General features: G+C 35.0%; 56 protein-coding genes (1 of these 56 only partly in view). 4 read left to right on the forward strand and 52 right to left on the reverse strand.

The genetic code is table 11. The annotated features are described in order from the left end of the window. Together topA and dprA are read right to left on the reverse strand one after the other, a co-directional pair. On the reverse strand, positions 1 to 947 hold the beginning of the coding sequence (gene topA, locus ACESM9_RS00325) for a type I DNA topoisomerase (RefSeq protein ID WP_372994110.1). Its footprint begins 1141 nt before the window's first position; the window shows 947 of its 2088 coding nt (coding positions 1-947); it begins with the start codon at positions 945 to 947; the stop codon falls past the left edge of the window. A gap of 76 nt (positions 948 to 1023) precedes the next feature. After that, positions 1024 to 2103, reverse strand: a complete 1080-nt coding sequence (dprA, locus tag ACESM9_RS00330; protein ID WP_372994112.1) for a DNA-processing protein DprA — start codon at positions 2101 to 2103, stop codon at positions 1024 to 1026. 182 nt (positions 2104 to 2285) lie between these two features. Between dprA and ACESM9_RS00335 the strand changes: the two genes are divergently transcribed. After that, positions 2286 to 3815 carry a YifB family Mg chelatase-like AAA ATPase gene (locus ACESM9_RS00335; RefSeq protein ID WP_372994114.1) on the forward strand — a complete coding sequence of 510 codons (1530 nt, stop codon included), beginning with the start codon at positions 2286 to 2288 and terminating at the stop codon, positions 3813 to 3815. 7 nt (positions 3816 to 3822) lie between these two features. Here ACESM9_RS00335 and ACESM9_RS00340 read toward each other — a convergent pair whose 3' ends face one another. The 29 genes from ACESM9_RS00340 to ACESM9_RS00480 all read right to left on the reverse strand — a co-directional run bounded on the left by ACESM9_RS00340 (position 3823) and on the right by ACESM9_RS00480 (position 28253). Further along, positions 3823 to 4386, reverse strand: coding sequence for a tRNA (mnm(5)s(2)U34)-methyltransferase (locus ACESM9_RS00340; protein WP_372994116.1), 564 nt, complete (start codon positions 4384 to 4386; stop codon positions 3823 to 3825). 25 nt (positions 4387 to 4411) lie between these two features. Further along, positions 4412 to 4789 carry a YraN family protein gene (locus ACESM9_RS00345; protein ID WP_372994118.1) on the reverse strand — a complete coding sequence of 126 codons (378 nt, stop codon included), beginning with the start codon at positions 4787 to 4789 and terminating at the stop codon, positions 4412 to 4414. Further along, positions 4782 to 5066 (reverse strand): EscU/YscU/HrcU family type III secretion system export apparatus switch protein, encoded by a 285-nt coding sequence (locus ACESM9_RS00350; protein ID WP_372994120.1) that lies wholly within the window; start codon positions 5064 to 5066, stop codon positions 4782 to 4784. Before ACESM9_RS00350 ends, ACESM9_RS00345 begins: the two co-directional genes overlap by 8 nt. A 1-nt stretch (position 5067) precedes the next feature. Beyond that, entirely contained in the window at positions 5068 to 6540 is a 1473-nt protein-coding gene (locus tag ACESM9_RS00355; protein WP_372994122.1) for a hypothetical protein, read from the reverse strand. 11 nt (positions 6541 to 6551) lie between these two features. Continuing rightward, positions 6552 to 7190, reverse strand: a complete 639-nt coding sequence (locus ACESM9_RS00360) for a ribonuclease HII (protein WP_372994124.1) — start codon at positions 7188 to 7190, stop codon at positions 6552 to 6554. Positions 7191 to 7197: 7 nt separating this feature from the next. After that, positions 7198 to 8055: a ribosome biogenesis GTPase YlqF gene (ylqF, locus tag ACESM9_RS00365; RefSeq protein WP_372994126.1), complete on the reverse strand. Its 858-nt coding sequence runs from the start codon at positions 8053 to 8055 to the stop codon at positions 7198 to 7200. A 119-nt stretch (positions 8056 to 8174) separates the two neighbouring features. Continuing rightward, positions 8175 to 8516, reverse strand: a complete 342-nt coding sequence (rplS, locus tag ACESM9_RS00370; RefSeq protein ID WP_372994128.1) for a 50S ribosomal protein L19 — start codon at positions 8514 to 8516, stop codon at positions 8175 to 8177. Positions 8517 to 8630: 114 nt separating this feature from the next. Continuing rightward, entirely contained in the window at positions 8631 to 9362 is a 732-nt protein-coding gene (gene trmD / locus ACESM9_RS00375) for a tRNA (guanosine(37)-N1)-methyltransferase TrmD (protein ID WP_372994130.1), read from the reverse strand. Then, on the reverse strand, positions 9363 to 9866 hold the full coding sequence (gene rimM, locus ACESM9_RS00380) for a ribosome maturation factor RimM (protein WP_372994132.1): 504 nt from the start codon (positions 9864 to 9866) through the stop codon (positions 9363 to 9365). It lies immediately after the preceding gene. 51 nt (positions 9867 to 9917) lie between these two features. Further along, positions 9918 to 10145: a KH domain-containing protein gene (locus ACESM9_RS00385; RefSeq protein WP_372994134.1), complete on the reverse strand. Its 228-nt coding sequence runs from the start codon at positions 10143 to 10145 to the stop codon at positions 9918 to 9920. Between the two features lie 21 nt (positions 10146 to 10166). Then, the gene (rpsP, locus tag ACESM9_RS00390; protein ID WP_372994136.1) at positions 10167 to 10412 is read right to left on the reverse strand and encodes a 30S ribosomal protein S16; all 246 of its coding nucleotides are present in this window, start codon (positions 10410 to 10412) and stop codon (positions 10167 to 10169) included. Between the two features lie 36 nt (positions 10413 to 10448). Further along, positions 10449 to 11789 carry a signal recognition particle protein gene (gene ffh / locus ACESM9_RS00395; protein ID WP_372994138.1) on the reverse strand — a complete coding sequence of 447 codons (1341 nt, stop codon included), beginning with the start codon at positions 11787 to 11789 and terminating at the stop codon, positions 10449 to 10451. Positions 11790 to 11808: 19 nt separating this feature from the next. Beyond that, on the reverse strand, positions 11809 to 12165 hold the full coding sequence (gene ylxM, locus ACESM9_RS00400) for a YlxM family DNA-binding protein (RefSeq protein ID WP_372994140.1): 357 nt from the start codon (positions 12163 to 12165) through the stop codon (positions 11809 to 11811). A gap of 83 nt (positions 12166 to 12248) precedes the next feature. Next, complete coding sequence (gene ftsY / locus ACESM9_RS00405) at positions 12249 to 13394, reverse strand: signal recognition particle-docking protein FtsY (protein ID WP_372994142.1); 1146 nt, start codon at positions 13392 to 13394, stop codon at positions 12249 to 12251. 20 nt (positions 13395 to 13414) lie between these two features. Further along, positions 13415 to 16978, reverse strand: coding sequence for a chromosome segregation protein SMC (gene smc / locus ACESM9_RS00410; protein WP_372994144.1), 3564 nt, complete (start codon positions 16976 to 16978; stop codon positions 13415 to 13417). A 123-nt stretch (positions 16979 to 17101) separates the two neighbouring features. Continuing rightward, complete coding sequence (locus ACESM9_RS00415; protein ID WP_372994146.1) at positions 17102 to 17362, reverse strand: stage V sporulation protein S; 261 nt, start codon at positions 17360 to 17362, stop codon at positions 17102 to 17104. Positions 17363 to 17435: 73 nt separating this feature from the next. Further along, positions 17436 to 18512 (reverse strand): elongator complex protein 3, encoded by a 1077-nt coding sequence (locus ACESM9_RS00420; RefSeq protein ID WP_372994148.1) that lies wholly within the window; start codon positions 18510 to 18512, stop codon positions 17436 to 17438. Next, positions 18505 to 19215 (reverse strand): ribonuclease III, encoded by a 711-nt coding sequence (rnc, locus tag ACESM9_RS00425; RefSeq protein ID WP_372994150.1) that lies wholly within the window; start codon positions 19213 to 19215, stop codon positions 18505 to 18507. The genes ACESM9_RS00420 and rnc overlap by 8 nt, the downstream gene beginning before the upstream one ends. A gap of 56 nt (positions 19216 to 19271) precedes the next feature. Beyond that, entirely contained in the window at positions 19272 to 20513 is a 1242-nt protein-coding gene (gene fabF, locus ACESM9_RS00430) for a beta-ketoacyl-ACP synthase II (RefSeq protein ID WP_372994152.1), read from the reverse strand. Positions 20514 to 20603: 90 nt separating this feature from the next. Continuing rightward, a complete protein-coding gene (acpP, locus tag ACESM9_RS00435) occupies positions 20604 to 20831 on the reverse strand; it encodes an acyl carrier protein (protein WP_323430279.1) in 228 nt (75 codons plus the stop codon). A 38-nt stretch (positions 20832 to 20869) separates the two neighbouring features. After that, positions 20870 to 21613: a 3-oxoacyl-[acyl-carrier-protein] reductase gene (gene fabG, locus ACESM9_RS00440; protein ID WP_372994154.1), complete on the reverse strand. Its 744-nt coding sequence runs from the start codon at positions 21611 to 21613 to the stop codon at positions 20870 to 20872. Continuing rightward, positions 21604 to 22554 carry an ACP S-malonyltransferase gene (gene fabD / locus ACESM9_RS00445; RefSeq protein ID WP_372994156.1) on the reverse strand — a complete coding sequence of 317 codons (951 nt, stop codon included), beginning with the start codon at positions 22552 to 22554 and terminating at the stop codon, positions 21604 to 21606. Before fabD ends, fabG begins: the two co-directional genes overlap by 10 nt. Further along, a complete protein-coding gene (gene fabK / locus ACESM9_RS00450; RefSeq protein ID WP_372994158.1) occupies positions 22547 to 23506 on the reverse strand; it encodes an enoyl-[acyl-carrier-protein] reductase FabK in 960 nt (319 codons plus the stop codon). Before fabK ends, fabD begins: the two co-directional genes overlap by 8 nt. A gap of 16 nt (positions 23507 to 23522) precedes the next feature. Next, the gene (locus ACESM9_RS00455; RefSeq protein WP_372994160.1) at positions 23523 to 24524 is read right to left on the reverse strand and encodes a beta-ketoacyl-ACP synthase III; all 1002 of its coding nucleotides are present in this window, start codon (positions 24522 to 24524) and stop codon (positions 23523 to 23525) included. Further along, positions 24511 to 25518, reverse strand: coding sequence for a phosphate acyltransferase PlsX (gene plsX, locus ACESM9_RS00460; RefSeq protein WP_372994162.1), 1008 nt, complete (start codon positions 25516 to 25518; stop codon positions 24511 to 24513). Before plsX ends, ACESM9_RS00455 begins: the two co-directional genes overlap by 14 nt. Before the next feature lie 3 nt (positions 25519 to 25521). Further along, positions 25522 to 26091: a transcription factor FapR gene (gene fapR, locus ACESM9_RS00465; protein WP_372994164.1), complete on the reverse strand. Its 570-nt coding sequence runs from the start codon at positions 26089 to 26091 to the stop codon at positions 25522 to 25524. Positions 26092 to 26221: 130 nt separating this feature from the next. After that, positions 26222 to 26401 (reverse strand): 50S ribosomal protein L32, encoded by a 180-nt coding sequence (rpmF, locus tag ACESM9_RS00470; protein ID WP_372994166.1) that lies wholly within the window; start codon positions 26399 to 26401, stop codon positions 26222 to 26224. Between the two features lie 13 nt (positions 26402 to 26414). Beyond that, positions 26415 to 26921, reverse strand: coding sequence for a YceD family protein (locus ACESM9_RS00475; protein WP_372994168.1), 507 nt, complete (start codon positions 26919 to 26921; stop codon positions 26415 to 26417). A 135-nt stretch (positions 26922 to 27056) separates the two neighbouring features. Continuing rightward, positions 27057 to 28253 carry an acetate/propionate family kinase gene (locus ACESM9_RS00480; protein ID WP_372994170.1) on the reverse strand — a complete coding sequence of 399 codons (1197 nt, stop codon included), beginning with the start codon at positions 28251 to 28253 and terminating at the stop codon, positions 27057 to 27059. 244 nt (positions 28254 to 28497) lie between these two features. Between ACESM9_RS00480 and ACESM9_RS00485 the strand changes: the two genes are divergently transcribed. Further along, complete coding sequence (locus ACESM9_RS00485) at positions 28498 to 29724, forward strand: nucleotidyltransferase (protein ID WP_372994172.1); 1227 nt, start codon at positions 28498 to 28500, stop codon at positions 29722 to 29724. On the opposite strand, the gene ACESM9_RS00490 is transcribed toward ACESM9_RS00485, so the two are convergent. Beyond that, complete coding sequence (locus ACESM9_RS00490) at positions 29706 to 30497, reverse strand: patatin-like phospholipase family protein (RefSeq protein ID WP_372994174.1); 792 nt, start codon at positions 30495 to 30497, stop codon at positions 29706 to 29708. The genes ACESM9_RS00485 and ACESM9_RS00490 overlap by 19 nt on opposite strands. 100 nt (positions 30498 to 30597) lie before the next feature. On the opposite strand from ACESM9_RS00490, the gene ylbJ reads away from it, so the two are divergent. Next, entirely contained in the window at positions 30598 to 31785 is a 1188-nt protein-coding gene (gene ylbJ, locus ACESM9_RS00495; RefSeq protein ID WP_372994176.1) for a sporulation integral membrane protein YlbJ, read from the forward strand. A gap of 21 nt (positions 31786 to 31806) precedes the next feature. Here the strand turns inward: ylbJ and ACESM9_RS00500 are convergent, their stop codons facing one another. The 6 genes from ACESM9_RS00500 to ACESM9_RS00525 form a co-directional block, all read right to left on the reverse strand. Continuing rightward, positions 31807 to 32343, reverse strand: coding sequence for an ATPase (locus ACESM9_RS00500; protein ID WP_372994178.1), 537 nt, complete (start codon positions 32341 to 32343; stop codon positions 31807 to 31809). A gap of 15 nt (positions 32344 to 32358) precedes the next feature. Next, entirely contained in the window at positions 32359 to 32832 is a 474-nt protein-coding gene (coaD, locus tag ACESM9_RS00505; protein WP_372994180.1) for a pantetheine-phosphate adenylyltransferase, read from the reverse strand. Positions 32833 to 32850: 18 nt separating this feature from the next. Next, positions 32851 to 33405, reverse strand: a complete 555-nt coding sequence (gene rsmD / locus ACESM9_RS00510) for a 16S rRNA (guanine(966)-N(2))-methyltransferase RsmD (protein WP_372994182.1) — start codon at positions 33403 to 33405, stop codon at positions 32851 to 32853. Between the two features lie 199 nt (positions 33406 to 33604). Next, entirely contained in the window at positions 33605 to 35671 is a 2067-nt protein-coding gene (gene recG, locus ACESM9_RS00515) for an ATP-dependent DNA helicase RecG (RefSeq protein WP_372994184.1), read from the reverse strand. Positions 35672 to 35748: 77 nt separating this feature from the next. Further along, positions 35749 to 37332 (reverse strand): DAK2 domain-containing protein, encoded by a 1584-nt coding sequence (locus ACESM9_RS00520; protein ID WP_372994226.1) that lies wholly within the window; start codon positions 37330 to 37332, stop codon positions 35749 to 35751. A gap of 70 nt (positions 37333 to 37402) precedes the next feature. Beyond that, complete coding sequence (locus ACESM9_RS00525; protein ID WP_372994186.1) at positions 37403 to 37753, reverse strand: Asp23/Gls24 family envelope stress response protein; 351 nt, start codon at positions 37751 to 37753, stop codon at positions 37403 to 37405. A gap of 315 nt (positions 37754 to 38068) precedes the next feature. On the opposite strand from ACESM9_RS00525, the gene rpmB reads away from it, so the two are divergent. Continuing rightward, entirely contained in the window at positions 38069 to 38260 is a 192-nt protein-coding gene (gene rpmB / locus ACESM9_RS00530) for a 50S ribosomal protein L28 (RefSeq protein WP_372994188.1), read from the forward strand. Positions 38261 to 38380: 120 nt separating this feature from the next. Here the strand turns inward: rpmB and ACESM9_RS00535 are convergent, their stop codons facing one another. From ACESM9_RS00535 to ACESM9_RS00600, 14 genes are all read right to left on the reverse strand, one after another. Beyond that, entirely contained in the window at positions 38381 to 38530 is a 150-nt protein-coding gene (locus ACESM9_RS00535) for a hypothetical protein (RefSeq protein ID WP_372994190.1), read from the reverse strand. A 15-nt stretch (positions 38531 to 38545) separates the two neighbouring features. After that, positions 38546 to 38701, reverse strand: coding sequence for a hypothetical protein (locus tag ACESM9_RS00540; protein ID WP_372994192.1), 156 nt, complete (start codon positions 38699 to 38701; stop codon positions 38546 to 38548). A 74-nt stretch (positions 38702 to 38775) separates the two neighbouring features. Continuing rightward, on the reverse strand, positions 38776 to 39408 hold the full coding sequence (locus tag ACESM9_RS00545; RefSeq protein ID WP_372994194.1) for a thiamine diphosphokinase: 633 nt from the start codon (positions 39406 to 39408) through the stop codon (positions 38776 to 38778). After that, positions 39408 to 40064, reverse strand: coding sequence for a ribulose-phosphate 3-epimerase (rpe, locus tag ACESM9_RS00550; protein WP_372994196.1), 657 nt, complete (start codon positions 40062 to 40064; stop codon positions 39408 to 39410). The genes ACESM9_RS00545 and rpe overlap by 1 nt, the downstream gene beginning before the upstream one ends. Before the next feature lies 1 nt (position 40065). Further along, a complete protein-coding gene (gene rsgA, locus ACESM9_RS00555) occupies positions 40066 to 40938 on the reverse strand; it encodes a ribosome small subunit-dependent GTPase A (protein WP_372994198.1) in 873 nt (290 codons plus the stop codon). 13 nt (positions 40939 to 40951) lie between these two features. After that, complete coding sequence (pknB, locus tag ACESM9_RS00560) at positions 40952 to 42844, reverse strand: Stk1 family PASTA domain-containing Ser/Thr kinase (RefSeq protein ID WP_372994200.1); 1893 nt, start codon at positions 42842 to 42844, stop codon at positions 40952 to 40954. Beyond that, positions 42834 to 43604 (reverse strand): Stp1/IreP family PP2C-type Ser/Thr phosphatase, encoded by a 771-nt coding sequence (locus ACESM9_RS00565; protein WP_372994202.1) that lies wholly within the window; start codon positions 43602 to 43604, stop codon positions 42834 to 42836. The genes pknB and ACESM9_RS00565 overlap by 11 nt, the downstream gene beginning before the upstream one ends. A 108-nt stretch (positions 43605 to 43712) precedes the next feature. Next, positions 43713 to 44756: a 23S rRNA (adenine(2503)-C(2))-methyltransferase RlmN gene (gene rlmN, locus ACESM9_RS00570; RefSeq protein ID WP_372994204.1), complete on the reverse strand. Its 1044-nt coding sequence runs from the start codon at positions 44754 to 44756 to the stop codon at positions 43713 to 43715. A gap of 13 nt (positions 44757 to 44769) precedes the next feature. Further along, positions 44770 to 46116, reverse strand: coding sequence for a 16S rRNA (cytosine(967)-C(5))-methyltransferase RsmB (gene rsmB, locus ACESM9_RS00575; RefSeq protein ID WP_372994206.1), 1347 nt, complete (start codon positions 46114 to 46116; stop codon positions 44770 to 44772). 39 nt (positions 46117 to 46155) lie between these two features. Further along, positions 46156 to 46845 (reverse strand): zinc metallopeptidase, encoded by a 690-nt coding sequence (locus ACESM9_RS00580; protein WP_372994208.1) that lies wholly within the window; start codon positions 46843 to 46845, stop codon positions 46156 to 46158. Positions 46846 to 46857: 12 nt separating this feature from the next. Then, a complete protein-coding gene (gene fmt, locus ACESM9_RS00585) occupies positions 46858 to 47790 on the reverse strand; it encodes a methionyl-tRNA formyltransferase (protein ID WP_372994210.1) in 933 nt (310 codons plus the stop codon). Position 47791: 1 nt separating this feature from the next. Further along, positions 47792 to 48253 carry a peptide deformylase gene (gene def, locus ACESM9_RS00590; RefSeq protein WP_372994212.1) on the reverse strand — a complete coding sequence of 154 codons (462 nt, stop codon included), beginning with the start codon at positions 48251 to 48253 and terminating at the stop codon, positions 47792 to 47794. Positions 48254 to 48284: 31 nt separating this feature from the next. Next, positions 48285 to 50726: a primosomal protein N' gene (priA, locus tag ACESM9_RS00595; RefSeq protein ID WP_372994214.1), complete on the reverse strand. Its 2442-nt coding sequence runs from the start codon at positions 50724 to 50726 to the stop codon at positions 48285 to 48287. A gap of 65 nt (positions 50727 to 50791) precedes the next feature. Beyond that, positions 50792 to 51368 (reverse strand): phosphopantothenoylcysteine decarboxylase (locus ACESM9_RS00600; protein WP_372994216.1); only part of this gene is annotated, 577 nt, incomplete at its 5' end.

Raw genomic sequence — 51368 nt, forward strand, 5'->3', positions numbered from 1 at the left:
GCATCTGCTCTTGCTTCTTCAGATAACCTTGTGGAATCTGTTCTGATGTAGCTCACCAAACCAACTGTACCTTCGCCTTTTATATCTATACCTTCATATAGTCGTTGGGCTATCATCATTGTTTTTTTAGTAGAGAAACCTAATTTTCTATAAGCCTCCTGCTGCAAACTGCTGGTAGTAAAGGGTAAAGGAGCGTTTCTTTTCTTTTCGCCTTTTTTTATTTTAGCAACCTTGTACTCTTGTCCTTCTAAACTCTTCAGCAATGCATCCATTTCTTCTTGTGTATTTATTTCTATCTTATTCTCTTTATTCCCATAGAATTTTGCCTCTATAGTCTTTTTTGATTTGTTATCAAGAAGTTTTGCATTCAAATCCCAGTATTCTTTCGGTACAAAGGCTCTTATTTCTTCTTCTCTATCATAAACAAGCTTTACCGCAACAGATTGAACCCTACCTGCGCTTAGACCCTTTTTTACCTTTTTCCAAAGCAATGGACTTATCTTATACCCTACAAGCCTATCCAAAACCCTTCTTGCCTGCTGAGCATCTACCAAGTCCATGTTAATACTTCTTGGCTTCTTTATAGCATTTTTAACTGCAGTTTTTGTGATTTCATTAAATTCGATTCTGCAATCATCCATCGGATCTATGCCTAAAACCTTTGACAGATGCCATGAAATGGCTTCACCTTCTCTATCAGGGTCTGTTGCTAATAAAATTTTGTCGCAACTCTTTGCTTCTTTCCTTAACTTTTCTAAAGTTTTTCCTTTGCCTCTAATAGTAATATATTTAGGTTCAAAATTATTATCTACATCTATACCAAGCTGACTTTTAGGTAAATCCCTAATATGTCCCATGGTTGCCTCAACCTTATAACTAGAACTCAAAAACTTTTTTATAGTCTTTACTTTTGCTGGTGACTCAACTATAACTAATGTTGTTTTCAATATTTTTCACTCCAATTAAAAAATCAATTTAGATTATAACAGAACTAAATAATATAATCAAAGATTTCACAATTATTTAATATTTCCTATAATAAGTATTACTTATTTCTTTAATCATACCCTTAATTTCTAATTGAACAACCTTTGATATTATCATAGCAGTATCCATATCCATATCTTCAATAATCTGATCTATGGTTTTACCTGAAGATTCCAGGCATTTCAATATTGATTTATCTATATCATCCAGTTCTTCAATCTGATTAGTATGCTTGATATCTCTTACTTCTATTCCATACTCTTCTAATATATCATTTACACATGTAACCAATTTAGCACCATCCTTTATAAGTGCGTTGGTACCCATGCTATTAGGCATACCTATATTACCAGGCACTGCAAATACATCTCTTCCTTGCTCTAGGGCAAAATTAGCCGTAATTAATGAGCCACTTTTTTCATTTGCTTCGACTATTACTATACCTTTTGAGACTCCACTGATTATTCTATTTCTAGCAGGGAAGTTCTGAGGAACAGCTTCTATGCCAAGGGGATATTCAGAAATTATAGCTCCATTTTTTATTATTTCCTTCGCTAAGTTATAACCGCTTCTGGGATATACAAAGTTTAGTCCGCATGCAAATACCGCTATAGTCCTTCCCCCAGCTTTTAAAGCACCTCTATGAGCTGCTGAATCAATCCCTAAAGCCATACCGCTTACCACCGTTATACCTGCTTCAGCCAATTCCATCCCCAATTTTTCAGCTGTCTTCAGGCCATAATCTGAGGCCTTTCTCGAGCCAACCACAGCTATAGAATTAACATCTGATGCTTGGAGATTGCCTTTAACATATAATACAGGAGGTGGATCATATATATTTTTCAAGTTCTCAGGATATTCCTCTTCGTCTATAGTATAGACTTTTATATCATTTTCTTTCAGTTTTTTCAGATATCTGTGGATTTTATCAATATCTCTTTTAGTGACTATTATATCAACAATTTTTTCATTTAATATACCTGATTTTAATAATTCATTTCTATCACTTTCAAAAACTCTTTTAGCACTACCAAAATATTTTATTAAAGAAACATATTTTCTAGAACCTATATGCGGCAAACCAGACAACCATATACAATATTTCTTGTCCTCCATTTTGACCTCCATATAATAATTTATTTACAAGAAAATTATACCTCATAATGTATTTTTATCAATTATATAATAACTTGACTTCCATATTTGTGCAAACTTGTAACATGAATAAATTTTATAGAAGGTAAATTGTTTTATTTATGGAATATAATATTAGACTAATGATAAATTGGGGGTATTTGATGATTTACAAAGTTAATTCCTGCTCAATTTATGGAATAAATGGCTATATTGTAAAGGTTGAAGTGGATTTATCAAATGGCCTTCCAGGCTTTGATATTGTTGGTTTACCAGATACTACGGTAAAAGAATCCAAAGAAAGGGTAAAAGCAGCAATAAAAAACTCGGAGCTTCAGTTTCCTCATAAAAGAATAACCATAAATCTCGCTCCTGCAGATATTAAAAAAGAAGGTTCCGTATTTGATCTTGCAATAGCAGCTGGTTTGCTTGTGTCATCAATGTATTTTCCTGAAGAAGCAGTAGAGAATACAATATTTCTGGGAGAACTTTCACTTGATGGTACAATAAAGGGAATTAAGGGTATTTTGCCTATGTGCATGGAAGCAAAAAAGCAAGGATTTTCAAGGGTAATCACTTCAAATGAAAATGCTCAAGAGGCTGCATTGGTAAAGGGACTAGAAATCATAGGCATTAATGATTTGAAAGAAATGGTGGAATATTTGAATGGCTCTCTAAATATAGAACCAACAGTTTTTTCCACAAAAAATCTACTAATCAATGACATAGATGATTGGGACTTCAAAGATGTTAAGGGGCAGCATATGGTTAAAAGAGCTTTGGAAATAGCTGCTGCAGGCTCTCACAACGTCCTCATGGTTGGTCCTCCAGGCTCTGGGAAAACAATGCTTGCAAGACGGCTTCCATCAATTCTTCCTGATATGACTTTTGAAGAAAGCCTTGAAGTTACAAAGATATATAGTGTTGCTGGATTGTTGAAAGAAGGAGAGAATCTAATTCTTAAGAGACCTTTTAGATCTCCTCATCATACAATATCCGCTGCATCCTTAACAGGAGGAGGAAGAATTCCCAAGCCCGGCGAAGTATCCTTGGCTCATTTTGGTGTCCTATTTCTTGATGAAATGCCAGAATTCCCGAAGCATGTTCTCGAGGTATTGAGACAACCTTTGGAGGATGAATGTGTAACAATATCCAGGGTAAACGGAACTATAACATATCCCTCCAAGTTCATGCTGATAGCATCAATAAACCCATGTCCATGCGGTTACTTCGGTGATGACAGCAATCGTTGTAGTTGCAGTGCCACTCAAATAAAGAATTATATAGGAAAGATTTCCGGTCCCTTGATGGATCGTATTGATCTTCACATTGAAGTTAAGCCTGTGAAATTCAATGATTTAAGCAATGACAGCAAAAGCGAAAGCTCTTCATCAATCAAAGAGAGGATCAATAAAGCCAGGGAAATACAATTAAAGAGATATGCTAAAGATGGGATATATTTTAATTCTCAATTAAAACCCAAGCATATGAATAAGTATTGTAAAATTGGCCAAAAAGAAAAAACACTGCTGAAAAACGCCTTTGAAAAGTATAACATGAGCGCTAGAGCTTTTAACAGGATATTGAAAGTTGCAAGAACCATAGCCGATCTGGATTATTCGGAGAATATCAATATGAATCATATAGCAGAAGCTATACAGCATAGAACCCTGGATAAAAAATATATGCTTTAATCTATTATCAACTAATTTTTTCTATGCATATGGCTATAGGGGGACAGTTGATTTGATTAACAAACTCGTGGACTAATACTACAGCTTTTTTATAATCTATAGACTTTACATACTCCATTATGGCTTCTTTCTCTTCGAACCCACTGTCTCCCCCATAGTAAACAGCCATCATGATTATCCCGCCAGGCTTAAGAAGTTCCAGCGATTTTTCTATTGCCATAATTGTGCTGGAGGGTTTTGTACCTATTGAATGGTCTCCTCCCGGCAGATACCCTAGATTGAACATGACCGCTTTTATACCATTGGGTACATACTTATCCATATTCTCATGACCATCTTTAATAAGTACAACTCTTTTCTCAACATTATTATATATAAGCCTTTTTTTAGTATTTTCAATAGCCTTATCCTGTATATCAAAAGCAAATACTTTTCCCTCATCTCCAACAAGCTTCGCAAGAAAGACTGTATCATTACCATTTCCAGCTGTAGCATCAACAACCACATCGCCTTGTGAAACTATTTTTTCTACAATCCTATGAGATATATCAAGCGCATTTTTTAAAAACATAACATTACTCCTCTAAACATTTTTCTCAATAGCCGTATTTGCCGGTATACTGAAATGCATCCCTAATCAAATTAATATCTATGATCCTATCATTATCTGTTATTACTTCAACCACATCAAAGCGGCTCATCCAATTAAAAAGCTTCTTATTACTTATATATGACAATGCAATACGAACAATTTTTTTCTGTTTATGATAGTTCACTGCTTCTCCTGGTTGACCAAAGGTATTTGAACTCCTGGTTTTTACTTCAACAAACACAACGGTATCCTTGTCAGCTGCTATTATATCTATTTCACCAAGCTTACACTTGTAGTTTCTCTCTATAATACGGTATCCTTGACTCTCCAGATACTCTGCTGCTGCTTTTTCCCCTATTCCTCCCAAAAACTTATTATTCATTTCTATCTCCCTTTACCTTGTCAATATATGATATAAATGCCAATACTTCAGCCACTACAACATACAATTCAGGCGGTATCTCGCTTCCCAACTCAAGTTTTAGCAAGCTTTCCACCAGAGCATTATTTTGAAAAACAGGAACTTTGTTTTTCTCTGCTGCTTTTATTATATTTTCTGCTATCAACCCTTTTCCTGAAGCCACTATTCTAGGAGCTGCATCTTTTTCTCCATAGGACAGGGCTGCTGCTTTTTTAACTTCGTTTTTATTCCTGCTCATATCATATCCTCATATCAATACTATTAAGGTCATAAATGGTCTTAGGGTTCATTAAATCATCAATAGATTGTAGATCAAAGGATTTATCCTTCTTCTCAACTGATTTTATACTTATGTTATATCCTTTGAAACTTAATGAATCTACTAGATTTATACTGTAACTTCTAATCATGTCTGCTGTTGTTTTATCTGGTGATTTAAAGCTTATGTTTACATTTTTGCCCCTTATCTCAATAATACTTTCAATATATCCCAAGCTTGGCATATTAACGCATATGACTATGGTTGCATTTGATATGTCTACTTTTTTATTTTTATTGCCTCTTTCAAATACAAAAATCTCGACATCAGTCTTTTTTTCATTTATTATTATGGGAATGTATAGATAATTAACATGATTATTTATTGATTTTATAAAACTTATCATATCTCTAATATTCATCATACTTTGTTTTAATTCATAGCTCATATTCTTATTCTCTTCTATAATAGTTTCAAGTTGAGCCAATGTTCTTAAAAGTTCATTGCTTTTATCAATATTTTCAGCTATAGTCAACTCCTCGGGTTTGAGATAAAGCTCATTTAGGCGTAAAATAATGGATTGAATCCTTGGGTCGGAAATATTTTTCATACCTTCTATTATTTTATCAACATATTGGGTAAAAATAGGACTCTTATTGCTTATTTGCCTATATATAAATAGATTTTTTGGTGTCACTTCTATTTTTTTGGATAACAGAAATAAAAGTTTTTCTAAGTCAGCTTCTTTTATGGCATTAGCAGCTTCCAGCGATTCATGGACAAGCAGCTTAAGTTGGATAGCTAAACCTCCATCAAGCTTATAGTCATCTATTATTTTTCCAATAATATTATTTAAAGTATTGCTGTCATTATTACTACTGATATTTTCTTCTTTCCCAATATTTACAATTATATTTTCCATTTCTGGAGAAGAGGTCAACCTGGGCAAATTGTGCAAAGGTGTATTAATAATATCATCTTCGGATAATGCTAAAGCCAGGATTTCTTCTATGTTTTTATTTCTGAATGAGTCGCATGTTTTAATCAGGTAATTTATGTAATCCATAATATCTTTACTGATAGGTTGATTATACTTTATTAATGCCTTCAGGATTTCTACATTTTGTTCTGTTATGCTTAATCCAAGGCTTTGAAGTCCATTCGCAATGTTTTCATTTGATAGTTGTTTATTCTCCGTTGGCTTTAATATTTTTGCAAAGATAGTATCAGCCTTCATATCAGTTACCACTAATTGAATGATTGAACCCTTTTCAACAGCTATTTTTGGGTCTATTGCAGCATCAATATTCTGCTGGGAAGAAAGCTTTATGACTACTCTTCCTTCCCTTGTATCCACAACTCTTCCCTTTAAGACATCACCAATTTTAAGGGCTCTTACAAACTCTTCTCTATGTATATCTTTTGTCTTTATGTTTGTTGATGTAACTCTCATATAATCACCAACTATATGTTCTTGGTAAAACTTCTTCTATGTATAGGCAGCAATCCAAAATTTCTTATGGATTCTATATGTTGTTTTGTCCCATAGCCTTTATGCTTTCCAAAACCATATTGTGGGTATTTCTTGTCATACTCACCTAGAATCCTATCCCTTGTCACTTTAGCTACTATAGAAGCAGCCGCTATGGAAATACTCAGGCTATCACCTTTTACGATAGAAATCTGATGTATAGGAACATTTATTAATTTTTCTGCATCTATCAAAATACAGTCTGGTTTAACCTTTAGATTGCTTATTGCCATTTCCATAGCCATAAATGTGGCCTGCTTAATATTTATTTCGTCTATTGTCTTTTCATCCACTATACCGGTACCTATGGAAATGGCTTTATTGCAAATCTCATCATATAGAAACTCCCTTTTTGCCTCTGACAGTTTCTTTGAATCATTTATACCTGGTATTACTATATTGGGATCTAGAATTACTGCAGCAGCAACAACAGGTCCAGCCAGAGGACCTCGACCTGCTTCATCTATGCCCGCAATATATTTGTATCCATCGTGAAAGCATTTGCTTTCAAACAGCATCATCTTCTCTAATCTGCTTTTTTCTTTTTCGTCATACTTAATTCTTATAGCCATTATTATTCTAGAGGATATCTTCCGGCTTCTCCAAGGTAATGAAACCAATTCTACCGCTTCTGAAATCATCCAATATCAATGCAGCCGTTCTATTGGTATCAACCTCATCACCAGGAAGAATGCAACCTCTTTTCCTCCCTATTTTATTCATTATGATCTCTACATCTGAGTCTGGATCAAGTTCAACATTATATCTTTTATATAATTTATCGGGGAAATCCTTTAAAGCCTTTAATATGAATTTTTTAGACAATTCTTGTATATCAAGTATTTCATCCTTAATTGCTCCCGTAAACGCGAGATTTAGTCCTACATTTTCATCATCAAATTTAGGCCATAATATACCTGGGGTGTCTAGCAGTTCAAAATCTTCGTTGACCCTAATCCATTGCTTTGATTTTGTTACACCCGGCCTATCCCCTGTTTGTGCAATGCTTCTGTTGGCAAGTTTATTAATAAGTGTAGATTTTCCTACATTAGGTATTCCTATTACTAAGGCTCTTATGGTCTTGTGCCTTAATCCTTTCTTTTTTAGCTTGTCTATCTCTTCCTTCATTAATTTCTTACTCTCTTTAAGTATATCCTTCAAGCCTGTGCCCTTTGCTGCATTTGCCAGTATTGGTGTAATACCTTTTTGTTCAAAGTATTTTTTCCATTCAATATTTGCCTGTGGATCAGCAATATCACTTTTATTCAAAACCACTATTCTTTTTTTGTTTCCTACTATTTCATCCACATCTGGGTTTCTGCTGCTGATAGGGATTCTTGCATCTAATAACTCAATGACGATATCAACCAGCTTCAATTCTTCTGTTATCTTTCTCCTTGCTTTGGCCATATGGCCTGGATACCATTGTATGTTCATAAATATCACTCTCCAAGAGTATTATATACTATTTATTAAAGAAAGGGCTGATATAAATATCAGCCCCCATCCTTTCATAATATAAAGGAAGACATTATCACTTCCTTTACATCATATTCCTATAAAACTTCTTTAATTTTAGCAGCCTTACCTGTTCTTTGTCTCATATAGTTAAGCTTAGCTCTTCTAACTTTACCTTTTCTAACAACTTCAATTCTATCAATTCTAGGCGAATGAATCGGGAAAGTTCTTTCAACGCCTACTCCGTAAGCTACTCTTCTAACTGTGAAGTTCTCTGTCAAGCCACCGCCTTGCCTTTTAAGTACAAAGCCTTCAAAAGCCTGTAATCTCTCACGAGAACCTTCTACAACCTTAACAAACACTCTAACAGTGTCACCAACATTAAAGTCAGGGATATCCTTTTTCATTTGTTCGCTCTCAATCATTCTAATCAGATCCATGTTGTCCCTCCTTCCCTCATAGACGTTCATATCTTTAAGACAGCGGACCGCCCGTTTTAACATTGAAATTATATCATATGAATATGTTATATGCAATAAAAATGAAAATTTATTTTATTCAAAAATTATTTTGCTTAAAATCTCCTGTTCCTCTTTTGTCAGTGTAGCTTTTTTTATAAGATCAGGTCTTTTTATATATGTTTCTTTTATTGATTGATATTTTCTCCATTTTTCTATGTTCTCATGATGTCCTGAAAGCAAAACTTCCGGAACCTTCATACCCCTGAACTCTACAGGTCGGGTATATTGCGGATATTCCAACAATCCATCGCTGAAGGTCTCAATATTATGTGAGTCTTCTTCTTTTAATACCCCAGGCAATAACCTTGCAGTAGCATCAACCACTGCCATTGCTGCAATTTCTCCACCAGTAAGCACATAGTCCCCGATAGATATCTCTTCATCTACAAGAGTATCTACCACTCTTTGGTCTATGCCTTCATAGTGTCCACATATTATGATGATATTATTATACTGTAGAAGCTCTTTAGCTTTGCTTTGAGTAAATGTCTGTCCTTTTGGACTCATTAGAAGTACATGAGCTTTATCATCAAGACCTTCACTTATTTTCTCAACTGCTGAGAATATAGGCTGGCATTGCAGAACCATACCAAGTCCGCCACCATAGGGGTAGTCATCTACTCTTCTGTGCTTATCTACGGAATAGTCCCTCAGATTGTGAAAATTCAATTTTAATGCTCCCTTATTTCTTGCTCTGCCTATTATGCTGACTCCTAAAACAGCTTCAAACATCTCAGGAAATAGGGTAATAATATCAAATCTCATCTATACCAAACCTTCCGGTAATTCAACAATGATTTCTTCATTATCTATATCAATTTTCTTAAACACACTTTTTAAGCCTGGTATTAAAATTTCTCTATCATCTGATTTTACAACAAATACATCATTGCTCCCGGTTCGAAGCACATCTTTTACCTTTCCTAAAATCTCACCAGATTCTGTCCTTACTTCGATACCTATTAAATCACAGATTAAATAGGTATCCTTCGGAAGCTTAACAGTATCCTTCCTATGAACCTTAATATACTTATTTCTCAGCTTCTCAGCAGAATTAACATCATCAATACCAATGAACTTGATGATAACCATATTCTTTATATATTTTACACCGGCAACATGAAGAACCTTCAATTCATTATCTTCTTCAACATATACATGATTCACTTGATCAAATCTGTTTATATCATCAGTTAAGGGGTATACTTTTACTTCCCCTTTTATGCCATGAGTATTTACGATCTGACCAATGCTGATGTATTCCAACATATTCTCACCTATAATAGACTATAATATGGAGGTTGCTATCAAGCCTCCATATTATAGTATTTCCACTATGACTTTCTTATCCGTTTTGGCAGCTGCTGATTTTACAACAGTTCTTATAGCTTTCGCTATTCTGCCTTGTTTTCCAATTACTTTTCCCATATCTTCAGGAGCAACAGTTAACTCTATGATGATTGATTTGTCTCCTTCAATCTCTTTAACCCTAACTTCTTCAGGTTTATCAACTAGAGCTTTTGCAATGACTTCAATCAAATCTTTCAAACTCAACACTCCCAATAGATTCTATTCTATTATTCCCGTCTTCTTCAGTAATGATTTAACAGTATCTGAAGGCTGTGCTCCAGTAGCCAACCATTTCTTTGCTTTTTCAGCATCAATCTTAATTACTGATGGTTCTGTTATAGGATTATAGTAACCTATTTCCTCAATAAACTTACCATCTCTTGGGGATCTTGAATCAGCAACTACAACCCTGTAGAAAGGTGCTTTCTTTGCTCCCATTCTTCTTAGTCTTATTTTAACTGCCATTATTTCACCTCCTTCTAAAATTATTGAAACTTAAAACTATCTAAAGAAAGGCAGTTTCATTTTTCCTTTCTTAATACCTTTTTCCATATCAGCAAATTGCTTCATCATTTTTCTTGTCTGTTCAAAATTCTTAATGACTTTGTTAACATCCTGAATTTTTGTACCGCTTCCCATGGCTATTCTCTTTCTTCTGCTCCCATTCAATATAGAAGGATCAAGTCTTTCTTTTCTGGTCATAGATTTAATTATTGCCTCAACCTTTATAAGCTCTTTATCATCTACTTCCATACCTTTTAACTTGCTGGCATTCATGCCAGGTATCATATCCATTATCTGGCTTAAGGGTCCCATTTTCTTCATTTGCTGAAGCTGATCAAGAAAGTCCTCGAAAGTGAATTGCTGAGTTCTGATTTTCTTTTCCAGTTCCCTTGCTTTTTTCTCATCTATGGTAGATTGGGCTTTTTCTATAAGGCTTAACACATCGCCCATTCCCAATATTCTGGAAGCCATTCTGTCAGGATGAAAGGGCTCCAGATCCGACATCTTTTCGCCCATTCCTGCAAATTTAATTGGTTTTCCTGTCACAGCTTTTATGGATAAAGCTGCTCCACCTCTAGTGTCCCCATCCAGCTTTGTAAGTATTATGCCGTCAAGCCCAAGTTTTTCGTTAAAGCTTTGAGCTACATTTACCGCATCCTGACCCGTCATTGAATCAACAACTAACATTATCTCTGTAGGCCTTATGTTTTCCTTAATTTCTATAAGTTCTTCCATAAGTTCTTCATCTATATGGAGTCTTCCTGCTGTATCAACTATTAATACATCATTGCCTGACTTTGATGCATGTTCAATTGCTGCTTTGCAAATATCAACAGGTTTTGCCTTATCACCGATGGAGAAAACATCAACATCTACCTGACCCGCTACTACACTAAGCTGCTTAATAGCTGCAGGTCTGTAAATATCACAGGCTACAAGCAGTGGTTTTTTGCCTTGTTTTTTGAGATTTAAGGCCAACTTCCCACATGTGGTAGTTTTACCGGCACCTTGTAATCCTGTCATCATAATTATCGTAGGAGCTTTCGGTGAAAAAACTATCTTGCTCTGAGTACTGCCCATGAGTTGGGTAAGCTCATCATTAACTATCTTAATAACCTGTTGTCCAGGAGTCAGACTTTCCATAACTTCATGGCCTACTGCCCTTTCGGTTACTCTTGCTATAAAATCCTTTACAACCTTGAAGTTAACATCAGCTTCCAATAGAGCCATTTTAACTTCTCTCATTGCCTCTTTAACATCTTTTTCATTTAATTTGCCGCTACCCTTGAGTTTTTTCAAGGTTTCCTGCAGCTTATTAGCTAAACCTTCAAAAGCCATTAAATCTCCTCCCGGATACTTATTCAAGCTTCTCAATAAAATTTTTGATGCTCTTAATCTTATTTTTTACTTCTGATATATTATCATGATCTCCAGTTAATATCTCGTTCAACATATTGGTTATCTTAGATAGTATGGATTTATGCTGAAGAAATTTATCCACTAATCCTAATCTGGTTTCATATTCAATCAAAGTTGTCTCTGCTCGCTTAAGGGTATCGTATACTCCTTGTCTGCTGATTCCTATTTGTTCAGATATTTCACTCAAAGACAGATCGTCAGTATAGTACATCTCCATAATATCTCTTTGCTTTTCAGTCAATAATTGACCATAAAAATCATACAGTAATGTTTTTTGTACTATATCTTCTATCATAGCATACACCCCAAAATACCTATGTAAAGTTATTAACATTTAAATTGGTATTTTAAATGAAATAACGACTCTTGTCAACAAAATTATTCAGAGAATAACGCATTTACAAAATCTACTGCATTGAATTCCTGTAAATCATCTATTTTCTCTCCAACACCTACAAGTCTAACTGGAATATTTAGTTCTGACTTAATTGCAATTACTATGCCTCCTTTTGCGGTTCCATCCAGTTTAGTCAGTACTATCCCAGTAATGTCGGCTGCCTCTTTAAACACCTTCGCTTGTATAATAGCATTTTGTCCAGTAGTAGCGTCCAACACCAGATATACTTCTCTGTTGGCTTCCGGATACTCCCTGTCAATAACCCTGAATATCTTCTTCAATTCTTCCATCAGATTCTTTTTGTTGTGCAGTCTTCCTGCGGTGTCACATATGACAACATCTGTCTTTCTTGATTTTGCTGCACTTATAGCATCATAGATAATAGCCGCCGGATCTGAACCCTCCTGATGCTTTATTATATCAACACCGACTCTATTGCTCCATATCTCCAGCTGTTCTATTGCAGCAGCTCTGAAAGTATCAGCAGCAGCAATCAACACTTTTTTACCCGCTTTCTTGTATCTATTTGCTATCTTACCAACAGAAGTGGTTTTTCCTACTCCATTGACTCCTATAACCACAATTATCTGAGGATATTCATTTTTTGGCGGTTCAACATTCTCAGACATGAGTGCTAAAATCTCATCTTTTAGTAAGTCTATAACAGCTTTAGGATCACTTACTTTCTCTTCCTTTACTTTTTTTCTTACTCCATCAAGGAGCCTCATAGTGGTTTCAACACCCACATCTGAAGTTATCAATATTTCTTCCAATTCTTCAAATAAATCTTCATCTATTGATTTGAAGCTGCTTATCACTGAGTTTAGTCTGTCTGTAATGTTTTTTCTGGTTTTAAATAAACCATCCTTTAATTTTTTAAAGAAGGATCCTTTGTTTTCTGTCTCTTCAGCCTCTTCTTCAGCCTCGGTTTTCGGTTCTTCTTCCTTCTCTTCTGATATTTCCTGATCTTCCTGATCCATCTCTTCAATAATTAGCTTTTCAATTTCCTCATCGCTTAAATATTCTTCATCTTCCTGAGCATCTGGCTCCTTAACATTATCTTCAGCAAGCTTTTCTTCCTTTACATCCTTATTTTTTTTAAATAGTCTTTTAAAAAAATCTGACATTATTAATCCTCCTACATTATTTAACTAACCTTATCTTCAAGTTTAACGGACAACAGTTTGGAAGTTCCTGTGTCATCCATGGTCACACCGTATAAGCAATCCGCCGCTTCCATACTTCCCTTTCTATGGGTTATTATTATAAACTGTGTCAAAAACTCCTCCAGAAACATTGCATATCTATCTACATTTGCATCATCCAGCGCTGAATCTATTTCGTCTAAAACACAAAATGGAGCTGGTTTCATCTTTAATATTGCGAACAAAAGAGCTATTGCTGTCAATGCTCTTTCGCCGCCAGATAGCAGCATTAAGTTCTGAAGCTTTTTGTTTGGGGGCTTTGCAATTATCTCAATGTCTGAATTTAGAACATCATCACTATCAGTTAAAACCACCTGGGCCTTTCCACCGCCAAACAATTTAATAAACACTTCATTGAAATTAATATTGATTTTATTAAACTCTTCGATAAACTGTCTTTTCATATACTTGGTTATCTCATCTATCACTTTTATTAATGACTCTTTAGCCTTTATCAGATCTTCCATCTGTTTTCTAAGAAATTCATATCTTTGGTTTAATTTCTCATACTCTTCAACCGCATTAACATTGATAGTACCCAAATCCCTTATTTCCTCTTTCAATTCCTCGCATCTTTTTGATGCTTTGCTTAAGTTAAAATCTTCCATCCTAATCTCCAGGGCTTTCCTATAACTCATTTCGTAAGTATCCAGCAGCTTAAACTCCAAATTCTCAATTTCCATTTCTACCTTAACTTTTACCATATCAGTTTTATGCATATTACTTTGTATATTGCTCAGTTCTTGCTGCAATTGCTTTATTTTTTCTTCCAGGTCCTCAAAATACTTTGATTTATTAATTCTACATTCTTCAAGAGATTCAAGTTCTTTTTGTCTATCTAAGTGTTTTCCGATTATTGCTTCTATGTCCCTTTTATTTTCATTCTTTTTTTCATTGATTGCTATTATTTCATTTTTACAATCATTTATTTCATCAACTATTTTTTCAATCCTTATATTAATTTCTTGAATATCTGAATTGCTTCTCTCTATATTTTGCTTCAAAGACAAAATCTGTTGTTTTATTTCAGCCTCTTTTATTTTTAGTGAAGTTATTAGATTATAAAAATCCTTACTTTGCTCTTTTTTCGCTTTCAGCTCCTCCTGCAGCAATACTATATCTTTCTCAATAATATCTATTTCCTCTTTATGTTGTTCCAATTCCTGCTCTAAGATATCTATTTTTGTTATTGTCTCATCCTTTTGTGATGATAATTCCTGTAATTCCTTATTGTTTATAGATATTTTGCTTTTTATGATATCCAAATCGTTATTTAGTATAATTAACCTGTTCTTCTTATTGTTTATCTCAATTTCTAGGCTATGAAGACTCTCAGTGCAATGATTTATTTCGTTTTCACATATATCAAGCTCATCCTTGTGTATCTCAATACTTTTCCCTAATCTGTCCAATTCTTTTAGAGTTCGGGAGTAATCTGTTTTAAGTTCAGCAATTTGACTTTTTCTGGTTATTATGTTGGAAGCGTGAGAACCTAAGCTTCCTCCTGTTATGGCACCGCCAGGACTTAACAATTCTCCTTCTAGCGTGACAATCCTATATGTATAGTTGGATGCTTTTGCTAGTTTTATTGCAGTATTCATATTATCTACTATAATAATCCTGCCTAATAGATGATATATTATGTTTTTATACTCCTTTTCATAACTCACCATATCAGCAGCAATCCCTACTACTCCGGGCATTTCAAGGTATTTCTTTTCATTGTGACTAAAGCTTTTTGCCTTGATTGAGCTGATAGGGAGAAATGTAGCCCTGCCTAGTTTATTCTTCTTCAAAAATTCAATAAGCAATTTTGCATCTTCTTCATCATCTGTAATTATATTTTGAACCGATGAACCCAATGCAACTTCAATGGCAGTAGCATAATGAGAATCTACTGATATTATCTCACCTACTGCTCCACGAAAACCTGATATATTCTTTTTTATATCCTGATACTTCATGAGTATTGTCTTTACTGTTTTATTATAGCCTCCATAATCTCTTTCCATCTCCTCAAGGAGCTTTAATCTTGATATAACATTATCCTTTCTTGACCTGGTTTCAATAAGCCGCTCTTGGAGCTCCTTCAGTAATTCCAGTGTCTCTTCCCTTTTATTTGCCAATTCTTTTCTCTTATCTATAAGCTTTACAGTATTGCTTTCAATCTCCTGTATCTCCGAGTTGTTCTTCTCCAGCAAAGATGTTTTATCTTCATATTGTCCCAAAAGAAGCGCATTATCAATATTTAGCTGATTAACTCTATTGTCAACACTTGTTTTTATTGATATAAGGCTATTTATGCTGTTTTTTCTATCTGAGCATTTGTTAAGCAGATTTATGTGTTCTCCTTTAACTTCCTCAATCTTATTCTCTAATTCATCTATTGAGGAAAACTTAGATTTATACTCCTCTTCCTTGGAACCTATTTCCTGCAATAATTCATTAATCTGCTGTTCATATGATTCAATTAGTCTGTTGTCATTTTCTATAGCAGCATGCAAATCAACCTTTTGCAGCTTAAGATTATCTTCTTCTTTATTCAGCTTGTCCATATTAGCATTGACAAAAGATTCTTTTTCTTCAAGTAGCCTTGCCTCACCCTCTAATTTTTCTTTTTGATTCATAAGATTATGAATTTCTTCACTGGTACTTTGAATTTTTGACTCTAACTCTTTGATAAAGGATTTATATTCATCTTTATCATGATTATACCTCTCTATCTCTGATTCTTTATCTGCTTGGAGCTTATTCAGTTCTTCCATTTTGCTTATTATGTCACTAAGCTTTTCCTTATTTTTTTCAATGTTATTGATTATAAGATTTACTTCCTGTACTTTAAGTTCTTCCATAAGTTTTATATACTTCTTAGCCATCTCGGCTTGATGACTTAAAGGAACTAATTGGTTATTTATTTCATTTATTATATCTTCTATTCTTTCGATATTTTTTTCTGTATGTTCAAGCTTTTTTTCTGATTCAGCCTTCCTATGCTTATATTTTGTTATGCCTGCTGCTTCTTCAAATATAATTCTTCTTCCGTCCGACTTGTTATTTAAAATATCGTCTATTCTTCCTTGTCCAATAATGGAGTACCCCTCTTTACCTATGCCTGTGTCCATAAGCATTTCAACAATATCTTTCAGTCTGCACTGGGTTTTATTGATATAGTATTCGCTCTCACCTGAACGATACATCCTTCTGGTTATACTGATTTCATTAAAGGCTACGTCTATTGCTTTATCTGAATTGTCTAGCACAAGGGTAACCTCTGCAAAACCAGAGGCTTTTTTCTTATCACTACCTGCAAAAATAACATCCTCCATCTTATTGCCCCTGAGAGCTTTTACACTCTGTTCTCCGATTACCCATCTGATAGCATCTGCTATATTGCTTTTGCCACTTCCATTAGGCCCTACAATAGCATTGATACCCCTGGTAAAATTAATATGAGTTTTATCTGAGAAAGATTTAAAACCTATAATCTCTAACTCTTTGAGATACATATAAACACTCCTATAATATGTAAATTCATCCATGCAATATTTTAATTCTAACATATGTTTAAAAAGTTGAAAAGCTAAAGCCTGTCGCTTTTATACAACAGGCTTTAGCTTTGATATTTATATTTATCTTGGCTCTATAATAAATTTTATAGCTGTCCTATCTTCTCCGTCAATCTGAATCTCAGAAAAGGCAGGTATTACAACAATATCAATACCATTTGGTGCGACAAAACCTCTAGTAATCGCTATCGCCTTAACCGCTTGATTTACAGCTCCTGCTCCTACAGCTTGTACTTCAGCTGTAGCTCTCTCTCTCAATACTGCCGCTAAAGCTCCTGCAACAGATTTAGGTTGTGATTGAGCTGACACTTTTAGCACTTCCATAATTCGATACCCCCTGTAAAACATTAAAAATATTGCGATTGATTATATATTCTATATTTGGTTTATAATTCCTTCAAAAACTTATTTTATGGTAAAAAGTATTTTTAGACAATTTAATTGTTTTTTCGCCACATGTCACTGCTACAGTACCCATATCAATAGAGGTATCTTCCTTGAAAGTTATAGTTTTATCCCTGTATAGGTTTTTAAGAAACTCATAATTTGACCTTCTTTGTCCTAAAACTGCGGAAAAATCCTTTGGATTTGACAATATTTCTATAGCATTTATTCCGCTAGTTTTGATGGTCTCTAACATATATAATATCATATCCTTGTATATCTCAGCTTCAACAAGCTGTCTCATGGATGGATGATAGGGTCCTGCTACCACATTATCTCCCATGCTTAAATCATCAGTAGGCTGAAGTCCGATTCTTATAACCTTTATCCCTGACTTTTCCAAGTAAATCAACATCTTCTTAGATATACTTACAGCTTCATCTAAAGTCAGGGGCTTATAAAGTCCCTTTCTATACATTTCTTCCAGATAAGTGTCCTTTATGACCAAAACAGGGTATATTCTTGCAATATTGGGCTTTAGATCAACTATTTGCTTCACTGTCTCCATGGCTTTTTCTTCATCGTCTTTTGGCAATCCAACCATCAGTTGGGCACCAACAATAAACCCTTCATTTTTCAGCAATGATATTGCATTCATAACATCTTCAGGGCTGTGTCCCCTTTTCGCTATATCCAACACTTCCCTATTCATGGATTGAATTCCTAATTCAACAATATTAGCTCCATATTTCTTTAAATTATTTATAATATCTTTATTTATATAATCCGGTCTTGTGGAAAGCCTGATTGTGTCAATCTTGCCCTTAACAAGGTATTTATTAGCCAGAGCCAGAAACTTATTCTGATCTTCCCAGGGTATTCCTGTGAAACTACCTCCGAAGAAAGCTATTTCTACAGTCCTATTATTAGAATCTATAGTTTCCAGATATCTTTCAATAATTTCTTCTGCATCTTCCACAGTAATATTTTCTAGTTGGCCAGTTATCTTCTTTTGATTACAAAAAATGCAATCATGGGGACATCCAAGATGAGGTATAAAAATAGGAATAATATAATGTCTCTTACTCATTTGTCACACCTAAGGATGTAATTGCGTTTTTCGCAGCAGATTGCTGCGCATCCTTCTTGCTCTTCCCTACACCCTTTCCGATCAACTTGCCGCTAAGATACACAGCCATCTGAAACTCTTTTGAATGATCCGGTCCTTTTTCTGATAGCAATCTATATTCAATTGTCCCCATATTATATTTTTGAATATACTCCTGCAAAAAAGACTTATAATCATTAAACGTTCTGTTTTTTATGGATGATTCTATGCTTTCTTTCATAAAAGATAATACAAAGTCTTCTGTTTTCTTCATGCCTCCATCTAAATATATTGCTGCAATTAAAGCCTCAACAGCATCTGCAAGTATAGAAACCCTTTTTCGTCCCCCTGTATTTTCTTCTCCTTTACTAAGGTAGATATATTCTCCGATTCTTAATTTTTTTGCAGTTATATACAAAGATTTCTCACACACAATATTAGCTCTTATCCTAGTCATTTGCCCTTCAGAAACATCTTTTAATCTGTTAAACAGATGAAAGCTTATTATCATGGATAATATAGAATCTCCTAAAAACTCCAACCTTTCATTATAGGGTTTCAAATCATCTTGTCCGTGAGCATAGGAACTATGAGTCAGGGCAGTATTTAAAAGCTGCTTATCAGAAAACTTATAATTTATTATCTCTTCGAATTCCTGAAGGGATTTCAAGCGCTTATCATCCATAGTATCTTTTTTTCCTTTCAAAACTAAAATCAGATTATACGACTATAGTATAACATCTACTTATATTTTTTCAATATTATTGAAGCATTATGCCCACCAAAACCAAGAGAGTTTGACATAGCATAGTTAACTACTGCTTTCCTGGCATTATTGGGCACATAATCAAGATCGCAGTTCTCATCCTTGGATTCATAGTTTATGGTTGGAGGCACTATTCCTTCGCTGATAGCCATAATACATGCTATCGCCTCTACTCCTCCTGCTGCGCCTAACAAATGACCTGTCATAGACTTTGTAGAGCTTACCATCACATTGTAAGCATAATCACCCATAAGTTTTTTTATTGCCATGGTTTCAAATTTGTCATTTAATTCCGTTGAAGTACCATGAGCATTTATATAATTAATTTCTTTTGGTTCTATTCCTGCATCTTCTACAGCTCTTTTCATAGCTTTATATGCACCTTCTCCTTCTGGAGCAGGTGCCGTAATATGATATGCATCAGCTGTAGCACCATAGCCAACTATTTCTCCATATATTCTAGCTCCTCTTTTAATTGCGTGCTCCATATCTTCCAATATGAGGATACCAGCACCTTCTCCCATTACAAAGCCATCTCTATCCTTATCAAAGGGTCTGGAAGCTTTCTTCGGCTCTTCATTTCTCTGGGATAATGCTTTCATTGAGCAAAATCCTGCAATTGCCATAGGAGTTATTGAAGCCTCTGTGCCTCCTGTGATCATTATATCAGCGTCATTTCTTTGAATTATTTTATATGCCTCACCAATTGCATTAGTCGCTGATGCACATGCTGTAACAACTGTCATATTTGGTCCCTTTGCATTAAAGGTCATTGATATATATCCGGCACCAATATTGGATATCATCATAGGAATAAAAAATGGGCTAACTCTGCCGGGTCCCTTCTCAATCATAACATTATACTGATTCTCCAGGGTTTCCAAGCCGCCAATACCTGAACCTATACATACTCCAAATCTATCTTGATCCAAAGCATTAATATCTAAAGAAGCATCATCAATAGCCATTTTTGAAGCTGCTACTGCAAACTGAGTATATCTATCCATTCTCTTGGCTTCTTTCTTATCAATGAAATCTATAGGGTTAAAATCTCTTACCTCAGCAGCAATCTTTGTGCTTAATCCCTCTGTATCGAATTTGGTAATCTTATCAACACCGGATTTTCCTTCCTTCAAGCTTTTAAAGAAACTATCTTTACCTATACCAATAGGAGAAATGACCCCTAAGCCTGTTATAGCAACCCTCTTTTTACTCAATATCTTCCTCTCCTTAAACAGTATTTATATATTGTATTTTTCTGTGAATTATAGCAAAAAAAGAAGCCCCGATTAACGGGACTAACTTTCTTATTGATTATTCTTTATGTAGTCGACTACATCTCCTACAGTAACAAGTTTTTCTGCTTCCTCATCAGGTATCTCTATATCAAATTCTTCTTCAAGAGCCATTAATAATTCAACAATATCCAGTGAATCTGCTCCTAAATCTTCAATGAAGGAAGACTCCATAGTAATATCTTCTGAATCTATGCTGAGCTGTTCAGCAATCTTTTCTTGTACTTTCTCAAAAATCATAAGTCTCACCTCCCTTCAGAGATTATATTATGATAATATTACATAACCATTCCACCGTCAATATTTATTACTTGGCCAGTAATATAATCCGAATAGTCTGACGCTAAAAACAATGCTGCATTTGCCACATCTTCTGGGTTCCCAGGTCTTTTCAGTGGTATGGCATTAGCAAATTGTTCTTTAACCTTATCTGAAAGTACAGCTGTCATATCTGTTTCAATAAACCCTGGAGCTATGGCATTTACTGTAATTCCCCTTGAGCCTAATTCTTTAGCAACAGATTTAGTGAAACCTATGATACCAGCTTTTGCTGCGGCATAATTGGATTGTCCCGCATTACCTATTATACCTACAACAGAAGCTATGTTGATTATTTTACCTTTTCTTTGTTTCATCATGACTTTACTTACAGCTTTAGTGAAGTTGAATGTGCCTTTCAAATTCGTATTCACAACTTTATCAAAATCATCTTCATTCATTCTTAAAAGAAGATTATCCTTTGTTATTCCCGCATTATTCACTAATATATCTATGCTGCCATATTGATTTAATACTCTATCAACTAAATTTTCTGCTTCTAAGTAGTTGGATACATCTGCTTTAATTACTTCTGCCTTAACACCATATGCCATGGCTTCTCTTGCCACTTCCTGTGCAGCCTCGTCACTGCTTGAGTAATTTATTATTACATTAGCCCCAGCTTTAGCAAAGGAAAGAGCTATTGTTCTTCCTATGCCTCTGGATGCTCCAGTAATAATGGCAGTTTTACCCTTTAATTGCATTCCAATCTCTCCCTGATATTTTCTATTGTATTATTCAAAGACTCCAAATCCTCCACATTATATATAGAAACATTCTTATCTATCTTTTTAACAAATGCGGATAAGGATTTTCCTGGGCCTACCTCTATAAAGGTGTCAACACCTTGACTAATCATATTCTTAATACTGTCCTCCCATAGCACAGAAGAACTAACCTGCTCTACAAGCAATTTCTTTATTTCATATTTATCCTTTATAATCTGAGCATTTACATTTGATATAACAGGAATCTTCATATCATTGAACTTGATTTTATCTAATTCTTCAGATAGTCTTTGCCCTGCACTTTTCAGCAAACTTGAATGAAATGGAGCGCTTACAGGCAATACTTTTACTCTCTTTGCTCCTCTTTCTTTCAATAGATTGCAAGCTACTTCAATAGCCCTGGTATGTCCTGCAATCACTACCTGTCCTGGACAATTATAATTTGCAGCCTCTACAACCCCATACCCTGAAGCCATTTTCAGGCAATGGGTAATTTCTGTTCTGTCTATTCCCATTACCGCAGCCATGGTTCCTTCCCCTACTGGCACCGCTTCTTGCATGAACTTTCCCCTCTTCTTTACAACAGCTACTGCATCCTCAAAGGATATAGCATTTGAAGTAACTAAGGCAGAATATTCCCCCAAGCTTAAGCCTGCCGCCATTGTAGGCTCAACACCATGTAATTTCAAAACCTCAAATAATGCTACGCTGGTTGTCAGGATGGAAGGCTGTGTGTTCTCTGTTTTTTTAAGTTCTTCTTCATCACCTTCAAAGCACAGCTTTTTCATATCGATTCCAAGTATGTCACTTGCTTTATCAAAAATATCCATTGCTTCCTTATAGTTATCTGCGATTTCTTTACCCATTCCCATATATTGAGCACCCTGCCCTGGAAATATGCATGCCACTTTAATCAAGCTTTTCACCTCTGACAATATTATTTAATCCATCAATTATAGAATCACATTCTGCAATAATTGTATTAATTATTTCTTTTACTGGCTTTATATCTTTTATTAATCCGCTTATCTGGCCTGCCATAACAGAACCCATATCAACATCTCCATCTACACAGGCCATTCTCAATCTACCTGTCCCTAATTTTTCAATCTCTTCAACAGATGCTCCGGATTTTTCTAGCTTATCAAATTCCTTATATAGTTTGTTCTTTATTATCCTTACAGGATGGCCAGTGCTTCTGCCTGTCACAACAGTTCCCCTGTCCCCTGCTTTAACTATGGCTCTTTTATAATTTTCATGTACAGTACATTCTTCTGAACATACAAATATTGTGCCTAACTGGACCCCCTGAGCCCCTAGACTTAAAGCAGACATAAGCCCTCTCCCGTCTGCTATACCTCCTGCAGCTATAACAGGTATTTTCACTGCATCTGATACTTGGGGGACTAAAACCATGGTAGTTAATTCACCGATATGGCCACCGGCTTCGGTGCCTTCTGCAATAACAGCATCTGCACCAATTTGCTCCATTTTCTTTGCCAAAGCCACCGAGGGCACTACAGGTATAACCTTTATGCCTTGCTCCTTTAGTTTTGGAATATATTTTCCCGGATTACCTGCACCTGTTGTTATGACAGGAACCTTTTCTTCATAGACTAAATCCATTATTTCCTCAACGAAGGGAGAGAGGAGCATTATATTAACACCATAAGGCTTATCAGTTAAACTTCTTACTTTATTTATTTCTTTTCTTATAACATCTGCAGGTGCGTTCCCGGCTCCAATTATTCCAAGTCCTCCTGCATTTGAAACAGCTGCTGCCAGCTCTGCAGTTGCTACCCAAGCCATTCCCCCTTGAATTATGGGGTATTGAATATTCAATAGATCGCAAAGTCTTGTTTTTATCATATATACTCCTCCAATACTAAGCCCATCTCAAAACTATAGAACCCCAGGTTAAGCCTCCGCCAAAACCTACCAGAACAACTACATCACCTTTGCTAAGTTTATTGGCTTTGTTTGCTTCATCTAAAGCCACAGCTATTGACGCTGCTGACATATTTCCATACTTATCAATATTTACAAACACTTTATCCTTCGGAATCTTTAATCTTTTAGTAGCAGACTCAATTATTCGAATGTTTGCCTGGTGTGGTATTAAATAATCAATGTCTTTTTTATCTAATCCACACATTTCCAAGGCTTTTTCTGCAGCTTCACCCATTATTTTTATGGCAAATTTAAATACTTCAGAGCCATCCATCTTGGTATAGTGCAATCTATTAGCTAAAGTTTCCATAGAAGCAGGCATTCTTGATCCCCCTGCAGGGAGCTTCAGCAGATCTCCTCCTCTGCCATCGGAACCTGTGTATGAAGCCAATATTCCATTGTTTTCTTCCACACTAGATACTACTGCTGCTCCGGCACCGTCACCAAATAAAACACATGTGTTTCTATCACTATAATCAGTTATTTTTGATAGGGTTTCTGCACCAATTACCAATATATACTTTGCGCTGCCGGTTTTGATAAATTTTTCTGCTATGCTTAATCCATAAATAAATCCTGAACATGCTGCACTTATATCAAAGGCTGACGCATTTATTGCTCCAATATTTTTTTGTACAATACATGCGGTTGAGGGAAAGGACATATCAGGTGTTACTGTGGCTACAATAATCATATCCAAATCCTCCGGATTTAGGTTTGCGTCTTCAATAGCTTTGAGCGCCGCATATGTAGCAATATCTGAAGTAGCAACACTCTCCTCTGCCTTTCTTCTTTCTTTTATACCTGTTCTGGATACTATCCATTCATCGTTGGTATCAAGCCTTTCTTCAAAATAACTGTTGGTCAGCACTGTCTCAGGCATATAACTTCCAGTTCCAATTATACCTGCTGCCTTTATTTCATTATTCAACATCATTCACTCCTGTGTCTTTTAAGTCCATCATTATTCTATCTATGCAATTATTATCATAAAGCAGTTTCGCCTGTCTGATAGCATTCATTATAGCCTTTCTGTCTGAACTGCCATGAGCTTTTATCATAATGCCGTTGATGCCCAGGAAAGGCGCACCACCATATTCTTTATAATCAAATCTCTTTTTAAAGCTCCTGAAACTATTCTTTAAAAGCAAAGCACCAAATTTAGATACAGTGGATTTCATCAACTCTTCTTTCAATAGACTCATAATCGTTGAAGCCAACCCTTCTGTGTTTTTAAGAACCACATTTCCGGCAAACCCATCACATACCAAAACATCACAAATACCGGAGAATATATCTCTTGCTTCAACATTGCCTACAAAATTTAAATTACTGCCTTTCAATAGCTCATAACTCTGCTTAGTCAAATCATTGCCTTTGCTTTCTTCCGTACCCACATTCAGCAATCCTATTCTTGGAGACTGTATACCTACAACCTTCTCCATATATATGGAGCCCATTAATGCAAATTGTAACAAATTCTTAGGTTTACAATCCATATTTGCACCTGCATCTATCAACATGCAAACACCTTTTTCCGTTGGCAGCAATGGTGCCAACGCTGGTCTATCTATACCTTTTATCCTTCCTACCTTCAGCAGCGATCCGGCTAGAAAGGCACCAGTGTTTCCTGCGGAAAGGAATGCATGGCACTGTCCATCCTTCACCATTTTTAGGCCTATTACCATTGATGAATCTTTTTTCTGTTTTATAGCCTGAACTGGTGCATCCTCTCCTGTTATAACCTCATCTGCATGAACGATATGTATACTTCCCTTTGCAGGCTTTATTCCATTTAAGTGTTTCTCAATTTCCTTCTCATTACCTATCAAGTAAATTTCAATTCCATATTCATTAGCTGCATCAATACAACCTTCAACAACAGCTTTAGGAGCATTATCTCCGCCCATGGCGTCAATTGCAATTTTCATACTTTACTCCTCCTTGCGATTAAATGATACTAATATAAATTTACCTCTAAATACCTCAACATTTTTTACCTTTATGAAAACCCAGACGAAGTATTTGTTTCCTCTAGTTCTAACTACTTCAGCCTTCGCAATCAGTTTATCACCTGCAAAAACCGGATTTCTATATTTTATATTAGCTACACCTATCAAAGCAACATTAGCATCTATTACTGCAATTGCAAGCGATTCAGCCTGAGCAAAAATATGGCTTCCCCTTACTACATTGGTTTTTTCAAAGGCCATTGAAATATCAGTCTCTAACATGGATATACCACTTACACCAAGATTAAGATCCAACAACTCTCCAACTATTTCTTTACCAGTAATTGATTTAACCTTAAGGTAGTTATTCTCTGCAACATTCTTTATTCTTTCTCTTAGTTCAGGTATTCCCAACTCTAACCTATCCAATCTTATGGTCTGGATGCTCACATTAAAGAATTCAGAAAGCTCATCATCTGTTAAAAAGGGATCCGTCTCAATCTTTTTTAGCAGAGCCTTTTGTCGCTCCCTTTTCCCCAGCCCCTTTCTCATATGGGCACCTCCTTATACTATCTATATATAGTACCTGATACTAATATCAAGTATATAACATAACCATGCATATATGCAACAGTAAATTCAAAAAAAATAATAACAGCGGTTTTGTCCGCTGTTATACTAATTATTCTCCTACTTCTATAACCGTTCTATCCTTATAATACCCACAGGATTTGCATACTCTATGAGGTAATTTGAGCTCATGGCATTGAGGGCATTCTATAAGTCCTGGCACAGTAAGTTTCCAGTTTGCTCTTCTTTTATCCCTTCTTGATTTAGAGACTTTTCTTTTAGGTAAACCCAATCTCAGCACCTCCTTACTTTTTCTCAAGAAAGCTGCTCAATATCTGCAGCCTAGGATCAACTTCATCAAATGTACAATCACATTCATCAATATTTTTATTCTTGCCGCATTTAGGACACAAACCTTTGCAGTCCGTTTTACATAGTGGTTTCATGGTCATTTGGGAAGTAATTTCATTTATCACTATCTCATCTAATGATATTATATCTCCCTTGAGCGGATGTGCATCTTCCTTTTGCTCATTTGAGCTTTTTACAAACACATAATCAGCATCAAAGTTAATTTCTTCATCATATGAGCTAAGGCATCTAGAGCAATTCCTATTGATTTTGGTTTTAATATTCATATTTACTCTTATTTTACCTTCATAGTTTATTGCATAGCCCTCAACCTTCACAGGTTCTGTGATGTGTATTTGCTCTCCAAAAAACTCAATACTGCTGTCATCGATATCTTCAAAAAAATAAAATTCCTTCTTATGGCCTTCATTTTTCAAGATATCTGCTACATTTATCTCCATTAAACCACCTCAGCTTAATTGACAAATTTTATTATACAAAGCAATGTATCTTTTGTCAAGAAAAAATCCTTTACTGAACCATGCTGCATATTTTAATAAATGGCAGGCTTCCCTGCCATTTATTCCTCTATTTTTTTATTTTTCTATAAGCTCCTTCGTATCTCTTGCAATCATTAGTTCTTCGTTTGTAGGAATCAATAATACTTTAACCTTTGATCCTGCTTTTGATACATCTACTTCTTTACCTCTTACATTATTCTTCTCAGAATCCACTTCTACACCTAAGAACTCAAGGCCTTCACAAATATCAGCTCTCATAGAAGCTGAATTTTCACCTAAACCTGCAGTAAATACAATGGCATCAATTCCACCCATTGCTGCTGCATAAGCTCCTATATATTTTCTTACTCTATATGCGAAAAGTTTAAGAGCAAGCGCTGCTCTCTCATTTCCTTTTTCTGCAGCTTCCTCAATATCTCTAAAATCGCTGCTTACGCCAGACACACCAAGGACACCTGATTGTTTATTAAGCAATTTGTCTACACCATTCAAATCTAAGCCTTCTTTTTCAGCTATGAACTTAACAATGGCTGGGTCCAAATCTCCACATCTTGTTCCCATCGCCAAACCTTCAAGAGGGGTAAATCCCATGCTGGTGTCTACTGATTTACCATTCTTCACAGCAGCAACACTTGCACCATTTCCAAGATGGCAAGTCACTATCTTTAAATCCTCAATGTTCTTCCCTAGCAATGCAGCAGCTCTTTGTGAAACATATTTGTGGGAAGTTCCATGGAATCCATATCTTCTTACACCATATTTCTCATATAGTTCATAGGGCAGCGCATAAATATATGCTTCTTTTGGCATAGTCTGATGGAAAGCTGTATCAAATACTCCTACCATAGGTACTCCAGGCATTAACTGTTGGCAAGCCTCTATACCGATAATGTTTGGCGGGTTATGTAGAGGTGCTAAATCGATACATTCTTTCAATGCATTAACAACCTCTTCAGTGATAACTACTGAACAAGCAAATTTTTCACCTGCGTGAACAACTCTATGTCCAACAGCATTTATCTCCTTCATATCTTTTATAACGCCATACTTCTCATTCATCAAAGCATCAATTACATTCTTTAATGCTTCCTTATGAGTAGGCATGTCTTCTTCAATGACAACCTTTTCTCCATTTTTGGGCTGATGTTTCAACACAGAACCTTCTATTCCTATTCTTTCCACAAGTCCTTTTGCTTCAACTTCTTCGTTTTCCATATTTATCAACTGGTACTTAAGTGAAGAACTACCACAGTTGACAACAAATATCTTCATTACAATACCTCCTAATTATAAATGTTCAACCATTATTCTTTTCTATATAAAATGATAATATCCTTCTTTCTTAGTATAATTATTTCATAATTCTTAGGGAAGTATAAATTATATTAGCGTTATTTTGACTATATGAATTAAAAATACTTCCAATGGAAGCATTTCTTATAATGAAAGATTATTTATGATAATATATATATATATTTTAATACCATTTCAATTTATTATCCCGAGGTGCTGTTTTATGAAAGTAGTAGGTATAATTGCTGAATATAATCCTTTCCACAATGGCCATAAATACCATCTTGAATTATCCAAAAAGATGTGTGATGCCCAATACTCCGTTGCTGTAATGAGTGGTAACTTCCTACAAAGAGGAGAGCCAGCTCTTTTTGATAAATGGACTCGTGCAAAAATGGCAGTGTTGAATGGAGTTGATTTAGTTATAGAACTGCCCGTTATTTTTTCCTGTCAGGTTGCAGAATTATTTGCTTTTGGTGCTGTTAAAATATTGAATTCATTGGGAATAGTTGATTATTTAAGCTTCGGCAGTGAAAATGGAAACATAGAAGAGCTCTATGATATAGCTGAAGCTTTGTTAAACGAACCTGTGGAAATAAGCAATGAAATAAAGCATCTAATGGATAAAGGCTTGACTTATTCAAAGGCTTTGGGCGATACATACAACAAATATTACGGTAACATCCTATCCTATCCCAATAATGTATTAGGTATAGAATATATAAAATCTATTTTGCTTCTTAATAGTGCAATAAAACCTGTGACAGTAAAACGAGTCATGAACAATTATAATGATGCTTATTTCACTGGCACTATATCCAGTGCAACGGCAATAAGAAAAGCATTAAAAGAAAATCTTTTTATAGAAGATATACAAGCTTCTACGCCGGAAGCTTCATGGAATATTATCCAAGATAGCATAATGATTAAAAAAGGACCTGTTTTCTGGGAAGATTTCACTGATATGCTTTTATACCAAATCAGAAAATCCAACTATCAGGATATAGAGAGCCTCCCGGACATAAAAGAAGGTCTTGAGTATAGAATTAAAAAAGCAGGTAATATTTCTACCTGCTTTGAAGAGTTGATTGATTTATTGAAAACAAAGCGATATACCAGAACCTTTTTGCAAAGAAGCTTATGTCATCTGCTTTTAGGCATAAATAAAGAAGATTTAAAGCATGCCAAAGAAGCACAAGCACCAATTTATATCAGAATTCTTGCTCTTAATAAAAAAGGTAGAGATTTATTAAAAGAAATCAGAAAAAACACTGATTATCCAATAGTAAATAAACCTGCTAACTTCAAACCTGATTCATCATATCTAGATAGAATCTTTGAACTGGATGTCAGAACAACCGATATATACAACTTAGGCTACAAAAATAATGATTATAGAATGGCTGGAATGGATTACATGACTTCCCCATTTTATGCAGACTCGTTATAATAGTTTTTTAAAGCTTCTTCTATCTTTGGAAAAGCCTCTAGCGCAGCCCTTTTTCCTTCTTCTACGCATAAGTCAACCCTTGTAAAATCCAGAGGGTTGATATTTTTTACTATGGGATCGATTATAATATAGTCCTCTGTTAATTTGTTTTCTGTAATTGTATTTTCCATGGTTTCTATACTCTGTAAAATGATTTCAAACAGGTTCTTGGGCTTCAAATTATTTTGCCCCCTACATACATCTACTGCAATAACTATGTCTGCTCCCATTTCTTTCACCAAACTTGCAGGTACCCTTTCTATAACGCCTCCATCTACTAATATCATATCATCGATTTCCACGGGACAGAATATGCCGGGGATGGAAATGCTTGCTCTTATAGCCTTCCAAAGAGGACCCTTATCAAAAACATATCTTTTAGAACTCGTCAAATCTGTTGCAACAATATTTATAGGTATTTCAACATCTTCTATGTTTCTATCCCTCGTCAGTATTCTAAATAGCTCTTCTGCCTTTTTTCCTGCCAATAAACCTTTTTTTGAAACCGCTGGATCCATCCAGATATCAGCTTTCATATTTTCTGCCAGTTTTATCATCATATCAACATCAATTCCACAAGAATATAAAGCACCTATCAAAGCACCTATGCTGCTTCCTGCTATGCAATGGGGTTTTATTCCGCTTTCTTCCAATGCCTTAAGCACTCCTAGATGCGCCAATCCCTTTGAAGCTCCCGAACCAAGTGCTAAACCAATTTTCGGTTCTTTTAGCATAAGAAAACCAGCTCCTAAACCAATTTATTGAAAATAACAAGTATAGTTATGGTTTCGATTAATATAATATAATAACCCATCTTTAATATTAGGTGATGCTATGAGTAGAAAAAATATTCCTGTATACACTAATGCTTTAATATTTGTTTTCATTGTATCCAGTATAATCATATTTCCCGAAGAAACATTTAAGGCCTCATTAGAAGGCCTAAATCTATGGTTTAATGTGGTATGTCCTGCCCTATTGCCATTTTTTATATGTGCAGAAATATTAATCGGATTAGGTGTTGTTAGTTTTCTAGGGAGCATATTCAGACCTCTAATGAGTATTATATTCAATATCCCCGGTGAAGGTGCCTTTGCATTTGTAATGAGTATAGCTTCTGGGTATCCTGTTGGTGCAAAAATCATTGCCAGCTTCAGAAGCAATAATCAATGTACCAAAGTTGAAGCTCAAAGAATGATAAGCCTCTGCAGTACCTCCGGCCCCCTATTTATTATTGGAGCTGTATCAGTAGGCATGCTTAAAAAACCTGAAATTGCTCCTTTACTATTATTGTCCCATTATCTATCAGCAATAAGCTGTGGTTTGATAATGAAATTTTATAAGAAAAGTGAAAAATCAAAAGTCAATACACCTATAGGTAATCCTTTCAAGGAAATGATCAAATATAGAGAAAAGGATAATAGAAGCATAGGGCAGTTAATGGGAGATTCTGTTAAGAACGGTATTAGTTTAGTTCTGCTAGTAGGTGGATATATAATAATATTTTCTGTAATTTCAAGAATTATAAGGGTTACTGGATTACTAACCCTTATAACTAATTTTATAAATCTTCTGCCCTTTATCAACATCAAGGATAGTCGAAATGTTTCAATGGTTATAACGGGAATTCTCGAGGTGACCAACGGTATAAAAGAATGTGCCCCTCTTTATTTGCCTGACATAGTAAAAGCCTCAATAGTCAGCTTTTTTATAGGTTTCGGTGGTTTATCCATAAATGCTCAAGTATCAGGTATAATTCAAAACACTGATATAAGCTTCTTCATATACTTTATGATGAAAATACTCCAAGGTGCCTTTGCTTCGCTATACACATTGCTCTTAAGCAAAATAGCCAATCTTCCTGTGTTCAATACATATTCTCTATACCCAAGTTATGACCCATTATCCTGGCACGGAACAATAGCTCTGTCAGTAAAGTTTTTAGCCACATATTTATTGTTTTTGTTTTTATTATCCATCTTAGTATACATAGCTACATCTATAAAAGCCATAAAAAAATAAGCTGGTACCAGCTTATTTTTCCTAACTTTTATAGTTTTTTAACTCTTCCCTATTGGAATTAATTATAGCTAAGACCTTTTCAACCCTTGCTGATAATTCTACTAGTATATCATCCGCATAGGCTCTCGCACCTAGTCTTATTTTCTTCGCATCTTGCTGGGCAGCACTAATAATATCCTTAGCCTGCTCATTTGCTCTCTTTGTTACTTCGCTTTCATCTATCATACTCTTTATTCTTCTATCAGCCTCTTGCCTCAATATCTCGGATTCTTTTTCTGCTTCAGCAAGTATTCTTTGTCTTTCTTCCTTTATCTTTTGAAGCCTTTCATCGCATTCCTTTCTGATGCTTTCTGCTTCTTTTTTTGCTTCAATAAGTATTTTTTGTCTTTCCTCTTTAATCCACTGGGCTTGCTTCAGCTCATCCGGAAGCTTTATTCTTATATCTTTAATTATATCCAACAATTCCTCTTTGTTTACTACAGCCTTTGAAGATAACGGCAAATTAGACGCTTTTTCTATAATATCCTCTAAAGCATCCAATAAAAGCAAAACCTCCATAATACAACCCCCTGATTAGATTTTTCTATACAATTCCTTTTCAACAACTTCGGGTATCAAACCTTTCACACAGCCACCAAATTTAGCAACTTCTTTAATCAGACTCGAACTTAAGTAAGAATATTTATTGCTCGTCATCATAAAAATCGTCTCGATTTCAGGATTTAGTTTTCTATTCATTAAAGCCATTTGAAATTCATACTCAAAATCCGATACAGCCCTTAATCCTTTTATTATGGTATGAGCATTCTTTTCCTTCATGAATTCAATTAATAAACCATCAAAGGAGGCCACTTCTATATTATTAATGCCTTTACAGCTTTCTTTTAAAAATTCCAATCTTTTTTCTACGGTAAACATGGGTGATTTGTTGTTATTGATTAATACTGCTACTATAAGCTTATCAAACAGTTTTGAGGCTCTTTCAATTATATCCAAGTGTCCGTTTGTAACAGGGTCAAAACTACCAGGATATACTCCTATTCTCATTTTATTTATCTCTCCATTCTACTTTTTAATCCTATATAGCGATAGACGAATATTACCATATTTTTTTTCTTTTATTTTCTCTAATAACTCTATTGTATCAGGCATTAAATTCTTAGCCTCATGCTCAATTATGATAATTCCATCCTTTGCTAATATTTTTTTCTTTTGAATTTTCCTTGCTGCTTCTATTTCTATACCCATCTTATATGGAGGATCTATAAAAACAATATCAAACTCTTTACCTTGGTTAGACAGCCTGTCAATGGCTATAGAATAATCGTTATGTATTACCTCAGTTTCATTTATGATTTTAGTTATCTCCAGATTCTTTTTTAAGACTCTAATGCTCTCCATTGCTGAGTCAACAAATACTACTTCTTTGGCGCCTCTGCTATAAGCTTCTATGCCCACACCCCCACTTCCGGCAAATAAATCCAAAAATCTGGAATCAACCACCATATTACCTAGGATGCTAAATAAAGCTTCCCTTACCATATCTGAGGTAGGCCTGATGAGTTTGGTATCTATACTTTGAAGCTTCCTTCCTTTTAGCTCTCCAGCTATTATTCTCAATGAGCATCCTCCTAACTCGACTACAATTATATTTTACCATAAAGCCTATTTTTAGACAAAATATGATTTTTATTAAGTGAATAAAAAACACTTAATTGCAGAATCTATTATCAGGGATATTAGTAAAACACTATATTTCCCCATAGAGCTCTTCCTTCAATTTCTCCTCTCCCTATACTGGTGATTTATCACCAGTATTTTAATTTAATGCTATTTCTTCAGTTATTTTTGCAAATTCATCATCTAAATATTTGACCATCTTATGGTAATCTTCTTCTTCAACACTTTTTTCTTTATACAAAAGTTCAATGGCTTCCTTTGATTCTTTAATAATATCGTAGTCCGTGGATAAATCCACGAGTCTGAATTCTGGCAGTCCATGCTGCTTTGTTCCCAATATTTCGCCGCTCCCTCTAGTTTCCAAATCCTTTTTTGCGATTAAAAAGCCATCATTGGTTTTAGTCATGAACTTTAGCCTGTCCCTTGCACTTTCACTATTAGAATCAGATATTAAAATGCAGTAGGATTGATAGCTTCCTCGTCCTACTCTTCCTCTTAATTGATGAAGCTGAGCAAGACCAAATCTCTCAGCATTTTCAATCAACATGATCGTTGCATTAGGTACATTTATTCCAACTTCAATAACTGTTGTAGAAACTATAATTTGAATATCACCATTCTTAAAGTCTTCCATTATCTTATCTTTCTCTTCATTTTTCATTTTCCCATAGATTAGTCCTATATTATAGTTTCTGAAGTAGCTGCTTTTTATATTTTCACAATACTCTTTGGCAGAGTTTATTTCCAGGTTTTCCGATTCTTCAACTAAAGGACAAACTATATATGCCTGTCGGCCTTCTTCAATAAGCTTCTTTACAAAGTTATAAAGCCTTTCCCTTTTGTCTGATCCTATAAAATAGGTTTCAATCTTTTTCCTATTTGGTGGAAGTTCATCAATAATGGATATGTCCAGATCTCCATAAAGAACCAAAGACAGGGTTCTTGGTATTGGAGTTGCACTCATAACTAACATATCTGGGTTTGAGCCTTTAGATTTTAGTATTGCTCTTTGTCTAACACCAAATCTATGCTGCTCATCGGTAATAACCAATCCCAGATTGGGAAAATCTACTCCTTCGCTTAATAATGCGTGAGTGCCAATTATTATATGGATATTGCCTTCTTTTATATCCTCCAAAACTTCTCTTTTATAAGATGCCTTCATGCTGCCTGTAATCAAGGCAATGTTAATATCCTCGCCATTTAATTTTAAATATTCTCTTATAGTTTCAAAGTGCTGAGCAGCTAATATCTCTGTAGGAGCCATCATAACACCTTGATAACCGCTTTTAACACAATTCAGCAATGCAAGAAATGCTATTACTGTTTTTCCAGAACCTACATCACCTTGAATCAGTCTGTTCATGGCAACAGGCTTTCCCATATCTATAAGAACCTCTTCCAAGACTCTCTCTTGAGCACCTGTTAGATTATAGGGAAGCTTTGAGACGAAGTTCTTTACTTCGTCCATAGCTTTAAATTCTATGCCTTTTTCCTTATCAATTGATATACCTCTCAGCTTAATAAGATAAGATTGAAGGAAAAAAACCTCCTGGAATTTCAATCTTCTTATAGCCATTTGAAGGTTTTTTTGAGTATCTGGAAAATGAATGTTCTTCAGAGAAAAATTTATTTCTGCCAGTTTAAATCTGGTTCTGAACTCAGCAGGGAAAATCTCTTCTACGGTATTATCGATATACTCTAAAGCTCCATAAACTGCTTTCCTAATCTCCTTTTGGCTTAATCCTTCAGTAAGCCCATATTCAGGCACAATTCTAAGTGTATTAATATTATTTGAAGAAATTTTCTCGTATTCAGGAACTTCCATTGCTATAGAATTGTATATCAAGCTTGTTCTACCTGAAAAAACAATAGTATCACCAGGCTTAAACAAATTTTTAGCATATCTATTATTATAAAAAACAACAACAATAGAGCCTGTCTCATCAGAAACCGTGAATTTGGTTATGAGTAGTCCTCTCCTGCTTCTTGATTCTGTAGCTTTTGATTCTATCCTGCCTCTAATATTGTAAAATCCGGCAGGAGTCAAATCCTTTATATTTGAGATTACACTCTTATCCTTATATCTTTTTGGAAAATAATAAACCAAATCACCTATTGTTTTTATTCCCAGCTTTGATAATTTCTTCGCTTTGAAGCTTCCTATTCCTTTCAATACTTGAACACTTTCATCTAATCTGTTCATTTTTTATACCCCATTATAGATTCATTTCATGCAAAATGCGTAAATCTTCTCACAATTTACGCATTTAATACAATAATTTATTCTACAGATAAAATGTAATAATACAATGGCTGACCCCCATAATGCACTTCTACATCGCAATCCTCATAGTTTGCTTTAAGATCTTCTTCCAGCTTTAAAGCATCATCTTCACTTACATCATTACCGTAATATATGGTTATTAGAGAAGAATCTTCATCTATCATTGCATTCATTACTTTATTTATTACATCTGTTATTTCTTCACCAACTGCACTTATCTTCCCCTCAGTGATACCTAAAAAGTTTCCTTCTTCTATGTCTACTCCGTCAAAGTTAGAATCTCTTACCGCATAGGTTATAAGACCTGTCTTTACCTCTCCGATAGCTCTATTCATCTTTTTTACATTATCTTCAATAGATTTTTCGTAGTCTAGTGTCATTAAAGCGCTTATACCCTGAGGTATAGATTTTGTGGGTATAACAACAATATTCTTTTTCGACAATGATTTTGCTTGGTTTGCCGCCAGAATAATATTGCCATTATTAGGCAATATTATTATATTTTCCGCTCTTATCCTATCCACACTCTTCAAAATATCTTCAGTGCTGGGATTCATTGTTTGTCCACCTTCGATTATTTCATCCGCTCCAAGATCCTTGAAAATTCTTGAAATCCCTGAACCCATTGCTACAGCAACTACTCCATATTTTTTCATTTCCTGGTTAGCAGCTTTTTCTTCCTCACTTAACAATAATTCCTGATGCTGCTCCCTCATATTATCAATTTTGATTTTTGACAAATATCCAAATCGTAAAGCTTCTTCAATAACAGTTCCTGGATTATTGGTATGAATATGGACTTTTATAAGGTTTTCATCCCCTACAACTACAATTGAATCCCCTATATCAATTATTTTCTTTTTAAATTCTTCAGGATTTAAATCCCTGCCCTTAATAAAAAACTCAGTACAGTATCCAAAAACGATGTCATCATCGTAAATGGGCTTAGAAATATCTGATTCTGTTTCTTCTAAAGGCTCTTCTGAAAGCTGTATGATTTCCCCCGTAACAAGTCGTTGGTGCATGCCTTTAAGAATAAATATTAAGCCTTTTCCTCCTGCATCAACAACTCCTGCCTGCTTTAAAATAGGAAGCATCTCAGGAGTTTTGTTCAATGTTTCATTAGCCTTATCAATAACTTTTTCAAGGAAATTGGTTATATTTGGGGTACTCTTTGCTATTTTTATTCCAAACTCTGCACATTCTCTTATAACAGTCAATATGGTTCCTTCTGTAGGCTTCATTACGGCCTTATAAGCAGTATTGGAACCTTCCATAAGCGCATTGGCTAATGCTAATGAATCTATCTCCTTAACATTTTTTAATCCTTTAGCAAAGCCTCTGAATATTTGAGACAATATTACTCCTGAATTACCTCTGGCTCCCATGAGGGAACCAGTAGCAGCTGAATCTGCTACTAAACTAACATCTAAATCTTTACATTTGTTTATTTCTTTTACCGCAGAGTTCATAGTCAAGGACATATTTGTGCCCGTATCTCCATCTGGCACTGGAAAAACATTAAGTGAATTCACTAGAGCTTTGTTATTCTCAAGGTTATTAGCACCTGATATTATCATATCCTTCAGATGCAACCCACTTATTACTTCTCTATGTAAGTCTGACAATATTTGAACCTCCTTAAAAGAGCTATACTCTAACTCCTTGTACATTAATATTTACCTTTTTTACCTTCAAACCTGTTAAATTCTCCAAAGTATATTTTACTTTGCTTATAATGTTATCTGCAATAACTGATATTTTTGTACCGAATTCAACTATAATATATAAATCTATGATTATTTCCTCACCATCAGAAGACACTTTTACTCCTTTACTGAGGTTTTCTCTTTTTAATAGCTCAACTATGCCATCTTTTGCGCTTTTTGAAGCCATGCCAACAATACCATAGCATTCAGTAGTTGCTAATCCGGCTAAGGAAGCTAAAACATCATCAGATATATTAATTTCACCAAAATCTGTTCTCATCTTACCTGGCATTATATCGCCTCCTGCTTTTTACATATATTTTATAACAACGGAGGTAATTGCGCAAGACACACAACACACACCGTTTCAAATATAGAATGCATCCATACAATATTTATTATAAGTCATATCTGTCATTTGTATATGATGAATTCCTTTTTTTCCTCATTATATTATATAATTATTTTCTTCAAGAAATAATAGTATATAAGCAACATCTGGCTTATTAAGTAAATATTTTATTTGCATTATTGCCTTTAGTGTACCATATGTGTTAAAATAATAATGTTTTATATGAAGGTAATCAACCGAAGGAGGTGTGCATATATGGCAAGACATTGTGAAGTGTGCGGAAAAGGTATGATTTCAGGAAACAAAGTAAGTCACTCAATGAGGCATAGCAGGAGAGTATGGCGTCCCAATATTAGAACAGTAAGAGCTATAGTAAACGGTTCCTCAAAAAGAATCCATGTTTGTACTAGATGTTTAAGATCCGGAAAAGTAGAAAGAGCAATATAATAGAACTACTCTTTCTATCTAGAACTATCTAGAAAATTCAAGAAAATTTACTGAACCCATACTACCTTTGAGTGTTGGTTCAGTAAGAATTGAGAGAGAGGTTTCACCAGAAACCTTTCTTTAATTTTTGTACAAATATACGCCAGCACAAATTAAAGCAATAGCTGACAACATTATCCATCCCATAAGAGGCATAGTTACTGCTAATAAAACTCCAAGTCCAATGGAAAACACCAATAATCCTGCTACCTTTTTCTTTTTATAGCTCAAAACTATACCCCCTGTCTAACCGAACAATGAAATATAAATTAAGTAGCAAATTGAGGCAATGAATAATGTTATTACTGTATACCAAGCCCAGGCGGGCAATACTCTTATCAATATAGTAGCTGCCAATACTATGCACATAATCCCTGCAAACTTTCTATAGGAATACCCCATATGAACCCCCCCAGCTCCAAATAAAAAAACCTCTATACTAATATATAATATTCGTATAAAGGTATTTTTGTTAATCAATCTTGAGATTTTATTACCAATAAATATCCATTTCTAATTCTTATATCCACATTTTCTTCTTTAAATTCATTGCTAGTTCCATAGGGGTCTCCAATTTCCATTACAGCATCCTCCAAATCATATTTAGCTCCACTAATAAATATGCCTTCCACTCGTTGAGTCAAAGGAATGACAGAAAAAAAATCTCCTGGCTTTCCACTTATAGTGATGTTTTTATCTATCAAAAATATTTCATTCTGCTTATCTGCTATATATATTTTTATTCCTCTATCTACTCCCAGCTTTAATAATGAAATGTTTGCCAAAGTATGATCCAGCCTGCTTCCAGTAGCACCAAAAAGAACAATCTCATCTGAGAAGTCCAAGGCTTTTAGTACACATATATGACTATCCGACTTATCTTTTTCTATAGGATGCTTTTCAAACTTTATACCGAGTTTTTTATAGTATTCTAAATATACTTTATTTGAAGAATCAAAATCACCAATTATGAGATCCGGATTTACTCCCATTTTGTAAGCGTGCTTTGTACCACCATCAGCACATATGATATAATCTGCAGAACTGATAATCCTGCTACAATATTCATAATCTGTGATTTCTCCATTACATATTATAATGGTTTTCATTAATCTTCATCTGCCTTTTTCATAAGTCTGATAGTATCTTTAACATTATCTGAGTTAAATATGGCAGAACCTGATACAATAATTTCCGCTCCACACTCACATACCTGTTTAATATTATCTAATCCAATACCACCATCTACTTGAATGGGTATTGTTATGTCCATACTTTGTAAGTACTCTTTTAATGAGCTTATTTTATTATATATTGATGGAATAAACTTCTGTCCACCGAAACCTGGATTAACAGACATAATCAGTATCATATCCAGATCATCCAATACATGCTCTATAACATTTATCGGCGTTGCTGGGTTTAAAGCTAAACCAGCCTTTACTCCTTCATTTCTTATCATCTGCAAAAGTCTGTGGATGTGCTTTGAAGCTTCTGCATGAACAGTTATTATATTTGCTCCAGCTTTGACAAAATCCTTTACATATTGTTCCGAATTTTCTATCATCAAGTGTACGTCAAAGGTCAAATCAGTCACTTTTCTCAAACTTTTTACTACAGGAGCTCCAATGGTTATGTTTGGAACAAAATGACCATCCATAACATCAATATGAATCATGTCTGCTCCAGCCTCTTCAATAATTCTAACATCTGAAACCAAATTTGCAAAATTTGCAGATAATATGGATGGTGCTATTTTTATCAAATTAATACCTCCTATTTTTCATCAAATCACATAAAATCTCTATATAATGTTCATATCTTATGGGGTTAATGTTTCCTTCTTCCAATGCTCTTTTCACTCCGCATTCCGGTTCCTTATAGTGTCTGCAGGAAGGATATCGGCAGCGGAGATGCTCTTCAAACTCAGGGAACAAGTATTGCAATTCTTCTTCTTTTATATCTACCAGATCAAATGAAGTAAAACCAGGTGTATCTACTACCATGCCCCCAAAATTGAGCTTAATAAGCTCTGCATGTCTTGTTGTGTGAGTCCCTCTTTCAGTCTTGCGGCTTAAATCACCTGTCTTTAGGAACAAGCCTGGACTTATGGCATTAAGCAATGAAGATTTGCCTGCTCCAGAGGGTCCTGCAAAGACTGAAATTTTACCAACCAGTTTGTTCCTTAAATCACCAATGCCTATACCTTCTAATACACTAGTGCAAATATAATCATAAGGCACACTGGAAAGCATTTCTTCTATAGGTTTAGCTTCGTTAGTTTCATCTAAATCAACTTTATTTAAACAAACAACTATTCTAAGCCCTATATGCTCACTATACACTAAAAACTTCTGAAGCAAGCTTATATTAATATCAGGTCTTTTTATAGCAAATACTATTATAACCTGGTCAACATTAGCAACCATTGGCCTCTGAAGCTGATTTTTTCTTTTATGGATATTAAGGACATACCCTTGTTTGCTTTTTTCATTAACTTCAATATCAACCCTATCTCCAACCAAGGGTATTATATTATCCTTTCTGAATCTTCCTCTGGCTCTGCACTCGTATATGTTCTCGCCTGTATCCACATAATAGAAACCGCCAATGCCTTTTATAATAGTACCTGATATCATATATCATCCTCCATTAAAAATTATAAACTGTGCTATCATGAAAACTGTTATTTATATAAACTTCAAACAATACTTGCCCGGTGCCATTTACCTCTATCTTTAAGGGGCTGTCTGATGGAGAATGGGTCTTCTCATAGATCAATGAACTTTTTTCTCCTTCTATCTTAAATATAGTGACTTTCATGGTATCTAGGTTTTTTGGCAAATCTACGTTTAAATATGTCTTTTTGGCAGGTTCCTCCTTTGGACCCTTGCTTATGACGAAGTCAACCACACTTTTCTTGCTAACTTCAGTACTTGCCCTAGGTGTTTGGCTTATTACACTTCCTGCTGGAATTTCATCGCTGTAGTCTTCAGTTACATTGCCCAATATTAAATCTAAAACAATCAATTGATTTTTTACTTCCTCAATATTCGTTCCAGTGAAATCTGTCATGAAGAATTTCTCTGGACCGCCACTGATTACATAGTCTATCTTTGTACCTTCATCCACGCTTAGTCCAGGAGCTATACTCTGTCTTATAACTACTCCACTAGGGTATTGGCTATACTCCTGGGAAACCTCACCTTCTTCAAGTCCAACACTTTCTAAGATTATATCAACTTCATCATAATTCTTGCCTACAATAGGTGGAACCTCTACCTTTTTTGGACCTTTGCTAACAATCACTCTTACTGGATTTGTTACCTTATTTTGTGAATCGGGCTTCGGATCCTGCATAACAATATGCCCTTCTGGAACATCTTTGTTATATACTCTCTCTTCTGCCACATCCATTAAAAGATCCAATTTCTCTAACTCCTTGCGCGCATCTTCTTCGCTATAACCGATTATATTAGGTACTTTTACTACCTTTACATTGAATATACTATTTAAAAACATATACCCACCAAAAGTCAGTATAGCTAAAAACAATCCTGAGAGTATTGCTATAATTGTTATCTTTTTGCTGCTATCAGTTTTCTTTGTTTTAACTTCTGGCTTATTCTCAGATTCCAATTGTTCCTTTACATCTATATATTTAATTGGTTCAATCACCTTAGTGTTCTCATCCAGTACCTTATTCTTCTTTACAAAATCACCGTTTGGCATTATTAGCGATTGCTTAAGATCGGCAATTATTTCTCCCACATTACTATACCTTAGTGCAATATCCTTTTCCATGGCTTTCATAATAATGTCTTCTAAACTCTTAGGAATTCTATTGTTTATTAGTCTGGGTTTCTCAGGTTCTTCCTGTATATGCTTCAAGGCAACGGATATAGGCGTTTCTCCTTCAAAAGGAATCCTACCTGTTACAAGTTCATACATTACAACACCCATAGAGTAAATATCTGATTTTTCATCTGTATACCCACCTCTTGCTTGCTCCGGCGAAAAGTAATGAACAGAACCGATGATATTTCCCGTATTAGTAATTGTAGAGGATGAAACAGCTCTAGCAATACCAAAGTCTGTAACTTTAACTGTGTTGTCATCTTTAATCATAATATTGTGAGATTTGATATCCCTATGAACGATATGGTTTGCATGCGCATGTTCCAATGCTGATGCTATTTGAAGAGAAATATTTGTAGCATATTCAACTCCTAAGGCTCCCTTGGATTTAATCAATTCCTTCAGAGTTTGCCCTTTTATATATTCCATGACAATATAGTATATATCGTCTTCCATGCCTACATCATATATGCTCACGATGTTAGGATGTGATAGGCTGGCTGCAGCTTGGGACTCTCTTTTAAACTTTTTTACAAATTCTTCGTCTCCTGTAAATTCAGATCTTAATATTTTAACTGCTACAAATCTATTGAGTAATCGACATTTTGCTTTATATACAAGAGCCATACCTCCGCCGCCGATTTTCTCTAATATTTCATATCTACCACCAAGCACTTTACCTATCAATATTTACACCCCCTAGCTCAACTTCAATTACAACCACTGTTACATTGTCAAGGCCTCCATTTGCATTAGCCTTATTTATAAGTTCATGACAAACTTCTTTGTATTCCTTAAAAGATATTATTGTATTCAATATTTCATCATCGGAAAGCATATTTGATAAGCCATCTGTACACATGAGAATAAAATCCCCGTTGTCTACAGTTATGCTTTTTATATCAACTTCTAAATCACTGGATGTTCCCAATGCTCTTGTTATTAAATTCTTCTGAGGATGATGATTGGCTTCCTCAGGCTTAATGGTGCCATTCTTTATCAGCTCTGCTACATAAGAATGATCTTCCGTAATCCTAGAAAGCTTTTCACCCTTTTTCAAATACATTCTGCTGTCTCCTACATGCCCTATAATCAAATTATTTTCTACAATTAAAGCTAATGTTAAAGTTGTACCCATCCCAGAACAGTCCATATTCTCTCTAGAACGATTATACACAGCTTTATTAGCAAATAAAAATGCATCTTTTACCAGATTCTTATAGTCATCCAATTTGTATCCAACGGAATTCTTTAAGGCTTCATATATATATTTTTCTATTTCAGAAACAGCCATTTTGCTTGCAATTTCTCCTGCATTATGTCCGCCCATACCATCTGCCACTATACACAAATAGGGTTTGCCGTATTCATAATTTTCCTGGCAGTAGAAAGAATCCTCATTAACCTTTCTAACCAAACCAATATGGGAAACTCCATATGACCTCATTAAAACACCTCTACTTCTCACAAAAATAGGTTGTGATTGGATAAATATACTCAAAAGATTTTATTTCGACAAATTATTAAAAATTCCTCTATTCTTATAATTTTAACCTTAAATCCTCTTACTCTCCTCGATAAAGTAATTTTTTCTTAATTGCCCACAAGCACCTTGGATGTCAGTCCCCAGTTCTCTTCGCAATGTTACCTGAATGCCGCTATTTTCAACTATCTTTTTAAAATCTTCTATTCTATTGTGCTCTGACCTCATATATTCCTTCCCTGGTACCTGATTCACTGGTATCAAGTTGATATGACAGAGCTTCCCTTTTAATAGCTTTACAAGAGCTTTTGCATCATCTTTGCTGTCGTTCACTTTATTTATCAATGCATATTCAAATGTGATTCTTCTATTAGTTTTATCAATATAATAGTCACAAGCCTTCATCAACTCATCAATGTTATATTTTTTGTTTATAGGCATTAGTCTGCTTCTAACCTCATCGATAGCACTGTGCAACGACACAGCTAAGTTACATTGAAGATTCTCATCTGCAAAACTATAAATTTTAGGGACAAGACCAGATGTTGATATGGTTATATGTCTCATGCCAATATTTATGCCTTCTTTATGATTTATGATCCGAAGAAATTTCATTACTTCATCATAGTTGTCAAATGGTTCACCTATACCCATAATAACTATATTTGATATCTTTACACCGCTTTCTCTCTCTGTGGCCATAACCTCTTCTATCATTTCACCAGAAGTCAGATTTCTTACTAAACCACCCTCCGTTGAAGCACAAAAGCTACACTGCATTCTGCAGCCTACTTGACTTGATATGCAAATAGAGTATCCATGCTTATATTCCATCAATACGCATTCTACAGCATTTTTATCATACAGACCCAGCAGGTATTTTTCAGTTCCATCTTTAGATTTTTGTTTATCAATTAATATAGCTCTTCCAATATAGAAATGTTCCTCTAAAAATTTAATTATATTATTAGGCAGATTTTTCATTTCTTCAAAACTTTTCACATCTTTATATATCCATCTAAAAACTTGGGCTCCCCTGAATTTTGGAAATCCGTTTTTTGTCATTACTTCTTCTATCTCTTCAATATGTAAGTTTTTTATGTCTGATTTTTCCATTATACCCACTCCATCATTTTTTAATCATTCTTGAAATAAAAAAACCGTCTGTTTTATGAATATTAGGATATAGCTCCAGAAATCCTTTCTCCCCATCCGGTGCATATAGGTTTTCAGGAATCAAGCTCTTTATATTATCTAAATAAAAATCCTCATTATTAGCTAGAAAGTCGTTTACGACCTCAGTATTTTCTTTTCTATTCAGGGTACATGTGCTGTATATTAAAACTCCTCCTGGCTTCAAATATTTTGAAGCACTTTTTAATATTCTGGACTGGAGTTTAGGCAGCTCATCCAAGTCAGCAGGTCTTTTCCTCCACCTCAAATCCGTTTTTCTTCTAAAAAGACCGAGACCGCTGCAAGGTGCATCTACCAAAACACCATCAGCTTTACCAACATAGTTCTCATCAGTTTTTTGGGCATCAAATAATTGGGTTTTTATTATTTTTATGCCAAGTCTATTACATGTTTTGTTAATTAAATCAAGTTTATGCTTATGTATGTCTCTAGAAATTATCAGTCCCTCATTGTTCATCAACTCTGCCATATGAGTAGCTTTTCCTCCAGGTGCACTGCAGACATCTATTATCATCCAGCCTGGTTTTGGATCCATTATCTTGCTCACAAGCATTGAACTTTCATCTTGAACAGAAAAATATCCTTTTTTGAATATATCAATATCCTCAATGGCTGATGTGCCTCTTATATTTATTGCTTCTTTGTTGTATAAGCTCTCACTATATGTAATACCGGCCATTTCAAGAGCTTCAATGACATCATTCTTTTTTGCTTTTATGCTATTAACTCTTATTGTCAACGGCGGCACTTTATTATTACCTTCCATCAGCTCTTCAGTAAATTCTGGTCCATAATCATTGAGCCATAACTCTACAAGCCATTTAGGATGAGAATACTTTATTGAAAGGTATTCTACTAAATTACTCTTATCAGGATGACCAAGCTTATCCTTATTTCTCGCAACAGTTCTAAGTAAACCATTTACAAATTTAGTTGAACCAATATTGCCGTACTTTTTAGCCAGTTCAACGCTTTCATTGCATACTGCCGAGTCTGGTATCCTGTCAAGAAACATGATTTGATATATGCCACATCTTAGAATATTCTTTATGTTTAAAGCTATTCTTTCTTCTTTTATTCTAGAAAACTTATTAATCACCCAATCTATGAAAATCAGATTTCTCAATGTGCCGTTTACTATTTCAGTAACCAAAGCCTTATCCAGTTTATCCAACTCTGACTTACTTAGCTTTTTTCTGATTTCAATATTTGAGTATGCACCTTTGGTAATTATATTATTTAGTATCAAGTATGCTTCTTCTCTCGCCCAGTTCTTATTCATTTATTGCACTCCTTGTATAAAAGACTGATAGCAAAGCTATCAGTCTCTTCTTCCTCTGATTATTAAAAGTCTTACTAACTGCAGTACCGCAGTAACAGTTGCAGCTACATAAGTTAATGCAGCAGCTGACAAAACCTTCCTGGCGCCATAAACTTCATCTCTTCCAACTAAACCATAGTCTTCTAATGCAATTATTGCTCTTCTGCTTGCATTATATTCAACAGGTAGTGTAACTATCTGAAATAGCACTACTGCACTAAAAAGATAAATACCAAGGTCAAAAAGCTGCATCATATTCAACACAAAAGCAATAAGTATTAGAAACCATGCTGCCTGAGAGCCAATGGAAGCTATAGGAGCTATTGTATTTCTCACCGTAAGGGGTACATAACTCTCGCTATGTTGCACCGCATGGCCACACTCATGAGCAGCTACTCCTGCTGAAGCAAGTGAGGTTCCGTTATATACATCATGAGATAGTCTCAATACTCTGCTTCGTGGATCATAATGATCCGTCAAATGTCCCCTTACCATTTCTATTGGAACATTGTACAAGCCGTTTGCATCCAATATTCTCCTAGCAACCTCGTAGCCTGTGTATCCATTGCTGTTTCTTACTCTCAAAAATTTATTGAAAGTAGATGATATCTTTGTCTGGGCATAGAAGGCAAATATCATAGCAGGTATAAGAAAAATAAATGTAGGATCATATCTGTATCCGTAGAACATATTTACCCCTCCTTAATCCACTGATGTATTTTTTTCTATACTGTGACCTCTCAAATAAGCCCCAACATCCATTCGTTTTTGATTTTCAAATTGAATCTCCTTAACAGCCAAAAATCCTTTTCCACAGCTAATGATTATATTATCCTTGTTGACTTCAGTAATTACTCCATAATCTTTGTTCTCTCTCTCTTCATCTATAATATCTGCTGAAAAAATCTTAAACATTTTCCCATTGTAATAGGAAAAAGCACTAGGCCATGGATATGTACCTCTTATCAAGTTTTTGATCTTTCTAGAGCTCCAAGACCACTCAATTTTACCTGTATCCTTTTTTAGAATAGGAGCATATGTGGCTTCACTATCATTCTGTTTTGTCCTTATTATTTTACCATTGGCAATATTTTCTAATGTTTCAATTAGCACTTCCGCACCAAGAATCGAAAGTTCATCGTGGAGTTCTTGGGCATTCATGTCTTCACCAATATTAACTTCTCTTTTCAGAATCATATCGCCAGTGTCAAGTCCAATATCCATATACATGGTTGTTATACCGGTTACTTTGTCTCCGTTAATAATGCTCCAATTAATGGGTGCAGCTCCTCTTAACTTAGGAAGTAATGATGCATGAACGTTAATACAGCCTAAAGGAGGTATGTCCAGTATCTCCTTAGAAAGTATCTGCCCAAATGCAACAACAACAATTGCATCGGGTTCTAATTTCCTTAGTGTTTCAACAAATTCTGGAGTTTTTATTTTTTCAGGTTGATAAACCTGAATACCCAGATCCAATGCAGTATCCTTTACCGGGGGGTAAACCATTTTTTTCCCCCTTCCCTTTGGCCTGTCTGGCTGTACTACAGCAGCACAAACATCATGTCCATTTTCATGCAGTGCTCTTAAGCTAGGCACAGCGAAATCCGGTGTTCCCATAAAAACTATTCTCATGTTAATCTCTTCCTTGTTCTTTTATAGTTATAGCCTTATCAGTAAATAGTATTCCATTTAAATGATCTATTTCATGACAAAGTGCAACTGCTAGTAGATCTTCTCCAATTATTTCAAAGGTCTCTCCTTTTCTGTTCAGAGCCCTCACTATCACTTTCTCAGGTCTTTTTACAACCCCACTTTTCCCAGGAATACTCAAACATCCTTCTTCTCTAAGCTGTTCACCTTTTTCATATACTATAACAGGGTTTATCAGCTCTATTAATCCTTCTCCAACATCTATAACCACTACCCTTCTCAGTACTCCTACCTGGGGAGCAGCTAAGCCTACTCCTTCTGCAGCTCTCATGGTCTCAGTCATATCATCCAATAATGTTAAAATTCTTTCATCTATAATCTCAACTTTTCTTGAAGTTTTTCTTAATATTTCATCCGAATCCTTTCTTATTGCTCTAATAGCCATCATATTCCTCCTATCATTTACCTTAACATTACTATAGCATACTTAGAGGATTTATATCCACACTTATGCCTATCTCGCTCAGATTTAATGTGTTTGAACTGTAAAAATCCTTAATCAGTTCCAATAGCTTATTTTCTTTATCAGCTTTCAATACCAGCTGCCATCTGTGCCTGTTATTTATTCTTGATAGAGGGGCAGGAGAGGGACCCCAGATTTCAATATCCTTTTTATCACTTCTTAAACTGTTAATCAAATCTCCTACTTCTCTAGCTGCTCTAATAACCTTATCTTCTTTATATCCGCTTATGACTATTTGCCCCAGATGAGAAAATGGCGGATAATTCATTTCTTTTCTCAGCCTTATTTCATCCTTGAAAAATCCTACATAATCATGTTTTCTTGCATGGATCAGGCTGTAGTGATGAGGAGAATAGGATTGTATGATTACTACTCCCGGTTTATCTCCTCTCCCTGCTCTTCCAGCTGATTGGGTCACCATCTGAAATGTTCTTTCCCCAGCCCTGAAATCCGGTAAATTCAAATAAGTATCCGAAGTAATGATACCTACCAAGGTTACATCAGGGAAATCATGACCCTTTCCAATCATTTGTGTACCAATCAACACTTGAGCTTCTTTATTTCTAAATTTATCAAGTATTAATTTATGAGAGTTTTTTTTAGTAGTTGTATCTGCATCCATTCTTAAAATTTTAATTTTCCCGAAAGCACCTTCAAATTCTTTCTCCACTCTTTGAGTTCCAATGCCGAAATATTTTATATACTTGCTTTTGCAACTCGGGCATACCTTAGGATTGGCTTTTGAATAGCCACAATAATGGCAGGACAGATAGTCACCCTTAGCATGATAAGTCAGAGAAATATTGCAGTTTGGGCATTTAGCAACATAACCACAGCTCCTGCAGGAAACAAAAGTAGAATAGCCTCTTCTGTTTAGAAAGAGTATTAATTGATTACCACTATTTAATGCATTATTAATTTCCTCAGTAAGCCTATTGCTAAAGATGCTTTTATTTCCAGATTTCAACTCTTCCCTCATATCTATTATCTCTATATCCGGCATCTTTTTGTTGTTTACTCTGCTGTCTATGGAAACCAGTTTCATCCTGTTAAGGTTATTAACAGCTTTATAATAGCTTTCTATGGAAGGAGTAGCAGAACCAAACAATAAGTTGGCCCCTTCAATCTCACTCCTCTTCATAGCCACTTCCCTTGCATCATATTTAGGCCTTGTCTCAGATTTATATGTACTCTCATGCTCTTCATCTATTATTATTATTCCCAAATTGTTAAAGGGTGCAAATATGGCAGACCTTGCTCCAATAGCTACTTTTGCTTTTCCTTCAGCTATTCTTCTCCACTCGTCATACTTCTCTCCACTGGAGAGACCGCTGTGAAGCACCGCTACAGTGTTGCCAAATCTGCTTATAAAGCGCCTGATCATCTGTGGTGTTAATGATATCTCAGGAACGAGCACTATTCCTTGTTTTCCCTTTTCTAGCTCTGTCTCAATCAGTTGCAGGTATATTTCTGTTTTTCCACTGCCTGTAACTCCGTTAAGGAGTACATGGTTGCCTTCATCAAAATAGTTCTTTATTTCTTTCACTGCCCTTTGCTGCTCAACGGTAAGGACTTTTTTTTCCTCTAAAGGCAATTCCTCTTGTGTCAACCTATAGGCTTCCCTTTCTTCGACTTTTATATATCCTTTTTTCAGCATTGTATTGATGGTTTCCTGTCCTATTGAATAGTCCTTTTTTAATACTTCAATGTTGATACCTGGATTTTTGCATACCAAATCCATTAGCAATTTTTGTTTCTTTGCAGCAGCAGAAATAATCATATTATGGGTATTGTTGGGATACACGAATTTGTCATACTTAATGCTTTCTTGTTTTTTTATTATCTGTCTCTTCCTTAGTATTCCTAGTTTTATAAGCTTTTTTAGCGCATTCTCCAACAAGTTATCATTAAAGTTATCCCTTAATTCCTCCTTTGTGGCACTATCTCCGTTTTCCACTATAAATTCCACTATCTCCGTAAGTATTTCCGGATACCCTTCTTTCAGTAAATCTATACCTTTATTGCTATTGTTCAGTTCATAACGATATGTATTTTTAATTCTTATATTTGCAGGCAATGCACCATGGATGGCTTCGATATAATAACAAAGGTACTTTTCTCGAATCCAAGCAATCAGTTTTAACATATTTGGAGATAAGAACACCTCATTGCTAGTCAAACTAATTATGGATTTTAGTTTGTTTATTTCAAAATCAATGCTGTCTGTTATCCCCACAACATAGCCTTCTACTTTTTTGTTTGACCTGCCAAAAGGCACTATTACTCTGTGTCCTATACTCAGATTCATGTCATCCGGTATTAAATAGCTATATACTCTGTCCGTTTCTTTGCACTTATTATCTACAATGATTTGAGCAATTTTTATATCTTTCATTTAACCTCACTTCCCCCATTCCATGGCTAACGTGGCTGCCAGAAAAGAGTTTTAAAAAAGCGCACTTAAGTACGCTCTATTTTAAGTATTTTATCCAATATCAAATCAGCCAGCTGAGATTTTGGCATCTTAGGCAAACTTTCAACATTTCCATTTCTATCAATTATTTTTACAACATTGGTGTCGGAAGCGAAGCCTGCCCCTTCAGTAAACAAATCATTGGCAACAATAAAATCAAGATTTTTCTTTAAAACCTTTTCTTTAGCATTTTCAATGAGGTTTTGGGTCTCCATAGCAAAACCTACAAGTATCTTATCCTCTTTTATTTTACCAAGTTCAAGTAGTATATCAGGATTTTTTGCAAGTTCTATACAAAGGTTTTGGTCACTTTTCTTCATTTTTTGTTCATGAGCAACTGCAGGCGCATAATCTGCAACTGCTGCACTCTTAATTATTATTTGTGCTTCATGGAAATGTTCCATAATTCTTTTTTGCATTTCCTTTGCTGAATTTACAGGAATAATATTTACCCCATTAGGAGCCTCCAAAGAAGTTGGCCCTGATATAAGATATACCTTAGCCCCTCTTTCAGCAGCTTTTTCTGCAATTGCATAACCCATTTTGCCAGTGGAATGATTTGAT

Source organism: Lutispora sp., assembly GCF_041687175.1.
In the GTDB taxonomy this organism is placed as follows: Bacteria; Bacillota; Clostridia; order Lutisporales; family Lutisporaceae; genus Lutispora.

What these genes read in the sequence shown, in the direction of transcription:
- ACESM9_RS00345 (WP_372994118.1), bottom strand. Translation starts at nt 4,789, where the DNA reads ATGAATAATAAGTTTTTGGGAGGAATAGGGGAAAAAGCAGCAGCAGAG.
- ylxM (WP_372994140.1), bottom strand. Translation starts at nt 12,165, where the DNA reads ATGATAGAAGATATAGTACAAAAAACATTACTGTATGATTTTTATGGT.
- fabK (WP_372994158.1), bottom strand. Translation starts at nt 23,506, where the DNA reads ATGATAAAAACAAGACTTTGCGATCTATTGAATATTCAATACCCCATA.
- rpsP (WP_372994136.1), bottom strand. Translation starts at nt 10,412, where the DNA reads ATGGCAGTTAAAATAAGACTAAGAAGAATGGGAGCAAAGAAAGCACCT.
- ylqF (WP_372994126.1), bottom strand. Translation starts at nt 8,055, where the DNA reads ATGAACATACAATGGTATCCAGGCCATATGGCCAAAGCAAGGAGAAAG.
- rsgA (WP_372994198.1), bottom strand. Translation starts at nt 40,938, where the DNA reads ATGATATCAGGTACTATTATAAAAGGCATTGGCGGTTTCTATTATGTG.
- ACESM9_RS00520 (WP_372994226.1), bottom strand. Translation starts at nt 37,332, where the DNA reads ATGATAATATCAGGTGCTAATAACCTTGAGAATAACAAAGCTCTAGTG.
- recG (WP_372994184.1), bottom strand. Translation starts at nt 35,671, where the DNA reads ATGAACAGATTAGATGAAAGTGTTCAAGTATTGAAAGGAATAGGAAGC.
- acpP (WP_323430279.1), bottom strand. Translation starts at nt 20,831, where the DNA reads ATGATTTTTGAGAAAGTACAAGAAAAGATTGCTGAACAGCTCAGCATA.
- ACESM9_RS00540 (WP_372994192.1), bottom strand. Translation starts at nt 38,701, where the DNA reads ATGGGGTATTCCTATAGAAAGTTTGCAGGGATTATGTGCATAGTATTG.
- dprA (WP_372994112.1), bottom strand. Translation starts at nt 2,103, where the DNA reads ATGGAGGACAAGAAATATTGTATATGGTTGTCTGGTTTGCCGCATATA.
- ACESM9_RS00455 (WP_372994160.1), bottom strand. Translation starts at nt 24,524, where the DNA reads ATGATGTTGAATAATGAAATAAAGGCAGCAGGTATAATTGGAACTGGA.
- ACESM9_RS00335 (WP_372994114.1), top strand. Translation starts at nt 2,286, where the DNA reads ATGATTTACAAAGTTAATTCCTGCTCAATTTATGGAATAAATGGCTAT.
- rimM (WP_372994132.1), bottom strand. Translation starts at nt 9,866, where the DNA reads ATGTTGGAATACATCAGCATTGGTCAGATCGTAAATACTCATGGCATA.
- ACESM9_RS00340 (WP_372994116.1), bottom strand. Translation starts at nt 4,386, where the DNA reads ATGTTTTTAAAAAATGCGCTTGATATATCTCATAGGATTGTAGAAAAA.
- ACESM9_RS00580 (WP_372994208.1), bottom strand. Translation starts at nt 46,845, where the DNA reads ATGTTCTACGGATACAGATATGATCCTACATTTATTTTTCTTATACCT.
- rnc (WP_372994150.1), bottom strand. Translation starts at nt 19,215, where the DNA reads ATGGATGATAAGCGCTTGAAATCCCTTCAGGAATTCGAAGAGATAATA.
- ACESM9_RS00355 (WP_372994122.1), bottom strand. Translation starts at nt 6,540, where the DNA reads ATGAGAGTTACATCAACAAACATAAAGACAAAAGATATACATAGAGAA.
- smc (WP_372994144.1), bottom strand. Translation starts at nt 16,978, where the DNA reads ATGTATCTCAAAGAGTTAGAGATTATAGGTTTTAAATCTTTCTCAGAT.
- ACESM9_RS00565 (WP_372994202.1), bottom strand. Translation starts at nt 43,604, where the DNA reads ATGAGGTCATATGGAGTTTCCCATATTGGTTTGGTTAGAAAGGTTAAT.
- ACESM9_RS00500 (WP_372994178.1), bottom strand. Translation starts at nt 32,343, where the DNA reads ATGGAGGTTTTGCTTTTATTGGATGCTTTAGAGGATATTATAGAAAAA.
- plsX (WP_372994162.1), bottom strand. Translation starts at nt 25,518, where the DNA reads ATGAAAATTGCAATTGACGCCATGGGCGGAGATAATGCTCCTAAAGCT.
- ACESM9_RS00490 (WP_372994174.1), bottom strand. Translation starts at nt 30,497, where the DNA reads ATGCTAAAAGAACCGAAAATTGGTTTAGCACTTGGTTCGGGAGCTTCA.
- fapR (WP_372994164.1), bottom strand. Translation starts at nt 26,091, where the DNA reads ATGAGAAAGGGGCTGGGGAAAAGGGAGCGACAAAAGGCTCTGCTAAAA.
- coaD (WP_372994180.1), bottom strand. Translation starts at nt 32,832, where the DNA reads ATGAGAATAGGAGTATATCCTGGTAGTTTTGACCCTGTTACAAACGGA.
- rplS (WP_372994128.1), bottom strand. Translation starts at nt 8,516, where the DNA reads ATGGATCTGATTAGAATGATTGAGAGCGAACAAATGAAAAAGGATATC.
- priA (WP_372994214.1), bottom strand. Translation starts at nt 50,726, where the DNA reads ATGAAAGATATAAAAATTGCTCAAATCATTGTAGATAATAAGTGCAAA.
- ACESM9_RS00525 (WP_372994186.1), bottom strand. Translation starts at nt 37,753, where the DNA reads ATGCCAGGTAAGATGAGAACAGATTTTGGTGAAATTAATATATCTGAT.
- ACESM9_RS00485 (WP_372994172.1), top strand. Translation starts at nt 28,498, where the DNA reads ATGAAAGTAGTAGGTATAATTGCTGAATATAATCCTTTCCACAATGGC.
- fmt (WP_372994210.1), bottom strand. Translation starts at nt 47,790, where the DNA reads ATGAGAATAGTTTTTATGGGAACACCGGATTTCGCTGTGCCTAGCTTA.
- ACESM9_RS00480 (WP_372994170.1), bottom strand. Translation starts at nt 28,253, where the DNA reads ATGAAGATATTTGTTGTCAACTGTGGTAGTTCTTCACTTAAGTACCAG.
- ACESM9_RS00545 (WP_372994194.1), bottom strand. Translation starts at nt 39,408, where the DNA reads ATGAAAACCATTATAATATGTAATGGAGAAATCACAGATTATGAATAT.
- ACESM9_RS00420 (WP_372994148.1), bottom strand. Translation starts at nt 18,512, where the DNA reads ATGAGTAAGAGACATTATATTATTCCTATTTTTATACCTCATCTTGGA.
- ACESM9_RS00360 (WP_372994124.1), bottom strand. Translation starts at nt 7,190, where the DNA reads ATGGCTATAAGAATTAAGTATGACGAAAAAGAAAAAAGCAGATTAGAG.
- rlmN (WP_372994204.1), bottom strand. Translation starts at nt 44,756, where the DNA reads ATGGAAAAATCAGACATAAAAAACTTACATATTGAAGAGATAGAAGAA.
- rpmB (WP_372994188.1), top strand. Translation starts at nt 38,069, where the DNA reads ATGGCAAGACATTGTGAAGTGTGCGGAAAAGGTATGATTTCAGGAAAC.
- ftsY (WP_372994142.1), bottom strand. Translation starts at nt 13,394, where the DNA reads ATGTCAGATTTTTTTAAAAGACTATTTAAAAAAAATAAGGATGTAAAG.
- def (WP_372994212.1), bottom strand. Translation starts at nt 48,253, where the DNA reads ATGGCTATTAGAGCAATAAGAAAGGATTCGGATGAAATATTAAGAAAA.
- ylbJ (WP_372994176.1), top strand. Translation starts at nt 30,598, where the DNA reads ATGAGTAGAAAAAATATTCCTGTATACACTAATGCTTTAATATTTGTT.
- ffh (WP_372994138.1), bottom strand. Translation starts at nt 11,789, where the DNA reads ATGGCTTTTGAAGGTTTAGCTAATAAGCTGCAGGAAACCTTGAAAAAA.
- trmD (WP_372994130.1), bottom strand. Translation starts at nt 9,362, where the DNA reads ATGAGATTTGATATTATTACCCTATTTCCTGAGATGTTTGAAGCTGTT.
- fabG (WP_372994154.1), bottom strand. Translation starts at nt 21,613, where the DNA reads ATGCAATTAAAGGGTAAAACTGCCATTATTACTGGAGCATCCAGAGGC.
- ACESM9_RS00350 (WP_372994120.1), bottom strand. Translation starts at nt 5,066, where the DNA reads ATGAGCAGGAATAAAAACGAAGTTAAAAAAGCAGCAGCCCTGTCCTAT.
- rsmB (WP_372994206.1), bottom strand. Translation starts at nt 46,116, where the DNA reads ATGAATAAGAACTGGGCGAGAGAAGAAGCATACTTGATACTAAATAAT.
- ACESM9_RS00415 (WP_372994146.1), bottom strand. Translation starts at nt 17,362, where the DNA reads ATGGAAGTGCTAAAAGTGTCAGCTCAATCACAACCTAAATCTGTTGCA.
- ACESM9_RS00475 (WP_372994168.1), bottom strand. Translation starts at nt 26,921, where the DNA reads ATGGAGATAAATGTAGCAGATATCTTGAAAAATGAAGGCCATAAGAAG.